We start from the raw sequence: 57,671 nt of genomic DNA, 5'->3' as shown, positions 1-57,671 counted from the left end.
TTTGTATTCAGTATTGCGAGAGACACGGAAACGAATCACTGGTTTCAAGCCTTGTGCTTCTTTTTCGGCTTGCTCTTCTGGTGTTAAGTTGGCACATTTCCCTGCATAATGGGGCATTTCGCCACGAGCTCTTTGGCCTTCACGTTCGGCTTCCAGTTCTTCTTCCGTACAATAACACTTATACGCACGATTGCTTGCAAGCAATTGATCGATCAGTGGTTGGTAGATATCGCCGCGTTCTGATTGACGATACGGACCGTATTCTCCTGGATTTTCAGGTGATTCGTCCCAATCCATTCCTAACCATTGCAAGTTTTCAAGCTGGCTTTTTTCACCATCTTCAATGTTTCTTTTTTGATCGGTGTCTTCGATTCGGATAATAAATTCACCGTCATTGTGACGAGCAAACAAATAATTGAATAAAGCCGTCCGAGCATTCCCGATGTGTAAATGTCCTGTTGGACTTGGCGCGTAACGTACACGTACTTTTGTCATTGTTTTCCTCTTCCTTCATCTGATTTCCAAGCCAGCCAAGCTGCTTGGGGCTTATTGTTCAGTTTAGTGGGAAAGACCCGCGTAAAAAACAGAACCCTCAAGTTGAATTGTACAATCAATAACCCAATTAGTAAAGGCAGCTGGCATATTTTACGCCAGCTGCCTAGGATTATTTCTCTGATTTCGATCCTTCTTTGTTGTCGATGCCGCGACCAGAATGGGCTGGTTTGGCAAAAATCATCCGCCCAGCTGCCGTTTGCAAGGCGCTGGTGACGATCACTTCGATGTGTTCATTCATGTAATGCTGGCCATCTTCCACCACGACCATCGTCCCGTCATCTAGATAAGCGACCCCTTGCTGGCGCTCCGTGCCAGCTTTCACCACTAAGACGTGCATGCTTTCTCCTGGAATCACCACTGGTTTGACCGCATTGGCCAACGCATTGATATTCAAGACAGGCACATTTTGAAATTCAGAAACTTTGTTTAAATTGTAATCATTGGTCACGACGACACCATCCAGCATCTTCGCTAACTTGATCAGCTTGCTATCGACTTCGGAGATGTCTTCAAAATCGCCTTCATACATCTCAACTGCGATGCCTTCTTCTTTTTGCAAAGCATTCAAAATATCCAAGCCGCGGCGACCCCGAACCCGTTTCAAACTATCGCCAGAATCTGCGATGTATTGCAATTCATACAAGACAAAATTCGGGATCAGCAAGACGCCTTCTAAAAAGCCCGTTTTAGCAATGTCATAGATCCGACCATCAATGATCACGCTGGTATCCAAAATTTTGTATTTGTGGAAATGGTCCGCGATTTTTCTTTCCAGCATCTGCTGTTCATCTTGCTCTTGGGGCTCTGCCTTTTTGTTTTTTGGGGCAAAGACTTTTTTCCATTCATCGATCCGTGTCGTCCCGATCTGAAAACCGAGATACCCTAACAGGACCATCACTAAGATTGGGGCGATCCCGTTGATAAAAGGAATATCCCAATTGTAAAAAGGAATCGACACGATCACACCGATCATCAGACCGATGATCGAACCAATTGCGCCAAACAAGAGATACGTTAAGCTCAATTCACTTAGTTTTTCTTCAATTTTGCGAATACCGGCTGCAATATATTTCGCTAATAGTAAAGATAATAAAAAGAAAATAAGGGCTCCAAGCAAACTATTAGTGATGTTATTATTCAGCCATTCATTTTGGGTTTGCCCAATGGCTTGCCATGCGATAGGCATCAGTGAGATCCCCAGACTTGCTCCGGCAAGTACCATTAGTGCGGTAATGACTCGTTTCTGCATACATGTTCCTCCATACTCCAGTAGGTTTCTTTTGTTCAAAAATCCGTGCTGCCAGACAGGCTCCTTCCGCCAGTCAGCGGCTGTCGGTCGGTTGGTTCAAACGAATGAATCAGCAGCGTCAGGGCAAGAGGAGAGGCGATTGCCCCTTGCTCTTGCATTGACTCCACTTTAACGGAAGACTTTCCGCAAGGTTTCGGCTAAGGTAGACACGCCTTCGACTTCGATGCCTTTGGGCGACTGCCAGCCAGTCAGATTATTTTTAGGCAAATAAACTTTCGTAAAACCTAGTTTTTGCACCTCTTTGACCCGTTGCTCGATCGCGTTGACTCGGCGAATCTCACCCGTCAAGCCAATTTCACCGATAAAACACTCCGTCGGGCTGGTGCCTTTTTCTTTGTAGCTAGACGCGATACTAACAGCGATCGCTAAATCGATCGCAGGTTCATTTAATTTGACCCCGCCGGCTGCTTTTAAGTAGGCATCTTGATTTTGCAGCAGCAAGCCTGCCCGTTTTTCTAAAACCGCCATGATCAGCGAGACGCGGTTGAAGTCTAGCCCCGTCGTCGTGCGTTTGGCATTGCCGAACATCGTTGGCGTGACCAGTGCTTGGATCTCCACCAAGATTGGCCGACTGCCTTCCATTGCTACTACGATCGCCGATCCAGTTGCGCCTTCTAAGCGTTCTTCCAAAAAGACTTGTGACGGATTGGCGACTTCTTTCAACCCGCCTTCTTCCATTTCAAAAATCCCGATCTCATTGGTGGACCCAAAGCGGTTTTTGACGGCCCGCAAAATTCGAAAACTGTGGTGCTTTTCGCCTTCGAAATACAAGACGGTATCCACCATATGCTCCAGCATCCGCGGTCCTGCGATCGAGCCTTCCTTCGTCACGTGGCCAACGATAAAGATGGCGATGCCATTGGTTTTGGCGATTTTCAGCAATTCTGCGGTCGTTTCTCGCACTTGGCTGACACTGCCTGCCACGCTGGTGATATCCGGTTGGGTCATGGTTTGGATCGAATCGATGATCACATAATCTGGGCGGATGTTTTCGATCGCTTTACTGATCTCTGACATGTCCGTTTCCCCATAGAGATAAAATTCTGTGTCGATGGCGCCTAAGCGCTGCGCCCGCATTTTGATCTGCTCGGCACTTTCTTCTCCTGACACATACAAGACCGTCCCGCCGATCGCTGCTAATTGCTGGGAAACTTGCAAGAGCAGCGTCGATTTTCCGATCCCTGGATCCCCACCGATCAAAATCAAGGAGCCTGGGACCACGCCGCCACCTAAGACGCGATTCAACTCAGCGAGTTTCGTTTGGACCCGCGGTTCTTTTTTCGGTACGACATCGGCGATTTTCGTCGGCTGCATCTTTTGCCCCGTCAATGTCGTACGTACTCGACGATCGGCGGTTTCTTGGATCACTTCTTCCACCATTGAATTCCAGCTGCCGCAATTGGGGCATTTCCCTAAATATTTAGGGGAACTATACCCGCAATTTTGACAGACAAATTGACTTTTTGCTTTTTTTGCCATTGATCTCCTCCACTACTTCTATCAAACAGACCCCCAGGCAGGATTTACTGATTCGAGGAGCCAAAGCCGCCGGTTCGGCTGGCAGTGGTTGTATCTTGATCAGCTTTTAAGAACGGCAAGAAAATTCCTTGGCCGATCCGTTCGCCTTTTTTAATGACGACATCTGTGGGGCCGAAATTGGTAAACTGAAACATGATATGCCCTTCATTATCTGGATTGTCATAGTAATCGCTGTCGATGACGCCGACACCATTCGTCAAGACTAAGAAACGTTTCAAAGGATTGCTGGAACGATTTGTCAGCTGCAAATACTCGTCTTCCCCCATATAGGCTTTGATCCCCGTGGGAATCAAGGTTGGCTTCAACTGTTTTGCGGTCTCTTTCGCAAAAAGCGCTTTGACCCCGTCGATCACGCCCGCTTTCCAAATGCTTGGCACCACGATTTCTTCCGCTGCTTCAAAGTCGTAACCAGCCGCATGATGGGTGGCACGTTGAGGCAAGGTGATGCTTTTTTCTTTATATGCTGTAATAATTTCAAATCCTCGTAATTTCATGGGTTCCTCCAATAATAAAACATATAGCTATTTTAGCATAGGAAGAACTATTTTCTTCATGGAAAACACAATTATCGAAAAGTCTTTACAATTTCTTCGTTTAAAAATAGACCAAAAAGAAAAAAGGACATGACGAAACGCCCGTTTGCGAGTACAATAGAAAAAATATCAAAAAATAGGCGGTGGCATATGCGCGCAGATCTTTCAAACAAAAACCGAATCGTTGTAAAAATCGGCACCAGCTCGTTGATTTATCCCAATGGTGCCATCAATCTAGCTGGCATCGATGAATTAGCCTTTGTCTTAGCAGCTTTGCAAAACCAAGGCAAAGAAATCATCTTAGTTTCTTCTGGTGCGATCGGTGTTGGCATGAACAAGTTGAATTTGAAAGAACGACCCGTGGAGATCCCGCAGCAGCAAGCCGTGGCAGCCGTTGGTCAATCGGAACTGATGACGATCTACAACCAGCGTTTTCAAAGCTATAGCCAGCAGACTGCACAGATCCTGCTGACCAGAGACATCATCGAATTTCCCCAAAGCCGTCAAAACGTTAGCAACACCTTGGAGCAATTACTTACGATGGGGATCATCCCGATCATTAATGAAAACGACACGGTAGCAGTGGATGAATTGGATCATCTCACCAAATTTGGCGACAATGACCAGCTGTCAGCGATCGTCGCTCAGTTGACGAAAGCCGAGCTTTTGATCATGCTTTCTGATATCGACGGCTTTTATTCCGCCAATCCGCTGAATGATCCTGAGGCCGTCTTGTATTCCGAGATCAATGAAATCACCCCAGAACTTTTAGAACAAGCTACGGGAAAAGGCAGTCCTTATGGAACCGGCGGTATGACCAGTAAACTAAAAGCCGCTCAACGTATCTTAGACTTGAACAGTCATATGCTGCTGGCTAACGGCAAGCAGCCGAAAATTATTTTTGACTTGCTCGCAGGGGAACCTGTCGGCACCCACTTTTATCAACGAACGGAGGATGAGCAATGAGCAACTTGCAAACGATCGGTCAACAAGCTCAAGCAAGCGCCCAGACATTAAGCTTACTGAGTGCCAGCGAAAAAAACCACCTACTGGCAGCGATGGCCGATGCTTTAGAAAAAGCTACCGAGACGATTTTAGCTGCTAATCAACAAGATCTAGCCGCCGCAAAAGCCAAAGGAACCAGCCAGACGATGCTGGATCGACTGTTGCTGACAGAACAACGGATCACCGAGATGGCTAACGGCATCCGAGAAGTCGCCCAATTGCCCGACCCAATCGGTGCCGTGGATAAAATGTGGCGCAATGCTGACGATCTTTTGATTGGTCAACAACGAGTGCCTTTAGGGGTCATCGGCATCATCTACGAAGCCCGCCCTAATGTCACCACTGACGCAGCTAGTCTGTGTTTCAAATCAGGAAATGCCGTGATTTTGCGTGGTGGAAAGGAAGCCTTCCACTCCAATCAAGTCCTCGTGACTATTTTACAAGAGGCATTAGCTGCCAATGGACACTCCCGCCATGCGATCCAGTTTATCGAAGACACGAGCCACGAAACAGCGGCTGAGCTGATGCGGCTGACAGATTACTTGGATGTTTTGATCCCTCGGGGAGGCGCCGGCTTGATTCGTCGTGTCAAAGAGACCGCCACGGTACCAGTGATCGAAACCGGCACCGGCAACAATCATATCTACATCGACCAAGCAGCCCAGCTGCCGATGGCACTGGCGATCGTCACGAATGCAAAGACTCAACGTCCTTCTGTCTGCAATGCCATCGAAACGATCCTCGTCCATGAAGCAGTGGCAGCGGAGTTTTTGCCTATGGTAGAAAAGCAGTTTGCCGAGCAAGTCGAATTGCGAGGGGATCAAAAAGCATTGGCGTTTTTGAACAATGCACAGCTTGCCACTGAAGAGGACTGGGCAACCGAGTTTTTAGACTATATCTTAGCGATCAAAGTGGTGGCTTCGCTAGAAGAAGCCATTGCTCACATCAATCGCTACAATACGAAGCACTCCGAAGCGATCATCACCGATGATTATTTCGCTTCCCAACGCTTCTTGAAAGAAGTTGATGCGGCGGCGGTTTACGTCAATGCCTCGACCCGTTTCACGGATGGCTTTATTTTTGGCTTTGGTGCCGAGATCGGCATCTCGACGCAAAAACTCCATGCCCGTGGGCCAATGGGGTTAGAAGCACTGACTTCTACCAAATACATTATTTATGGCGAAGGCCAGATCCGTAAGTAACGATACGAAAAAACAGCCACTTGCTGTCATGACTCCCAATAGTTAGACTAAAAGCTAACTTTAAAAGGTCGGTACATGCGCAAGCGGCTTTTTTTCGTCCTCTTATGCTTGTGCAGCCCGCAGAACGAAAGAAATCGGTTCGATGCCAAACAATTCTGTCAGCACTCGATTGGTTGTGGCAAAAACGTCAGCTTCGCAACTCTTTTTCGGACAAGAAATCGTCTGTCCTTTGCTGGAAAACGTATCCTGACGGCTGCCCTCTACGAAAATTACTTCTTGCGTTCCTTTTTGATAGATCAATCCTTCGTCTTCTTCTAATAATAAGCGCGTCTGCCACTGATTGATCTGGGCAATTGGCATCACCAATGCAGCAACATCCAAGTTTTCTAACGAAAAACTACGACCATCCGGCAGCTGCAGCGTGAAGGTATTGAGTTCATAAGGCAAGCAGGCATTGCACCCTCCTTCTGTGATGACTTGGCTCGTGAGAATTTCTGCATTCATTCTTTTTGACTCCTTTCATGATTCATTCATGTTTAGTTTATCACAAACCTATGGCGCACGGCGGAGCAATTATTCCGTCTTAAGTTGGATGTGTTTCTTTTTCTTTCTTGTTATGCTAGGGATAAGAAAAAAAGTCTAGGAGGAGTCACAATGAATACAGAAAGTTTATTAGGAAGAATCGTTACTGTCGTGGCAGTTTTAATCGCAGCATCCCTTGTTTTATCCGTTGTATTAGGCATTATTGGTGGGTTGATCGGATTGGTCTTCCGTTTCGGGATTCCTTTGCTGCTAGCCGTTTTGATCGTTCGCTGGTTAACATCGATTCGCCAAAAGCCAAGAAAATATTATCGTTAATTACAAGTAAATCAAAAACACCTGACGTTTGGAAAGTCAGGTGTTTTTTTATCGATCAGCCTAATGCTACATCTAAAACCATCATTAAGATAAAGCCTAGCATGACGCCAAAGACCGCAAAATGGCGACGACTCGTCAAGGTTTGCTGCGCTTCTGGAATCAATTCTTCCACCACTACATAGATCATAGCACCCGCTGCAAAAGCCAACGCATACGGCAAGACAGCGGACATACTCGTTACTAGCAAAGCTCCGATCACACCGGCGATCGGTTCTACGATCCCTGACGCTTGCCCGTACATAAAGGCTTTGGTTCGGCTTAACCCTTCTTGGCGCAAGGGGATCGAAACGGCTGCGCCTTCTGGAAAATTTTGGATCCCGATCCCGATCGCTACCGAAAGCGCCGCTAAGATCGCTGCTCGCGGATCATCGGCACTAGCCGCCGCCCCAAACGCTACCCCTACCGCCAAGCCTTCTGGGATATTATGCAGCGTGATGGAAAAGACCAGCAAGATCGTTCGCTTCAAATGACTGGGCAAACCTTCTGTTTCATGATTCGGACCAAAATGCATATGCGGGAGCGTCTTATCTGCTGCATATAGAAACAAACCACCCAAACCAAACCCGATGCTGACCACAAGCCACGGAATGTCGCCATTTTCTTCGGCTCGTGCGATCGCAGGATCTAATAACGACCAGAAACTAGCAGCGATCATCACGCCAGAGGCAAACCCCAGCATCGTATTCAGGACATTTTTATTGATTTCTTTGAAGAAAAAGACTAGCGCTGCCCCAAGCGCCGTCATACCATACGTAAAGATCGTCCCCGCCAACGCTTGCTGCCATGGCGACAATCCAACCAACCAATCCACCATTCGTCTGCTCCTTTGTCTAACTATTCTACCAATACTCTAGCATAGGAAGCCGTCAGGTTCTACTAGGAAGGCAGCAGCAGCCAAAATTTTTCTTTCACCAGCCCTAAGCCTTTCCTGATGAAATCCTCGGCTTTACTTGAAAGTTTCAACATTCATCGCTATAATGCTAGGAGACTCCATGTCAATTTATATAAAGTGAGGAAAAGAATTGATTACAGTAAGTGATGTAAGTTTGCATTTTTCAGACCGCAAACTGTTTGATGATGTTAATATTAAGTTTACGCCTGGTAATTGTTATGGTTTGATTGGTGCAAATGGTGCTGGTAAATCAACTTTTTTAAAAATTTTATCTGGTGAGATCCAACCTTCAACCGGGAATGTGTCTTTAGGTCCTGATGAACGGATGGCTGTCTTGAAGCAGAACCACTATGATTACGAAGAGTTTCCAGTGATCGAAACGGTCATCATGGGCCATAAACGTCTCTACGAAGTGATGAAAGAAAAAGACGCGATCTACATGAAGGAAGACTTTTCTGATGAAGATGGGATTCGTGCCGCCGAACTAGAAGGCGAATTTGCGGAACTTGATGGCTGGGAAGCAGAGCCCGAAGCAGCTGTTCTTTTGCAAGGCTTGAACATTCCCGATGAATTGCATCATGTCTTGATGAAAGATCTAACTGCTGGTCAACGGGTGAAAGTCTTACTGGCACAAGCCCTTTTCGGTAAGCCAGACGTCTTGCTCCTAGATGAGCCTACCAACGGATTGGATATCCAATCTATCAACTGGTTAGAAGAGTTTCTGATCAACTTTGACAACACCGTCATTGTTGTTTCCCATGACCGCCACTTCTTAAATAAAGTTTGTACCCATATGGCCGATCTAGACTTCGGCAAAATCAAATTGTTTGTCGGCAACTATGATTTCTGGTTGGAATCAAGCCAATTAGCTGCGAAATTACAATCCCAATCAAATGCCAAAAAAGAAGAGCAGATCAAAGAACTGCAAGACTTTATCGCACGCTTTAGTGCCAATGCATCAAAATCCAAACAAGCAACATCTCGGAAAAAAATGTTGGATAAAATCACCCTTGATGATATTCAACCTTCGTCTCGCCGCTACCCGTTTGTCGGTTTTAAACCAGAACGTGAAATCGGGAATGACTTGCTGCAAGTCGACAATGTCAGTGTGACGATCGACGGCAAAAAGATTTTAGACAATATCTCTTTCACCTTGAACAAAGACGATAAAGTCGCTTTTGTTGCCAATAGCGATATCACCACCACGACGCTATTCAAAGTCATCATGGGGGAAATCACTCCTGATACAGGTAGTGTTCGTTGGGGCGTGACCACGCAGCATGCCTACTTGCCAAAAGATACGACCAGCGAATTTGATACGGATACCCCGATCGTTGATTGGCTGCGCCAATACGCAAGCAAAGAAGAAGACGACAATACCTTCTTGCGCAGCTTCCTAGGTCGCATGTTGTTCTCTGGTGACGAAGTATTAAAACCCGTCAACGTTCTTTCCGGGGGCGAAAAAGTTCGCTGCATGTTGTCGAAAATGATGCTTTCAAAAGCCAACGTATTGGTATTGGATGATCCAACCAATCACTTGGACTTAGAATCGATCACCGCATTAAACGATGGCTTGATGGCCTTCACCGGCTCATTGTTGTTTGCTTCTCATGACCACCAATTTATTCAAACCCTTGCGAACCGTATCATTGCGGTCTCTAGCAAAGGCGTGGTGGATCGTGCCGAAACGACCTACGATGAATTCTTAGAAAACAAAGATGTGCAAAAACGCGTAGCAGAAATGAATCAATAAGCTGCTTTTGAAAAAAAGAACGCTCCAGTTGCCCGCCACCAAGGCTGCAACTGGAGCGTTTCTTTTATTTTGCCTAGGTGCTTCGGGCGCTTTTTGGCAGGTTACGCTTGTTCTAAACGGGCTTTGCCGAATGAAAACAGCGCCAAGCAGCCATAGCCGGTATGACTGGAGATCGTTGGACCTAATGGATAATGATGAATAATAATGTCAGGAACTTTTTCGGTCAAACGTTTGATGACTTTCTCCGCTGCTTCGGGATCGCCAGCATTGGCAAAATAAACCGTATTGGTTTTTGATTCGTGAAGATTGGCGATGGTTTGATCCACGATTTTTTGGATCGCTTTGTTGCGTCCCCGCACTCGATCAACGCTGCGTAATTTTCCCGCAGTATCGACGGTAATGATTGGTTTCACGTTCAGCAATCCGCCGATCGCTGCCGCCGTTTTTGAGATTCTGCCGCCGCGTTCCAATTGTTTTAAATCGTCGACGGTGACCCATGAATCTAAACGCAGTTTGTTTTCTTCTACCCATTGGCTGACTTCCAGCAACGAACGTCCTTGGGCTTTTTGTTGGGCTGCTTCAGCCACTAAGAAGCCTTCGCCTAAACTCGCAGAGCGCGTATCGATCAAGGTGATCGCAACTTCTTTGTATTCTTCTTTTAGTAAGGCTACGGCTTGGACGGCACTTTGGAATGAGCCGCTCATTCCTGAAGAAAAACCTAAATAAAGGATCGGTGTGCCCGCTTCGACATACGGCCGAAAATACTCCATATAACGTCCGACATTGATTTGAGAAGTTGTCGGCTGCGCATGTTCTTTTAGTTTTCCTAAAAACCATTCCGTATCAAATTCTTTGCCCATATCATCGATATATTCTTTGCCGTCTAATTCGATCAGCATCGGAATATACGCAACATCTAGCTCCGCTAACCTTGCTGCTGGTAAATCACAGCAGGAATCTGTCATGATTTGAAACATGGTTTCACCCCTCTCGTTACCCCCTATTATAGCAAAAAAAGAACAAGACAGAAGAAATTCTCATCAAAAGCAGCCAAACTTATCGTTGACTGCTTTTGACACAGGAGTTCTTCGTCTTGTTCTGAAGCTTTTGCGTCAGATTAGATTTGTGCCCAAACACTTTCTAAAATGTTGGTTTGGCTGCGGTCTGGTCCTACCGAGAAGGTCGAAATGCGGACACCGACTAATTCAGAGATGCGGTGAACGTAATTGCGTGCATTTTCTGGCAGATCTGCTAATGTTTTGCAGCCAGTAATGTCTTCAGACCAGCCAGGAAGTTCTTCGTAGACTGGTTTGCAGCGGTTCAACTCTTTCAAGCTTGCTGGGTAATGATAGATCAATTCGCCGTCTAGTTCATAAGCCGTACAGATCTTCACGGTTTCTAAGCCGCTCAAGACATCGATCGAGTTAAGGGATAGGTTCGTGATCCCTGAAACACGTTTTGAATGGCGCATCACGACGGTATCAAACCAGCCCACACGGCGAGGACGTCCTGTCGTTGTTCCGTATTCACGACCGATCTTACGAATTTGTTCACCTGTTTCATCAAACAGTTCCGTTGGGAAAGGACCATCTCCTACCCGAGAGGTGTAAGCTTTGCAGACACCAACGACTTTGTTGATTTTTGAAGGGCCCACACCACTACCGATGGTAACACCTCCAGCAACGGGGTTGGATGATGTCACGAAAGGATAGGTTCCTTGGTCGATATCCAGCATCACGCCTTGTGCTCCTTCAAATAAAACCCGTTTGCCTTCATCTAAGGCATCGTTAAGGATCACCGAAGTATCCGTCACATATTTTTTGATTTGTTGGCCATATTCGTAATACTCTTCAAAAATGTCTTCAAAAGCGATTGGCTCTGCGTCAAACATTTTCACGAATTGACGATTTTTTTCTTCTAAGTTGATACGCAGACGTTCTTCAAAAATTTCTTTGTCTAAAAGATCAGCGATCCGAATGCCGACTCTGGCAGCTTTATCCATATAGGCTGGTCCGATCCCTTTGATCGTCGTACCGATCTTGTTGTCACCTTTGGCATCTTCTTGCAGCTGATCCAAATGGATGTGGTAAGGTAAAATAACATGAGCACGATCAGAGATCTTTAAGTTTTCTGTTATTATATTGTTTTCTTTCAAGTATGCTAATTCTTTAACTAATGATTTCGGGTTCACAACGACCCCGTTTCCAATGACACTGATTTTATCTGCATAAAAGATCCCAGAAGGAATCAAATGCAGTTTATAGGTCACACCGTCAAATTTAATCGTATGGCCGGCATTGTCTCCACCTTGATAACGTGCAATGACTTCCGCGTTTTCACTCAAAAAGTCCGTAATCTTTCCTTTACCTTCATCGCCCCATTGTGTACCTACTACTACTACAGATGACATATAATGACCTCTTTCTTTAATTAGTGCATTCCTTAAGTATTGTAACAAGATTCGCAAGCTCTTTCAATCTAAAATCGAATAATCGTTTTAAATTCTCATTTTTCAGGGGTAAAAAACGAACTATTTTCTTCTCAATAATTATTTATACACGTAAAAACGAATAAAGTCGGCACATAAAAAAAGCCCTGCTGCCATCAGCGCAATGCAGACGGCAGCAGGAGCCTTAGTTTCTCACATCGTTGGTGTCTTACCCGAACTCTTCTCGCGGCGAGACCGAGGAGAACTTATTGTATTCTTTGATAAATAGAAGTTCGACGGTCCCTCGGGCACCACTCCGGTTTTTCTCGATAATGACTTCGATCACATTGTTGTTTTGTTGTTCTTCTGGTTCATCGTCATCGTCGCCTTCGCTGCGGTAGTAGTCATCTCGGTACAAGAAAGCAACGATATCGGCATCCTGCTCGATCGATCCTGATTCCCGAATATCACTTAAAACAGGACGCTTGTCTTGTCGTTGTTCCACACCCCGAGAAAGCTGAGACAGTGCGATCACTGGCACTTTTAATTCCTTCGCCAGTTTCTTTAATTGGCGAGAGATCTCAGAGACTTCTTGTTGGCGGTTTTCGCGACCCGTTCCTTCAATCAGCTGCAAGTAGTCGATCAAAATCAAGCCGAGATTGCCTTTTTCTTGCGCCAGTTTCCGACAACGTGCCCGAATCTCAGAGATCTTGATCCCAGGGGTATCATCGATATAGATATTGGCGTTAGAAAGACTGCCCATGGCAACGATCAAATTGCGCCACTCTTCTTCTGAGAGCTGCCCCGTCCGCAAGTGACTGGCCTCAATCGAGCCTTCCGCACAAAGCATCCGGTTGACCAATGATTCAGCCCCCATTTCCAGACTAAAGATCGCTACGGAACGATCGGTTTTCGTTCCGACATTTTGCGCTATATTCAAGGCAAACGCGGTTTTCCCTACCGCGGGGCGGGCAGCGAGAATAATCAACTCTTCTTTTTGCAGCCCCGCCGTCATTTTGTCTAAAGCCGCATAACCCGTAGGTAATCCGGTGATTTCTTCATTGTTTTGCGCCAGCTGATCGATCGTTTCGATCGTTCGATTCAAGACTTCCGCTATCGATTGGAAGCCATTGCTGTTGCGCTTTTCGGATACTTCTAAAATACTTTTTTCTGCTTGATCAATGATCGATTGCACATCTTCATCTTGTTCAAAGCCTTTGGTTACGATGCGGCTCGCTGTTTGGATCAGATTGCGTAACGTGGCTTTGTCGTCAACGATCTTCGCATAATAAGCAATACTTGCTGCTGATGGTGAAGCTTGACTCAATTCAGTCAGATACGTCAGGCCGCCAACATCTTCAAGACTGTTGCTTTTTTCAATTTCTGCTTTCAACGTAATCAAGTCGATCGATTCACTACGGTCGTTCAACTGGATCATTGCTTGAAAAATTATTTGATGGCTGCGGCGATAAAAATCTTCTGGGGCGATTACTTCCATTGCATCGATGATCGCATCGGCATCTAAAAAGACTGCCCCTAGGACCGCTTGTTCCGCTTCAATATCTTGTGGGGGAACTTGATTTTGCCAAACTTCATTCATGCCATTCGCTCCTTCGTCCATTCATTCTACAAGATTCCCATCCAAAGTACAAGATTGCTTGGACGTTTGCCGAAAAAAACCCCAACATGTGACTGTTGGGAGTAATGCTTATTCTTGGATGGTATGAACATTGATCGTTGCTGTTACTTGTGGGTGCAATTTTACAGGTACTTGCGTAAAGCCTAATGCACGGATCGGCTGATCCAATTCGATTTTGCGTTTGTCGATCTTGATTTTGTATTGCTTGTTCAAGGCATCTGCGATTTGTTTTGATGGGATCGAACCGAACAAGCGGCCATCTTCCCCTGCTTTGGCATTGATCTTCACAACGGTTTCTTCTTTTTCAAGAAGTGCTTTTAACTCTTTCGCTTCTGCTAAGACTTCTGCGTCTTGTTTTTCTTTGGCTTTTTGTTTGCCTTTTAATTCTGCCATGCTTTCATTGTTGGCAGGTTTGGCTAAGTTGTTTTTGATCAGAAAGTTTTGTGCGTAGCCATTAGGGACTTCCTTGATATCGCCTTTTTTACCTTTTCCTTTGACATCTTGTAAGAAAATAACTTTCATCTTGGTCACTCCTTGTTATTGTTCATTTTTCGTTAATTCCGCTCGCAGCTGGTTTTCTACATCACCAATGCTGCTGTTCTTTATTTGAGTGGCTGCGTTGGTAAAATGTCCGCCGCCGCCTAATGCCTCCATCAAGGTTTGTACATTGACTTTACCAGTGCTTCTAGCACTGATACCGATCAAATCTCCTGGTTGTTTCGTAATGACAAATGCGGCATGGATCCCATTGATCGATAGCAGAGTATCGGCCGCTTTCGCAACGGTGACACTATCGTACACCCGATCTTCATCCGCTGCAGCAATCACGATATCTTCTCGGAAATGCTGGCTGCGAGAAACCAGTTCACTGATCATCAAATAGGAATCGAGATCCGTACTCAACATGTATTGAACCAATGACGTATCTGCGCCTTGGTTTTTCAAATAACCCGCAATATCAAAGGTCCGACCAGTGGTTCGCACCGTGAAGTTCTTCGTATCCACGTAGATACCCGCTAATAAAGAAGTCGTAATAAATTTCGGGACTTGCGATCTGCGAGAAGCACGATACTGGATCAATTCTGCTACCAGTTCCGATGCCGAAGACGCGGAAGATTCAATATACGTCAATAGTGGCTTATCGGGAAACTCATCCCCGCGACGATGGTGATCGATCACTGCGATTTTGTCAAATTCATCATAGACCGCTTGCGAGATCGACATCGATGGCTTATGGTAATCTACCATCACTAGCACACTTTCTTCATTTGATAAATTAACTGCTTCTTCCCCAGTGATCACAAATCGTTCCAGCTCGGGGTATTTTTTCAATTCTTCCAATGCCCGCTGAATGTCTGCGGTGATCTCTTTTGGATTTAAAATGATGTAGCATTCTTTGTCGCTCATCATCGCCATGTATGCCACCCCAAAAGCCGAACCTAAGGCATCCATGTCTGGGTAACGATGACCCATGATAAAGATCCGCTGGTTTTCAGCAAAAATCTTTCTTAACGCCGTACTCATGGCACGAGAACGAACACGCGTTCTCTTAGGTGTGCCGTCTGTATTGCCACCAAAGAATTGCGGTTTCGCTTCTTCTTTGGCTTCTTTTAAAACGACTTGATCACCGCCGCGAACTAACGCAATGTCGAGATTGTTTTGTGCCACTTCCCCGATCTCTTCAAAAGACTCTTCCCCATAGGAGATCCCCATACTGATCGTTAATGGCAGATCATTTTTTTCCGCAACTTGCCGTACTCTAGTCAAAAATTGGAATTTTTCTTCCTTCATCCGCTCAATATCTGAATACTTCGCGACGAAAAGAAACCGCTCGGAATTGATTCGTTTGTAAAAAACATGATTCTCACTTGCCCAATCAGAAATCAATGTCGTGATCAGCGAGTTCAAATAAGAAACTTGTTTGTCGTCTTTTTTCTCAATCAAATCATCGTAATTATCAATTGAAATCAACCCAATTGCTGCCATCTTTTTTACCCCTCAATGTATCATCCCATTTTTTTGAAGCTTTGTTCCTTATTTTACCACAAAACAATCAAATAGGCGATTGATGCAAAAAAGTTCCACGTGAAACTTTTTTGGTGAACCAACCAGGAAAAAATTTCTATCATTCGTTATTCTATCTATATATAAAATAACAAGTTACTCTTCGATGGATAAAAAAATTGACAAGCTTCAAAAGAAACTTGTCAATAAAAATCATTCGATTTATTCTTCGCCTACGAATGGAAGTAATCCCATGATACGCGCACGTTTGATTGCAATGGTAAGTTTGCGTTGGTTTTTCGCACCAGTACCAGTTACACGACGTGGTAAGATTTTACCGCGTTCTGAAATGAAACGTTTTAGTAATTCAATATCTTTATAATCGATATGTTCAATATGGTTTGCAGCAATGTAGTCTACTTTACGACGTTTGCGTCCGCCTCTTCTTTGTTGTGCCATCCTATTTCCCTCCTATCAATTTCTTAGAATGGTAAATCATCGTCTGAAATGTCGATTGATGAGTTTCCGAATGGATCGGAGTTGTCTCGATCAAAATTAGGCATTCCTGATGGTTGAGAGGATTGAGTTTGATTTGAGTTATTGTTACCAAATCCAGAAGAACTGTTTGAGTTATACGTATTGTTACTGCCAGATCCGCTATCAGTTGTGCGTCTTTGCTCGGAAGCATTCCGCGACTCTAATAATTGGAAGTTGTCAGCAACGACTTCTGTTACATAAACACGTTGGCCTTGTTGGTTGTCGTATGAACGGGTTTGAATACGTCCAGTAACCCCTAATAAAGTTCCTTTGCGTGCATAGTTTGCTAATGTTTCCGCTGGTTTTCTCCAAATAACACAGTTGATGAAATCAGCTTCGCGCTCTCCACTTTGGTTGGTAAAATTGCGGTTTACCGCCAAGGTAAAGGTTGCGACACCAGTGCCATTAGAAGTGTAACGTAAATCAGGATCTTTGGTTAGTCTTCCTACTAGTACAACATTATTAATCAAAGTTCATCATCTCCTCATCGCTTTTGTTTCATGTGAAACAATATTATGCTTCTTCTTTGACAATCATGTGACGGATAATGTCATCATTGATTTTCGCAAGACGGTCAAACTCGTTGATTGCACTTGCAGTTGTTGAAGAAGAAACTTTAACGATGTGATAGATACCCTCACGGAATCCATCCATTTCATACGCTAGACGGCGTTTTTGCCAATCTTTTGATTCGATAACTTCAGCGCCGTTATCAGTTAAGATTGAGTCAAAACGAGCGATCAATGCGGCTTTTGCTTCTTCATCAATGTTTGGACGAATGATATATAAAATCTCATATTTCGTGTTTTCCATTGATTTTTCACCTCCCTGTGGACTTTGGCCCCTAGTTTTCTAGGAGCAGAGAGAGTGGTCTAATTAGACTACTCACAAATAATTATTATACACTTTTTTCGTCCTTACTGCAAGCTGTTTTTTTGCGTCCCTGCATCTACCCATCACCGCAAACAATCGCTTACACTGATAAATACGTCAGCTGCTGCCGATTTTTTGAAAAAAGAATAGAAGACAGCAAGCTGCAGGTTCGCAGGTTGCTGTCTTCCTAGAAAACGTATTGCTTATTCTTGTGTATCCGTGGTGTCTTCCGTTGTTTCTTCCACATCTGGTACGTCTTGTACCGCTGTTTCTTCAGCAGTCGCTAGTTCTTCTTCGACTTCTGGTTCAACCGTTGCCATCGTCACTACTTTGGCATTGTTTTCCATCTTCATCAAACGAACCCCTAAGGTTGCCCGACCAGTTTGGGAAACAGTCGCTACATTGAAACGAATCAAGACGCCTTTATCGGTGATCACCATGATGTCTTCCTCACCGCTGACCGTCGTCAAGCCGGCTAATGGACCGTTTTTCGCCGTAATGTTGGCTGTTTTGATCCCTTTTCCGCCACGACCTTTGATTGGGTATTCAGAGCCTTTGGTACGCTTGCCGTAGCCGTTCTCAGTGATGACCAAGACTTCACTGTCTTCTGTGATCACTGCAGCGCCTACCACGTAGTCTCCGTCTCTTAGACGAATGCCTCGCACACCAGCAGCTGTTCGGCCCATATCCCGAACAAGCGCTTCTTTGAAGGTCACAGAGTAGCCATCGTGGGTTCCGATGATCACGACATCTTCGCCGTGGGTTTCAATTACATTGACCAACTCATCATTTTCCCGAAGACCGATCGCAATCAGACCATTGGCACGGATATTTGAAAAGGCCGTCACTGAGGTCCGTTTGACCACACCTAGACGCGTCGTGAAGAACAAGTAGCGTCCTTCTTGAGGCCCACCAGAAGCCGAAATGATCGCTTCGATCCGTTCGCTAGAATCGATCCCTAGGAGATTGATCACAGGGATCCCTTTGGCTGCTCGACCATACTCAGGAATTTCATAGCCTTTGGCTTTGTAAACTTTCCCTTTATTGGTGAAGAACAGTAATGTGTCATGAGTCGAACAAGAAACCAACGTCTTCACGAAGTCTTCATCGTGGATCCCCATTCCTTGAACGCCACGTCCGCCGCGGCGTTGTGCACGGAATTCAGACTTAGCTACTCGTTTGATGTACCCATTGTTCGTCAAGGTAATGACGATTTCTTCTTCTTCGATCAAATCTTCATCTTCAAGACTTAAGACTTCCCCAACCAATAATTCAGTCCGGCGATCATCGCCAAAGCGTTGGCCTAATTCTTGCAACTCCGTTTGGATGATTTCTAGGACCCGTTGTGGATTTGCTAAAATGTCTGTCAAATCAGCGATAAATTCTAACAAGCCTTGGTACTCGTTTTCGATCTTGTCGCGTTCCAAACCAGTTAAGCGACGTAAACGCATATCTAAAATCGCTTGCGCTTGGCGATCGGACAATTTGAAGCGCTCCATCATGCTATTTTTTGCTTCATCATCAGAATTTGATGCCCGGATCAAAGCAATGATCTCATCGATATGATCCAATGCGATCCGTAATCCTTCCAAGATGTGGGCACGAGCTTCTGCTTTGTTTTTATCAAACTGTGTCCGACGAGTCACCACTTCTTGTTGGTGCTCGATGTAGTTTTCTAAAATTCGTTTCAAGCTCAAAATCTTCGGCACGCCTTTTTCAATGGCTAACATATTAAAGCCAAAAGAAGATTGCAGTGCTGTCATTTTGTAGAGATTATTTAAGATCACCGACGCACTGACGTCGCGACGAACGTCGATCACGATCCGCATGCCTTCACGAGACGATTCATCCCGCAGATCGGTGATTCCTTCGATCCGTTTGTCACGGTGCAGCTCAGAGATCCGTTCGATCAACTTCGCTTTATTGACCATATATGGCAATTCAGTCACTAAGATCCGTTCTTTGCCGTTGGGCATTTCAGTCACTTCGACTTTTCCGCGAACAGTGATCGACCCTTTCCCTGTTTCATAGGCACGGCGAATACCGGATTTTCCCATCACGATCCCGCCAGTTGGGAAGTCTGGTCCTGGTAGGACTTCCATCAATTCACTCGTTGTGACTTCTGGATTTTCCATCAATAGATCGATGGCTGCAATGACTTCATTCAAGTTATGAGGCGGGATATTGGTCGCCATCCCAACAGCGATCCCAGTCGTCCCGTTGACCAAAAGGTTCGGGAAGCGGGCAGGTAATACCGCTGGTTCTCGTTCTGTATCATCATAGTTGCTTTGGAAATCAACGGTATCTTTGTTGATGTCCCGCAGCATCTCCATCGCCAGTTTACTCATGCGGGCTTCGGTATACCGCATCGCAGCGGCACCGTCACCATCGACTGAACCAAAGTTTCCGTGGCCATCGACTAGCATGTAGCGATAGCTAAAGGGCTGTGCCATCCGCACCATTGATTCATAGATCGCACTGTCCCCATGGGGATGGTATTTCCCCATGACATCGCCGACGATCCGGGCTGATTTTTTATGGGGCTTGTCTGGTGTGACCCCTAATTCATTCATTCCATATAAAATTCGGCGGTGAACCGGCTTTAAGCCATCCCGCACATCTGGTAAAGCCCTAGCAACAATTACACTCATTGCATAATCGATAAAGGACTCGCGCATTTCACTGGTCAGATTGACGTCATGAATATTTTGTTTTGCTTCTTCACTCAAGCTGTTTCCTCCTCTACGATTGGCTAGATGTCAAGATTTTTCACGTAGTGCGCGTTTTCTTCGATAAAGGCCCGTCTTGGTTCGACGCGATCCCCCATCAGCATTTCAAAAATTTGATCGGCTTCTATGGCATCATCTACGCTGACCCGCAGCATCATCCGGTTTTCAGGGTCCATCGTGGTTTCCCATAACTGGTGGTCATCCATTTCCCCTAGACCTTTGTAGCGTTGAACAGATGGTTTTGGTGTCGCAGGCAGTGATTCAATCGTATTTTTCAAATCTTGTTCGGCATTCTTGCCGGGTTGGATATAGTGGATATTTTTCCCTTGTTTGACACCGTACAATGGCGGTTGTGCGATATAGACATAACCAGCTTCAACGATTGGACGCATATAACGATAGAACAGCGTCAAAAGCAGGGTCCGGATATGGGCACCATCGACATCGGCATCGGTCATGATAACTAGCTTGTGGTAACGGGCTTTTGCTACATCAAAATCAGCACCAAACCCAGTTCCCATTGCCGTAAACAATGAACGGATCTCTTCGTTTGCTAAGATTTTGTCCATGCTGGCTTTTTCGACATTCAAGATCTTCCCACGGATCGGTAAGATCGCTTGGAATTCGCGACTGCGGCCTTGTTTTGCTGAACCGCCGGCAGAATCTCCTTCGACGATAAACAATTCGCATTTTTCTGGATCATTACTGGAACAGTCGGCTAATTTCCCAGGTAAGTTACTGATTTCTAACGCACCTTTTCGGCGAGTCATTTCCCGCGCACGTTTGGCTGCTTGACGGGCTTTTGATGCCAAAAGTCCTTTTTCCACGACTTGACGACCCACATTCGGGTTTTCCATCAAGAATTTCGTGAAATGTTCGGAAAAAAGACGATCAGTGACTGTCCGCACTTCGGAATTTCCTAATTTGGTTTTCGTTTGTCCCTCAAACTGAGGATCTGGATGCTTGATAGAGATAACTGCCGTCAATCCTTCCCGAACATCTTCTCCGGTCAGGTTTTCGTCGTTTTCTTTCATCAATTTTGACTTGCGGGCGTAATCGTTGATCACCCGTGTCAAGGCAGTCTTAAACCCGAATTCATGGGTTCCGCCTTCATAGGTATGGATATTGTTGGCAAAACTCAACAGATTGCTGTGGTAGCTATCGGTATATTGCATGGAAACTTCAACCGTGATTCCTTGTTGTTCTCCTTCTAAGTAGATCGGATCTGGGAAAATCACTGTCTTACTTGCATTCAAATGCTCCACATAGCTCTTGATCCCGCCGTCGTAATGATATTCTTTCAAGACGGGTTTTTCTTCCCGTTTGTCTTCGATCGAGATTTTTAAGCCACGGTTCAAGAAGGCTAATTCCCGAACCCGTGTCGCTAATTTATCAAAATTGAATACGGTTGTTTCCGTAAAGATCTCTGGATCTGGAACAAAGTGGACGGTCGTTCCGTGGCGGTCGGTTTCATCGATCACTTTCAAATCATCAACGACTGCCCCACGATGGTATTCTTGATAATACACTTTGCCTTCTTTATAGACTTTTACGTCTAAAGTCGTGGATAACGCATTAACGACGGAGGACCCTACCCCGTGCAGTCCACCAGATACTTTGTAGCCGCCACCGCCGAATTTCCCGCCGGCATGCAGGATCGTAAAGACGGTTTCTACCGCTGGACGGCCTGTTTTGGCTTGGATATCAACGGGGATCCCCCGACCGTCATCGACGACCGTAATACTATTATCTGGTTCAATGATCACTTGAATACTTGAGGCAAAGCCTGCTAGTGCTTCATCGATCGAGTTATCGACGATTTCCCATACTAAGTGGTGCAAACCTTCTGAACTGGTAGAACCAATGTACATCCCAGGTCGTTTGCGGACGGCTTCTAGTCCTTCCAACACTTGGATCTGACTGGCATCATAGGCTTTTGCACGTTCAACTAAGCTTTTTTCTTCTTCTGTCATTCAGTCTATTCTCCTTTAATATGTCCTTGCTCTACATAAAAAATCTCTGCTTCCACAGACATTTTGTCTTTCACATGTTCTAATGTCGTCGTTGTCAGAAAGGTCTGAACTTTTCCTTCAATGGTCTCCAATAAATGCAGTTGTCGGGAATCATCCAGCTCACTCATGACGTCATCTAATAAAAGGACGGGATATTCCCCCGTTTCTTCTTTCATCAAATCGATTTCTGCCAATTTAACACTTAAGGCTGTCGTTCGCTGCTGTCCTTGCGAACCAAAGGTCTGAACATTTTTCTCATTGATCAAAAAATCCAGATCGTCTCGATGGGGACCTGCCAACGTGACTTGCCGAAATCGTTCACGGTCTTTGACTAGTGCCAAGGCTTTGACAAATTGCTGTTGGATCTCTTCCAGCGTACTCGCCTCACCAGGCACATTCGATAAGTAGTCGATCTGCAAGGTTTCTTTTCCTTGGCTGATCTTTTGGTGCAGCTGATTTGCCCAATACGCCAAGCGCTGAACAAATCGTTGTCTGGCTAAAATGATTTTACTGCCGAAAGCCACCAGCTGTTCCGTCAAAACATCTAAATAGATCTCATCGGTCTGTTTTTTTTCATTCAGCTGTTTTAAGTATTGATTGCGCTGTTTCAAAACGGATTGGTATTGAACGAGATCATAAAGATAGATTGGATCGATCTGCCCTATTTCCATATCGAGAAATTTGCGGCGGACTTGGGGACTTCCTTTTACAAGGGAGAGGTCTTCTGGAGCAAATAAAATGACATTCAACTGCCCTATGTAACTACTGAGCTTTTTTTGCTCAATGTGGTTTACTTTCGTTTTTCGTCCTTTTTTTGACAAAAACAGTTCTAACGGGATCGTTGAGCGTCCCCGACTGACACTGCCAGAGATCCGCGCCCCTTCTGTGTCCCAGCGGATAAGCTCTTGCTCGCTGGAGGTGCGGTGGCTTTTGGTCATCGCCAATACATAGATGCTTTCTAAAATATTGGTTTTTCCTTGCGCGTTTTCGCCTAAAAAAATGACCAGACCTTTCTCAAAAGTCAGTGTCAGCGAATCATAGTTCCGATAATTGCTTAAATGCAACTCATTCAGGCGCATCGGCGTCTTCCTTCTTCACCATAAAAAAAGTACCTTCATCAGGTAGCTCAACACGCATTCCCGCATACAATTTGCGCCCTCGTCGATTTTCTGGCTCGCCGTCGACAAAAACGTTGTGCTCTGCAAGGTACCATTTCGCTTGGCCGCCGCTGCTGATCACACTGACTTCTTTGAGCATTTGTCCAAGTGTCATGTATTCCGTTTCTAACGGTATTTGCATTTTCATAATTCCCCTCAATTCTATCAAAGAGCGTTTAGCTCTATTATACTCTTTTTTTGCCAAGAAAACAAATTCATCGGCATATTTTTCATTCTCAGAAGACTTACTGCTTTTAGACAAAAAAGAAGCCAAAATAGAAAAAAGGGCTTAAAAACGATTTTAAGCCCTTTTAACTCATTTATTCATTTTCAGATGGTTGTTTCAACTTTTTTCAAAAGACATGAAAAACTAGTTGGTTCGCACCGGTGTGATCAGCTGGATAAAGCTGCCTTTGCTCTCTGTCGGTTCCAATGTAAAGGGACGGATCGCTGAGATAAAGCGGATCACGATGCTGGTGTCACCAAAGGCTCGGAGTGCTGCTTTCATATAGTCAGGGTTGAAAGAGATCTCTAATGGGTCGCCGGTCACTTTTTCAAAAGAAAGATCTTCTTCGACTTTCCCGATTTCTGGTGAGTTTCCATATAAGACAACGGCTTCTTCGGAGATCGCCAAACGAACGATGTTGTTACGGCCTTCATGAGAAAGCAATGACGCCCGTTCGATGGCTTGTAACAATTCTGGGACAGAAAATTCAATCTCAGTATTGAAGCTTGAAGGAATCAGACGGTTGGTATCTGGGTAAGTTCCTTCCAATAAACGAGAATAGAATTTCATGGTTTTCGTTTGGAACAACACTTGGTTATCCATAATGCTGATTTGGATCGCTTCTTCTTCATCTGTTAAGGAACGAGAAAGTTCCGTTAAGCTTTTGCCAGGAATTACGATGTTGAAGGCTGTTTCTCCGCTTTCCAATGGAATCACCCGTTGGCTCAAACGGTGTGAGTCCGTCGCAACAGCTAATAATTTTTGATTTTCTAAGACAAAGTGTACCCCAGTCAAGATCGGACGGCTTTCGTGTTGCGAAACCGCAAAGACTGTTTCACCAACGACCTTGTTCAATACGTGCGCTGGAATTTCGATCGAATCTTGACTTTCGACAACTGGTAAATGTGGATAACTATCGGCATCCAAGCCGTTGACGGTAAAGTTGGCTTTTCCAGAAGTGATCGCTACTTGATTATTGTCTAAAACTTCTAACGTTAAGGTACTTTCAGGCAAACGACGAACAATTTCGCTGAAGAAACGTGCTTGTAAAACGATCGCTCCTGTTTTTTCGATTTGCATTTGCGCTTTTTCGTTTTCCACACTTAAAAAAGTTTCAATGGAAATATCGGCGTTGCTCCCAGTCATGGTCAATCCTTTTTCGGAAAGAGATAATTTTACTCCAGTTAAGATCGGGATGGTGGTTTTGGTTGAAATCGCCCGTTGGACAGTTTGTAATTCTTGCATGAACTCTGTTCGGTTTAAAGTTAGCTTCATAGCGATACTCCTTTAATTTATAGTTATTAAATAAAAGTAATAGTAGTAATAGGCTTGTTAGTAATGTGGATAACTCGAGAAAAGAGTGATTAGACTAACGAAAATGCCTGTGAATAACTTGTGGACAACTTTTTTGGTTCTTCTTTTCTTATCCACAGATCAGCTGAAGAGGATTTGTTTGATTTCAGCGATCTCATTTTTGATCGTGGGATCTGTTTCGACTAAATGCTGAATTTTTTCATGGGCATGAATGACCGTTGTATGGTCTTTGCCGCCAAATTCGCCGCCGATTTTTGGTAAAGAACTATCGGTCAGTTCTCGAGAGAGATACATCGCGATCTGCCGTGGGACCACGATGCCTTTGACCCGTTTTTTCCCTTTTAGATCATTGACATGAATGTGATAGTATTTTGCGACTTCTTCTTGGATTTGCAAAATCGAAACTTGGGTCGAGCCATGGCTTGATTTTAAGGCTTTGATGGCTTCAGCTGCCAAGCTCGTTGTAATGTCTGAGTTTTGCATCGTAGCAAAAGCTTGCACCCGCACGAGTGCTCCTTCAAGTTCTCGGATATTCGAATCGATCTGCCCAGCGATATAACTTAAGGTATCGTCGGGGATCTCCAAGCGTTCGGCTTCGGCTTTTTTCCGCAAAATCGCAGTCCGCGTCTCTAGATCCGGCGGGGTGATATCAACGGATAAGCCCCAAGCAAAACGGGAAACTAAACGTTCCGGCAAAGTCGGGATCTCATTTGGCAAACGATCACTTGTCAGGACGATCTGTTTATTATTGCGATACAGTTCTTCGAAGGTATTAAAGAATTCTTCTTGGGTTCCTTCTTTATTGACTAAGAATTGAATATCATCCACCAGCAAAAGATCAACATTGCGGTATTCGTTTCGAAAATCTTCCATTTTGTTCTTTTGAATAGAAGTAATGAAATCATTGGTGAAATTTTCACTACTAACATACTTGATTTTGGCATTGGGACGTTTCAGCAACATTTGATGACCGATCGCGTGCATCAAGTGGGTTTTCCCTAAACCAACGCCACCATAGAAGAACAGCGGATTATAAATAGACCCAGGATCTTCTGCAACAACTAAAGCAGCAGCGTGGGCCATCTGATTGCCTTTCCCGATGACAAAGGTATCAAATGTGTATTTTTCATTTAAGATCGATTTTGGCGGCCGCTCGTTTTCTTCTGCAGCTGTTTGAATAGTAGAAGGGGCTGTTTTTAAAGCTTCTGCTTCTTCGACAGTCACAAAACTAGGAATCAATTCTTCACCAGTTTTCATAAATCCCATTTCAACAATTTTGGCAGCTAGATTTTTTTCCCAATAAGATTTATGAAGATCGCTGGGTACTTCGATCAGCAGCTGATTTTTTTCAAACGACAAGACATTGGCAGTCTCGATCCAAGCACTATAACTGGCCGGATTCAGCTCTTCTTTAAAGGAACGTTGAAGATCTTGCCAAATAGAATCAGCAGATGGCATAAATTGTCCTCCTATAACTAAGAATAGATATAACTAAAATAGCACGGATTGAAAAAGTTTTCCACAGATTACGATAAAAAAGGTTAGAAAAAAATACTTTTCCACAAAACGGGATAAAAGAAAAATGGAAATGCACATGTTCGAAATCCGACTATCCACAGGTAGAAAAAGAATGTGCATAACTGTAAAACAATCTCCTTTATCCACAGATCGATGTGAAGATCACACCTTGGTAACACTAGGTTTCGGGGTAGTTATCAACAGCTAAAAAAGTGATTGTGGAAAACTTTTCTACAGGCTGTTTGTTTGTGGAAAAAGCCAAAATAACTCTGGGGAAAAAGTTATCCACAAAAATTGGCTATAAACAGCAAACCCACACAAATCAAAGGGATTGTGGATAAAGAATGCCTGATTTTGAGCAAACTTCTTATTGACAAACTAGTACTTGACTCGTTATACTATCAAAGTATGTCTGTGCGCATAAGCATTATCCTGATGGAGGTGGAAATAAATGAAAAGAACGTATCAACCAAATAAACGTAAACGTCAAAAAGTTCACGGATTCCGTAAACGTATGAGTACAAAAAATGGACGTCGTGTTTTAGCTAGCCGTCGTCGTAAAGGCAGAAAGGTTATTTCTGCGTAAGCCACTGAATGCCAGTGGTTTTTTTTTATGCCATTTTTGCGGAATATAGTGTCTGACTTTTGGCAAATATGGTATTATTGACAGGTGAGTGGTTACGGATTCAATCCGTTTCGCGAAGCTTAATTGAAAGAAGTGAAGGAACCGAAGATGAGAAAATCCTATCGAGTAAAAACAGAGCAAGATTTTCAAAAAGTTTTTCAGGCAGGAAATTCTTTTGCAAATCGGAAGTTCGTGGTGTATGTCTTACCTAAAGAGCAATCACATTTTCGAGTTGGTTTATCTGTAGGGAAAAAAGTCGGTAATGCAGTGAAGCGAAATGAGATCAAGCGCAAGATCCGTGCAAGTTTAACGGAAATGAAGCCGCGAATCGAACCAGCGGTCGATTTCATCGTGATCGCCCGTCCAAGTATCGCCACTTGTTCCTCAAAGGAAATCTACTCGAATTTAGAGCATGTCTTAAAACTTGCCAAAATTATTCATTAATGGAAAGGAATTAGTTACGTGAAAAAAGGGAAACGCGTCTTACTATTTTTGGGAGTTCTCTCATTAGTAGTTGTCTTATCTGCCTGCGGTGCAACAGGTGAAGTAAATGCACAAAGTACTGGTCTATGGGACCGTTACATCGTTTATTATTTTGCAGAGGCGATCAAAGCCCTCTCCTTCGGCAATGCCGGGATCGGGATCATCCTCTTTACATTGATCATTCGGGTCATTTTGATGCCGTTGATGCACTTCCAAACCAAAAGCATGCGCAAAACGCAAGAATTACAACCGAAGTTAAAAGCGCTGCAACAGCAATATGCGTCAAAAGATACAGAAACACAAAGCAAGTTAAAAGAAGAAACACAACGTTTGTATGCGGAAAACAATGTCAATCCTTATGCCGGCTGTCTGCCATTATTGGTACAAATGCCGATTTTGATGGCCTTGTGGCAATCGATCTCACGGGTTCCTGCTCTGCAAGAAGGAAAATTCTTATGGCTGCAGCTGGGTGATCGTGACCCATACTTCATCTTGCCGATTTTAGCGGCGCTCTTTACTTTTGCAAGTACCTACTTATCAAGTATGAGCCAAGTGGAATCAAATGCGAGTCTGAAAATCATGAATTTCGCTATGCCGATGATGATCTTACTGATGGGGATCAACATTGCCAGCGGTCTTTCCTTGTACTGGGTCGTTTCCAATGCATTCCAAGTTGTGCAAACAATGATCTTAAATAACCCATTCAAGATTCGCCAAGAAAGAGAAGAAGCTGCCCGCAAAGAACGCGAGCGTGAACGTGCGCTGAAAAAAGCAATGAGTCCTAAAAAGAAACGGAAAAAATAAGAGGAGGTTGCACTGCAATGCCGATTTATGAAAATCTGACAGTAGATGAAGCAATTCAAGAGGGATTGCAAGTCCTTGGTATCACCAAAGATCAAGCAGTAATCGAAGTCCTGGATGAAGGAAAAAAAGGCTTCTTGGGTCTAGGAAAAAAACAAGCACGGGTCTCCATTGAAAAACGAATCGTTGAAGAACCGGCACCCGTTGAAGAAGTACCAGCAAAACCGCTGGTAGAACCAGATCCTGTGACGACAGAGGATGCAAGCAGTGTGATGGAAGCAGCAGCGAGCGAACCTGTTTTGCTGACGGATCTTTCAGATGAGGAAGCGCTGGCTCAGCTGGGACTCTATCTGACAAATATTTCAAAAGCATTGAATGCACCCGCCTTAGTAAAAACCGCTCGTCAAGACGGCGTGATCGTCTTTCATTTAGAAACGCAAAAACAAGGCATTTTGATTGGGAAGCACGGCAAAACCTTGAATGCACTGCAATATTTGGCGCAAGTGTATATTCACCGCATCGCGAAAAACAAATTGTCGATTGTAGTGAATGTCGGAGATTACCGTGAAAAACGTCAAGCGATCTTAGAACGTTTGGCTAGCCGTACTGCTGAAAAAGTCAAACGAACAGGCCGCCCAGTCTTTTTAGAACCGATGCCGGCGTTTGAAAGAAAGCAGATCCATTCAGTTTTGAGTAAAGATGCGTATGTTCAAACTCATTCTGAAGGGGATGAACCGTATCGCTACTTAGTAGTGGAACCTGCGGACAAACGAATTTAATGAAAAAGGGAAAGGCGGTCTGACAAGCCTTTCCCTTTTTTGATGGGAAAAAGCGATTGACAACAAATTTAAAACCAAGTATCCTTGACTAGAAATCATTCTTATCAAAGTCAACATACGTTACGTAGGTCAGCCTTTGGTATCAAAAAAGAGTCCGTATGCCGCGGACTCTTTTTTGTATTTTTCTTTGATGATAGAGGCAATTAGCCGCCGATGGTTGATTGAGTAAATTGAACCACTGTACCATAGGCAAAGATCTCAAGGAAGGTTTTGTCGCCTTCGACGATGCGGTCATGTTCGAAATGACAGTTGATCACTGCATTCGCTCCGTAGCTGTGGGCGGTTTCTTTTAAGCGATAGGTCACATCTGCCAACAGGTCGTTCAAATTCACAGATGTATCAAATAGATCTACTTCGATTTTGTCTGCCGCAAAGACGATATCCCGCACGACGTAAGGCCGATTCACGTTTCCTGTCGATAAAATGATTTCTTTAATGCGAGCAGCGCTGTTTGATGATTTGATGGTTTCCATAATAGATCCCTCTTTTCTTATTCTTTGCTTTTATTTTAAAGGTTTTTGCGGACAGATGCAAAATTTAAAAGTTTTTGAAGGAAGCTTGCGACTCACGCAAAAATGTGCTAATCTATTTCCAGAATTTAATTGACAAGCAGTCAAAGTGCTAAGTCTACTCGTTTTTATTGATTTTCGATCAATTTGACGGGTGGAGTGGGCACTTTTTTTATGTGAAAAAATAGGAGGAGCAAGCAACATGGCGAATATAACGCAAGAATTTGATACGATTGCCGCGATTTCCACCCCGCCAGGCGAAGGGGCCATCAGTATTGTGCGATTAAGCGGGGAAGAAGCGATCGTAATTGCGGATCGGATTTTTCAAGCAGGCACTAAAACCCTCGCCCAAGTCCCTAGTCATACGATCCATTATGGTCATATCGTGGACCCAGAAGAAAACCGTTTGATGGATGAAGTGATGCTATCAGTGATGAAAAAGCCGCGGACCTTTACCCGAGAAGATGTCGTCGAGATCAACTGCCACGGCGGGATTGTTGTCGTCAATCAACTCTTGCAGCTGGTTTTACGACAAGGCGCACGGTTGGCTGAGCCGGGAGAATTCACGAAGCGGGCCTTTTTAAACGGACGGGTTGACCTTTCTCAAGCCGAGGCGGTGATGGACCTGATTCGTGCCAAGACCGATAAGGCGATGAATCTCGCAGTCAATCAGCTGGATGGCAATCTTTCCCACTTGATTCGGATCTTACGCCAAGAGATCTTAGAGACGCTGGCGCAAGTTGAAGTGAATATCGATTACCCTGAATACGATGATGTGGAAGAATTGACGACCCGCTTATTGCTAGAAAAAGCCACGATGGTCAAAGGGCAGATCCAAGCCTTATTAGCGACTGCCCAACAAGGAAAAATTTTGCGAGAAGGTTTGAGTACCGCGATCATCGGTCGGCCGAATGTCGGTAAATCCAGCTTATTGAACCATTTATTAAGGGAAGAAAAAGCCATCGTGACAGACATTGCTGGTACGACTCGAGATGTCATTGAAGAGTATGTCAATGTTCGCGGGGTACCGTTGAAACTGATCGATACGGCTGGTATCCGCGAAACAGAAGATGTCGTTGAGAAAATCGGGGTCGAACGCAGCCGCAAAGCATTGGCAGAAGCGGAGTTGATTTTGCTGGTTCTCAACCAAAGCGAAGGATTGACCCAGGAAGACAAACAATTGCTGGAGCTGACTGCTGGCAGCCGTCGGATCATCTTATTGAATAAGACCGACCTTGAGCCAAAATTAGCACCCGCTGAGCTAGCGCAGTACGCAGCAGATGAACCGATTTTTTCTGTCTCTGTGTTGACCAACGAAGGCTTAGACCAACTGGAACAAGCCATTGCCGATCTATTCTTTGGGGGCAAGACCACCGATAAGGATGCTTCCTATCTTTCTAATACTCGCCACATTGCCTTATTAGAAAATGCCGTTCAGTCGTTGTCTGAGGTCATCCAAGGGATCGAAGCAGGAATGCCTGTCGACTTGGTTCAAATCGATATGACACGCTGCTGGGACTATCTAGGAGAAGTTGTCGGCGACAGTGTCCAAGATGAGTTGATCACCCAATTGTTCAGTCAGTTTTGTTTAGGAAAATAAAGAATGCGCCACTGGCGCAAAAAGGAGAACACCATGCAAGAATATCAAGCAGAAAGTTATGACGTGATCGTTGTTGGTGCCGGCCATGCCGGATCAGAAGCTGCCTTGGCAGCCAGCCGAATGGGAGCAAAAACCCTCTTGCTGACCATCAACTTAGACATGGTCGCATTCATGCCTTGTAATCCCTCCGTCGGCGGACCAGCAAAAGGCGTCGTGGTGCGCGAAATCGATGCTTTAGGCGGAGAAATGGGCAAAAATATCGACAAAACCTACATCCAAATGCGGATGCTCAATACAGGAAAAGGTCCCGCTGTGCGGGCCTTGCGGGCGCAAGCCGATAAACATGCTTATGCGGCTGAAATGAAACGAACGATCGAAAAAGAAGCCAATCTGACACTGCGCCAAGGAATCGTTGAAAAGCTGATCGTTGAAGAAGGCGAATGCCGTGGCGTCGTGACCTCTACAGGCGCTCGTTACCAAGCCCAAGCTGTAGTGATCACTGCGGGAACAGCGTTGCGAGGAGAGATCATCATTGGAGAGTTGAAGTATTCTTCTGGACCAAACAACTCCCAGCCATCGATTGGACTAGCCGATCATTTGAAAGAGCTTGGCCTAGAGATCGCTCGTTTTAAAACCGGTACACCACCGCGGGTGAAATCCAGCACCATCAACTATGAGGTAACGGAGATCCAGCCTGGCGATGAACAACCGAATCACTTTAGTTACAGCACACCCGATGAAGCCTACAATCAAAACCAAGAACCTTGCTGGTTGACCTATACGAACGAAGGGACGCACCAAATCATCAACCAGAATTTACACCGGGCGCCGATGTTTACAGGGATCGTCGAAGGAGTAGGTGCTCGTTATTGCCCATCTATCGAAGACAAAATCGTGCGTTTTGCAGACAAATCTCGTCACCAATTGTTCTTGGAACCAGAAGGGTTGAACACCGAAGAAGTGTATGTTCAAGGGCTTTCTACTTCTATGCCAGAAGATGTCCAAGTCCAAATGCTGCATTCCATCGCAGGTTTAGAAAAAGCGGAAATGATGCGGACGGGCTACGCCATTGAATATGATGTCGTGGTGCCTCATCAATTGCGTCCAACATTAGAAACCAAAGTCATCGAAAACCTCTTTACGGCAGGACAAACCAACGGAACCAGTGGCTATGAAGAAGCGGCCGGTCAAGGCTTGATCGCAGGCATCAATGCCGCTTTGAAAATTCAAAGCAAAGAGCCCTTCATTATGAAACGCAGCGACGGTTATATCGGTGTGATGATCGATGATTTGGTGACCAAAGGAACCAATGAACCTTACCGCTTATTGACCTCTCGTGCCGAATACCGCTTATTGCTGCGTCATGATAATGCGGATCTGCGTTTGACCGAAGTGGGACATCAAATCGGGCTCGTCCCAGAAGCACAATACGAAGCGTATGTAGCGAAAAAAGAAGCTGTTGAAGCAGAAATTAAACGTTTATCTAAGATCCGCATCAAACCAACGCCAGAAGTACAAGCGTATTTGACTGCTAAAGGGACGGCTACCTTGAAAGATGGCGTTTTAGCAAATGAATTCTTGCGTCGGCCTGAAGTGACGTATGCCGAAATGCTACAATTTATCGAAGCCAATGAAGCATTGAAGCCAAAAGAGATCGAACAAGTCGAGATCCAAATCAAATACGAAGGCTATATCAAAAAAGCTCTCGAAAAAGTGGAGAAACTCAAACGGATGGAAGCCAAACGCATTCCTGAAAACATCGACTATGCCGCTATCAATGGCTTGGCAACAGAAGCCAAACAAAAACTGCAAAAAATCCAACCCGAAACCATCGCCCAAGCGAGCCGTATCAGCGGAGTAAACCCAGCTGATATCAGTATTTTGATGGTGTATATCGAGCAAGGGAAGATTGCCAAGGTTAACTAATAAAAGCCAGGATTATAGCCTTTTGGTGTTTAACACCAAAAGGCTATAATTTGTTAAATGCTTATTCGTTAGAAAATTTTAAAATACTTCTAGAACATCGACAATCTAATTTGGACAAAAATAAAGAAGCTCTTTTCTAAAACGTAAATCATGAAAGTTACGGTCTAAGAAAAAGGGCTTCTTTATTTTCGAAAATGTTATTTGTTTAAGAAGGTATCACAACGGCTGGGACACAAATCAACTAAAATTTTTATCGATATATTATGGTTAGCGACACCCAAAAGATAAAACAGGAAAAAGTTTTCTAGCTACATGACTTCTAAACCATAGCATTCAAGGATAACCAAAAAAGCTATATATCGAGTAAAGGTGCTTAGTGTACCTATCAGCCATTTTTGATAAAGTCTTTGAGAAAATGAAAAATCATATAAAAGGCGTATAAAACAAGAGGTATCACAACGACAATTATTAATAATCTAGTGTTAAGTTTCATTTTAATAAAAATAAAAAAGAAAATCTGAAGGGCTCCCACAATAAATGCAATATTCGATGCACCTTTTGCAGCATTTTTCTGAATTTTTATAGGTTTGTCGTTAAAAGTATTTCCAGCAATTAAACGGTACCATTTTCCCCGTCTAAATTGGATGCCTACGCTTATAAGTAGTATCCCTATAAGTAACATAAAAAGCATGTTATCACCTCTACTGAATTTATAATTGGATCACCTTATTTGCTAAATGATCAAAATTATACTCATGTGTAATTAAAAAGTGTATTTTGTCATGTTTAGTTTCGGAAAGGTATTCTAATAATTTTTTGATAGCTTTCTGATCCAAACCAGATGTAGGCTCATCTAAAATAATTACTTTCCTATCCCTTACAAAAGCTCTCAATAGATCAATTTTTTGTTTTTCCCCACCAGGTATACCTGGATATTTTTCTTGGTCAATTCTTCATCAACATTAAAAACGCTATGGGTTCAATATTGCGAATTTTTAAATCCTCTGTATAGATTTGCCAGTCTTTGTTAAAATTTTGAACCTATTTATACTTACTGAGCAATCTTGATACTCTCCCACCAGATTAATCAATGTGCCAACTGATGATCTTCCACTATTCAATAGTACCATCGAGCAAGGGAAAATTGCAAAAGCTTCAGAAAGGCTTGATATCAAGGTTTTTTTCTTTTTTATTAAGAAGATAAAAAATTTCTTGGTTTTCAGTTGAACCATAAAAACATTCATTCGATTGCTTGAATTCTGTATTGAATTTGACAGAAAACTATATAATAAACCATCCCTATGAGACGAATCACATAGGGATGGTTTTGTTCAGAGTTTAAAGTTATTCCACTTTTTCAATCGTAGTGGTTCCCCAATTCATGATGTTGCTGAGATGGACATAGCCATCGTACAAATTCAAGAAAATCGAGAAGGCACAGACGATATAGATCAATACATAAAAATTATTGGCTTTTTTGTTACGCCATAAAACAAAGCCATCTAAGATCAGTCCTAAAGGAAAAAGAAAGGAGCCGATTCCAGCTAACAGTAGCAAGAGCAGACTTTCATCTTTATCTGCTGCCATCGTTCTTTGGAGTAACGACAATTTTTCTTTCTTGTCGTTGATTTCTTGATTGTTGGTTTCGATCCGCTCTTTTAAGGCTTCGTTCTCACGTAAAAGCTCATCGATCGAGACTTGGTAGAGATCGCTCAACAAAATCAAATTCTCAATATCTGGATAGCCGCGCCCATTTTCCCATTTTGAAATCGACTGGCGTGAAATCTGTAATTTTTCTGCGACTGCTGTTTGCGACAATCCTGAAGACTCGCGACAGCTTTTTAATTGTTCTGCTAAAGCCAATGTATGCTCCTATCTGCTATTTAACAACTAGCTTCCCATTTGAGATCGTGGTTACGACACTCCCATTGGTAGTGATTATACCTGCTTTTTGCTTAAACGTACAGGTGGCTTTGGTGGACGTGTGAGTTAATGAACTAGAAGTGATACTTCCTCTGTGAGCAACTAAACTTAAATTCGAAGTGCCTGTAAATTGATTGCGGCTATTGACCGTTACATTATAACTAGCGGTCCAATTACCTGCGGATGTTTTTGACACACGATACGTTCCCGCTGCCAGATTTGCTCGGAATGACGGCAATTTTTCAATGGTCAAAATCACCTCGTTGCCTTCTTCATCTACCGTGATCAGCTGCTCATAGGGACTATCTGATGCTAAGTCATAAACGAGTTCAGGTTCTTCCACTGTCTGGGCGGCAGCTGGGAGAGCAAAGAGGAAACAAAGAAAAATAAACGGCACAAAAAATAATTTTTTCACAAACACCACTCCTTGTACTTTTAATAATTCAAGTATACAAGGTTTATTTAGTTAAAGAAAGCACAAGCTAGTTTACAGAGGTAACGGATGGTTCACAACTGTTGCTAGATCAGCATTTCACAGGCTTATTTTTTAGGATGTCGAGAAATTTTAAAAGTGATGGTTCATTCAAAAGGTCTTCGTTTTTTAGGTTTCTGACAACGAACCGCTGCTTTTTAAAAGAAACGTCAAAGAAACGGTTGCTTTAGTTTTAATCAAACCTAGCTGTGAAAGGAAACAAAAAAGCGAAAGAGTAGGCAACGTTTCGCGCAGCTCAAACGACAAAGGTAAGACCTCCTTCCGCTTTTTTGCAGCCAATTTTATTCTCTCAAATCAATATCCTTTTGATGGTCGCCGTCTTTCTTATAAACGTTCACCACGGATTCTTTGTTTTCGGCGATTTCTTTGGCACGGGCGATGGCATCTGCTTTCTTGTCGAAATGGTCACTGGCACGTTTCGCTCCTTTGGAACGGACTTGCCATTGGTCGTCTTCATACACAACTTCTACATCCGCATCCATTAATTTTTCCGCATTCTTATTGGTTTGATGGGCATCGTCTTTTTGCGGATTTTTCTCTTTCTGAAAAGCTTTCTTCTCCTCTTCATCTGCATTGTCATACCATTTTTCTGCTTGACTCGTGGCGATCGGGATTGCCCGATCATCCGAATAGCCATCGGCTAGCAGGGCATTGGCGATATCGATCGCTTTTTTACGAACTAAGGGGTCTAGATTCTTCATTGACGCAGGATAATCACGGACATTCCAAGGCATTCTTTGTTTCCTCCTTTTTCTTGATCCAAGGTCATTTTCTTAGGGGTTCCCTTTTACAGGTACTACCAGTTACTACTTATTAGTTTACCCCCTTCTATAAAAAAGGGAAATTATTTGATTTCTGGTCAAAAATGAGGGCACTTTCTTTTTTCATTTTCTAATAAACGTAGATTTATTTTTGTTAACAAAGCGTTATATTTCCCAAAAAAAAATGAATGGTTTAGAATTTTATTATAGAGAAAAGGAGGACGTAAGAATGAGTGAACCTATTTTGACTGATCCACGGGAACTTTATCACACGGGTAAATACAGCAAACAGGAACAAGATACGCCTGCTTTACAAGAAGAAATGCGACCAAAACCTGATTGTGGTGAAGAATCTTATGAGGGAAGTCAGCAGTTAGAAAACCGGCGAGTACTGATCACCGGTGGGGATTCTGGGATCGGACGAGCAGCAGCGATTGCCTTCGCCCGTGAAGGAGCAGACATTGCCCTACACTTTTTCCCAGGAGAAGAAGAAGATGCCGAAGAAGTTGCAGGGTACATCAAAGAAGCTGGGCGCAAAGTGATCTTGCTCCCCTATGACCTGCGAGACGAAGCGGCACCACAAGAGATCGTTGACAAAGCGGTGGCAGCATTAGGTGGGTTAGATACATTAGTATTGAACGCAGCACAGCAAATCACGCGGCCATCGATTGCAGAATTACCGATTGAACAAGTGAAAGATACCTTTATGGTAAACATTATCTCCATGTTTGCATTAGTCAAAGCTGCTGAGCCGCACTTACCGGCTGGAGGAGCGATCGTGACAACGACTTCTGTCCAAGCCTTTAGTCCAAGTGCCCATTTAATGGATTATGCGGCAACCAAATCGGCGATCGCCAGTTTTACAGTCAGCTTGGCGAAACAATTTGCTGAAAAAGGAATTCGCGTCAATGGGGTAGCCCCAGGACCGATCTGGACACCATTACAGTTAGATCATGGCCAACCGCAAGACCAGCTGCCTGAATTTGGTCAGCAAGCGTTACTTGAGCGGGCAGGACAACCAGCTGAGCTGGCACCTGTCTATGTCTTTTTAGCTTCGAATAAAGCTAGCTATGTGACAGCACAGATTTATGGTGTTACCGGCGGAGAAGCCATCAACTTGTAAGCTTATCGAAAATTGGAGAAAAAGGAGGAGGTGTCCTATGAGTAAAGGGTGGAAAATCGTATCAATCATCGTTTCGTTGATCTTTATCACTGTCTTATTACCAATCGTATTAATGAGTAATCCTTATATGCAGCTGCCATTTGGTTTGGACAGCAGAGGCAATGTCGTCACGTATTTCTTTGACAACTTGTTTATGCGTCAATATATGTTTTGGGTAGCTGTTGTCTTGATCGCCTTATTCTTGATTGTGATCTTAGTCGTGCTTTTTTATCCAAAAACCAAAACGACCTTTGTTTTGAAAGAGGATAAGGGCGCATTGACGATCGATAAGAAAGCAATCGAAGGACTTGTACGTACGAAAGTAAATGAAAAAGAATTTGTTGAAGGACCAAAAGTTCATGTCAAGGCGACCAAAAATCGAATTTTGATTAAAATCAAAGGACGCTTGAAACGGACGTCTGCCTTAGTCGGCAAAACCGAAAACTTAATGGCGGAAATCCAACAAGATGTCCAACGAGTGCTTGGTTCAAGTGAGAAAGTCAAAGTCGAAGTCAACTACGCGAATTTTGAACAAAATGAGACTCCGGAAAACCCGCGAGTAGAATAGGAGGGCTATGATGAACGAACTACAACAATACAAAATCCCATTGATTTTTGGAGCAATCGGCCTTGTTCTGGCTGTGTTGTTTGTAACGATCGGTTTTTTCAAAACATTGCTGATTCTACTCCTAACAGGTTTGGGTTTTGCGTTAGGATTGTATCTCCAACGTACCGGTATCATCGACGAATTTTTTAACCAACAATAACGCATTTTAATAGGAGGAATTTTTAATGAATAACGATAAAAACGAATTAAACAATGATAAAAAAGTCAGCGCACATCCAGATCCAGTGGTTCCTAACACCAATCATCAAGCAAATGAAAATGCGATTCCAATGACTGAAGCACCAGATCCAGTGGTACCAAATGCTGAAAAAGCAGTAGCAGGACAACAAAACGGACCAAAACCAGGGGATCATCCAGCACCAGGAAATCCAAATCCAGCAGGACATCATCCAGCACCGCCAAAACCTGGTCACAACGATTTTGAAGGACCAACTGGCGACGCACCTGTTCATGGTTCATTGACCTATGATGACAAAGTGATCCAAAAAATCATCGGGATCGCATTAGAACACGTGGATGGTCTGTTGACGGTCGATGGTGGTTTCTTCTCTAACATTGCGGAAAAATTAGTCAATACAGACAATGTGACTGCGGGTATCAATACCGAAGTAGGGAAAAAACAAGTAGCCGTTGATTTAGATATCGTGGTTGAATACGACCGCAACATCCCAGAAATCGCTGACCAAGTCAAAGAAGTCATCCAAAAAGAAGTAACGACAATGACCCAATTAGAAGTTATCGAAGTCAACATCAATGTTGTAGATGTAAAAACGATCGCTGAATACGAAGAGGAACAAGAAACGGTTCAAGACAAAGTATCGTCAGCTGCATCTAAAACCGGCGACTTTGCTTCACGTCAAACCAACAAAGCCAAACATGCGGCTTCCCGCGCGTCTGATCGTATCGAAGAATACAACGAGCCCCGGGTGAAATAAAAAAGTTTCATATGAAACAAAAACAAGCATTGATCCTGTGATCAATGCTTGTTTCTTTGAGAAAAAAGCTGACCAGGAGGGTTGGCAGCCTCGCTGGTCAAGGAAAAATGAAAAAAGTTTTTTGGATTGAAATGAGTATAATTCCTCTGCCTTAAACCAACCTTAAAGCCCCAGTTAAAAAATGGTAAATTCTCCTAGAAAGCAATGTCTGGCTATTGCATCACATTGCTTTTTGCGTTAAAGTAGGAACTAGTCTGTGAAACATTTTTCTGTTTCACAAAATAGAAAGGATTCGTTATGCTACCTGAAGAATTTCATGAAGAATTACGCAAAAACGGGATCGTTTTAACCGAAGAACAAATGGAAAAATTCGCTGTCTATTTCGAGCGTTTAGTCGAATGGAATCAGAAGATGAATCTAACCGCAATCACGGAAAAATCAGAAGTGTATTTGAAGCATTTCTACGATTCTGTTTCCTTAGCTTTTGAAACCGCCTTTGACCCGCAAAGTCATTTGTGTGATGTCGGTTCAGGTGCTGGCTTTCCAAGTATTCCACTAAAAATCGTGTTTCCTGAATTAGAAGTGACGATCGTCGACTCTTTAAATAAGCGCATCACCTTTTTACAAACCCTTGTGACGGATCTACAATTGGAAAATGTCCACTTGTACCATGACCGTGCAGAAACATTTGGTCAAAACCCGCAATTTCGTGGGCAATTCGATTATGTGACTGCTCGTGCGGTTGCCCGTTTGAATGTGTTAACGGAACTCTGTGTGCCATTGGTGAAAAAAGCAGGCTATTTTTATGCGCTCAAAGCTGCCAAAAGCGAGGAAGAACTGGTTGAAGCCAAACCAGCCATCTCACTCTTAGGCGGCAAATTTATTGAAGAAAAAAGCTTTACCTTACCGGTCAGCGGCGATGAACGCCATCTTTTGATCATTCAAAAGAAAAAAGAAACGCCAAAGAAATACCCCCGCAAACCGGGAATGCCAGCGAAACAACCAATCAAATAGGAGGAAAATCAATGGCCCGTATTATTTCTGTTGCAAACCAAAAAGGCGGCGTAGGCAAAACCACCACAACGGTGAACCTAGGTGCGTCCTTAGCATTTGTCGGCAAAAAAGTGTTACTCGTAGATATTGATGCCCAAGGCAACGCCACAAGCGGTGTCGGCATTCGCAAACCAGATGTGGAACAAGACATCTATGATGTATTAGTCAATGAAACACCGATCGTTGAAGCGATTTTACCTAGCAGTCGGGAAAACTTGGATATCGTTCCAGCGACGATCCAATTAGCTGGTGCGGAAATTGAATTGACCTCCATGATGGCACGGGAATCTCGATTGAAATCGGCTTTGAATGAGATCAAAGAACAATACGATTATATCTTTATCGATTGCCCGCCATCTTTAGGTCATTTGACGATCAATGCCTTTACCGCCAGTGATTCGATTTTGATCCCAGTCCAATGTGAGTACTATGCATTAGAAGGGCTGAGCCAACTATTGAATACCGTGCGTTTAGTACAAAAACATTTTAACCCTGAGTTAGAGATCGAAGGGGTCTTACTGACGATGTATGATGCCCGTACGAACTTAGGCGCGGAAGTCGTGGAAGAAGTCCGCCGCTATTTCCAAGAAAAAGTATATGAAACCATTATTCCGCGGAATATCCGGTTGTCTGAAGCACCTAGTCATGGATTGTCGATCATTGATTATGATCCACGCTCAAAAGGAGCCGAAGTCTATCAGACGTTAGCAAAGGAAGTGTTAGCCCGTGAAGAATAAAGGGAAAGGATTAGGGCGTGGGATCGATGCGTTGTTTCAAGACCTGCAAGGGTTAGAAGAAGTCGATATCAAGACAGAAAAAGTCGTTGAACTGCCTTTAAACGAATTAAGACCCAACCCTTATCAACCGCGAAAAACCTTTGATGAGCTTTCATTACAAGAACTGGCCAATTCGATCCAGCATTCAGGGGTCTTTCAACCGATCATCGTGCGGCAATCATCCGTCAAAGGCTATGAGATCATTGCGGGTGAACGCCGGTTTCGAGCATCCAAACTAGCTGGCAAGGAAACGATCCCAGCCATCATCCGCAATTTTGATGAAGAAGCGATGATGCAAGTCGCCGTTTTAGAAAACTTGCAGCGGGAAGATTTGAATCCTTTAGAAGAAGCAGAAGCTTATGACATGCTGATGAAAAACTTGAAATTGACCCAAGCACAAGTCGCTGAACGCTTAGGGAAAAGCCGCCCGTATATCGCCAATTATTTGCGGTTGCTGTCCTTGCCGAAACTCGTCAAAGAAATGGTTCAAGATGATCGTTTGTCTATGGGACAAGCCCGGACATTATTAGGGTTGAAAAATAAAGAACAGATCTTAAAATTAGCCAATCGTTGTGTCAAAGAAAATCTGACAGTCCGCCAATTAGAACAAATGGTCGCTGAGATGAACGACACGAAAAACGAAAAGAAAAAAGTTCCGCGTCTGATTCGGGAAAAACCGTACTATTTACGAGAAAGCGAAGAACGGTTGATGGATAAATTCGGCACGAATGTCGAGATCCGCGAAAAAGAAGGCAAAGGCAAAATCGAGATCGAATACCTGTCACAAAAAGATTTAACCCGTATTTTAGATTTATTGAACATTCAATTTGATGAAGCTTGAGGTGATAAAGATGTATGATCTTGGGGATATTGTCGAAATGAAAAAACCGCATGCCTGCAAAGCCAATCGTTGGGAAATCATCCGCATGGGGGCAGACATCAAAATAAAGTGTACGAATTGCGGCCACATCGTCATGATGACACGCCGAGAATTTGATAAAAAGATGAAGAAAATCCTAGAAAAAAAAGAGAAAGAGTGAAGTGAAGCATGGCGTTAACTGCCGGAATCGTTGGATTGCCAAATGTGGGCAAATCTACTTTATTTAATGCAATAACCAAAGCAGGAGCAGAAGCCGCAAACTATCCGTTTGCGACGATCGATCCGAATGTAGGAATGGTGGAAGTGCCAGATTGGCGCTTACAGCGTTTAACAGAATTAGTCCGTCCGAAAAAGACGGTCCCAACCACCTTTGAATTTACGGATATTGCTGGAATCGTCCGCGGTGCTAGCAAAGGGGAAGGATTAGGTAACCAATTTTTGAGCCATATCCGCCAAGTGGATGCGATCTGTCATGTCGTTCGTTGTTTCGACGACGACAACATCACCCACGTGGAAGGCCGCGTGGACCCATTAGCTGATATCGACACCATCAACTTGGAGTTGGTTTTAGCAGATTTAGAATCCGTCAACAAGCGCTATACTCGGGTCGCAAAAATTGCCAAAACCAAAGACAAAGATGCGGTTGCGGAATTGGCCGTTCTTGATAAAATCAAACCGGTCCTAGAAGAAGGGATCTCTGCTCGTTCGATCGAATTTACAGATGAAGAACAGCGCATCGTCAAAAGTTTGTTTTTACTAACGACCAAACCAGTCTTATACGTTGCCAACGTAGCAGAAGAAGACGTGGCAGACTATGAAACCAATGACTATGTCAACAAAGTGAAGGAATTTGCAGCGAGCGAAAATGCGGAAGTGATCGTCATCAGTGCTCGTGCCGAAGAAGAGATCGCTGAGCTGGAAGAAGAAGACAAAGCAGAGTTTTTAGAAGCATTAGGAATTGAAGAATCAGGGTTGGATCAATTGATTCGTGCCGCCTATGATTTATTGGGTCTAGCAACGTACTTTACCGCTGGTGAACAAGAAGTGCGTGCGTGGACGTTCCGCAAAGGCATCAAAGCACCGCAAGCAGCGGGGATCATCCATACGGACTTTGAGCGCGGCTTTATTCGTGCGGAAACTGTTTCCTTTGAAGATCTGAACCAATACGGCACGATGCAAGCGGCCAAAGAAGCCGGTCGGGTACGTTTGGAAGGAAAAGATTATGTCGTGCAAGATGGCGACGTGATGTTGTTCCGTTTTAACGTATAAAGGGCTTTCTTCCCAGTGAATTTGTGGTAAAATGTCCATTGTGAAGAAAACGCAGAAGGGAGAATCAATTCATGGAACCAGAAACTCTGCGAAATTATGTTTCCGAAAATCGTGAATTAGAACAACAATTAACAAAACGAAACCAACAATATATATTTGATTTAAAAAAATCGCTAGAGGCAGCCAATCTTTCTGAAGAAGAAAAAACGATTGCCTTGCATGAGATGCTGCCGGTCTTAGTCAAAGAACAAAAAGGCGGCAAAACAGCCCGCCAATTATTTGGTACAGTGTCTGAACGCACCGAAGCCATCATCAACAAACCCGTTGAGCAAAAAGAATCCGGCCCTTTCTTGATGTGGTTGGATAGCACCTTGCTGATTTTAGGGATTTTTGGCTTGATGTTAGGGGTTATGGGGATCTTTACTAGAGGACAAGCACAACCTTATGGCTTATTGACCCTCTTCTTGATGGCGATGCTTGCTGGTTGGGTCTTCTACTTGATGTACAAATACATGTATCAATATGAACGCCCAGGTGCCGATAAGAGCAAACGGCCGAAGATGTGGAAGATCATTTTGATTTTAGTCGCAGCCTTCATGCTATGGATCGTTGTGATTTCGCTTTCTGCGATGATCCAACCACCATTGAATCCACAAGTGGATCCTGTGATCGAAGCCTTGATCGGGGCAGTGGCATTAGCAGCGAAGTACTACTTGAAACGCAAATACAATATCATCAGCAGTATGTCTGTTCCTAGAGGCTGATGACTACACGTTGATCGTGCGCCTTCTTTTGTTAAAAAAGACCGCACGATCAGCGTGTTTTTTTAGAAAAAATGGCGAATTATGAGATTTGACCAAAGGTTTGAAGAGGATTATTAAGAAAGCTTTCCGAATGGTTGACTTATGAAAAAATCTTTGCTATTTTTTTTAAAATACCTAAAAACTTTAAGGAGTGGTTACAAAAATGTCCAACTGGGAAACCAAATTTGTAAAAAAAGGGTTAACGTTTGATGATGTCTTATTGATTCCGGCAGAAAGTCACGTCTTGCCAAATGACGTGGATATGAAAGTGCAGCTTGCCCCGAATATTACACTAAATATTCCAATCATAAGTGCCAGTATGGATACCGTAACTGATAGTAAAATGGCGATCTCAATGGCGCGTCAAGGCGGACTTGGCGTGATTCACAAAAACATGAGTATCGCAGCGCAAGCAGATGAAGTGCGCAAAGTAAAACGTTCTGAAAGCGGCGTGATCATCGATCCGTTTTTCTTAACACCAAGCCACTTAGTTGCTGATGCAGAACATTTGATGAGCAAGTACCGCATCAGCGGGGTACCGATCGTAGAAACGATGGAAAACCGCAAATTAGTCGGTATCATCACGAACCGCGACATGCGTTTTGTCACGGATTATACGATGCCGATCAATGATGTGATGACCAAAGACCAATTGATCACAGCACCTGTCGGTACGTCGTTGAAAGACGCTGAAAAAATCTTACAACAACACAAGATCGAAAAATTACCGATCGTTGATGAAGCAGGGATCTTAAGCGGTTTGATCACTATCAAAGATATTGAAAAAGTGATCGAATTCCCGAATGCAGCCAAAGACACGCATGGACGCCTATTAGTGGCAGCGGCAGTCGGCGTTACCAGCGATACCTTTGAGCGCGCACAAGCATTATTGGATGCAGGCGTGGACGCGATTGTTATTGATACTGCCCACGGACACAGTGCGGGTGTTTTACGCAAAATCTCTGAAATTCGTGCGCATTTCCCAGAAGCGACATTGATTGCTGGAAATGTTGCCACTGCAGAAGGCACGAAAGCATTGTATGATGCTGGTGTCGATGTCGTAAAAGTCGGGATCGGTCCAGGCTCGATCTGTACCACTCGGGTGGTAGCCGGTGTCGGAGTTCCTCAATTGACCGCGATCTATGATGCAGCCTCTGTGGCACGTCAATACGGAAAAGCAATCATTGCTGATGGTGGGATCAAATACTCTGGGGATATCGTCAAAGCTTTAGCAGCTGGCGGACATGCTGTAATGCTAGGTAGCATGTTGGCAGGAACCGATGAATCACCAGGTGAATTTGAAATCTACCAAGGCCGTCGCTTCAAAACGTACCGCGGAATGGGTTCACTGGGGGCAATGGAAAAAGGCTCCAGCGACCGTTACTTCCAAGGTGGCGTAAACGAAGCCAACAAATTGGTTCCAGAAGGCATTGAAGGGCGTGTCGCTTATAAAGGCAGCGTTTCTGATATCATCTTCCAAATGATCGGCGGGTTGAAATCAGGGATGGGTTATGTCGGTGCTGGCAATCTACAGCAATTACGTGATGAAGCACAATTCATCCAAATGAGCGGCAACGGACTAAAAGAATCACATCCCCACGATGTTCAAATCACGAAAGAAGCACCAAACTACTCTGTAAAATCATAAAATGTTTCACGTGAAAACCAACGCCCCCTCTGTTCAAAAGCGGACAGAGGGGATTATTTGTTCAAAAAAGGACGTCACTCTCAGCTATCTAGGCAAGAGTGGCGTCCTTTTCTTTAAAATCGCTGCTGGATGATCAGCAAATCGCTTTAGCAGCAGCTTATTCGTTTGATTTCAACGCATCGATCATGTTGACATGAGTCAGTTTTACATGGGTGACGTACATCACGATGATCGTAAAGAGAATCGTCATGCCGCCGGCTAAAGCATAAGCCGGCCAATTGATCACTAATGGAAAGACCATGTTTTCCATCGAAGCTTGGATCAAAATAAAGTCAGTCAAGAAGTAACCTACCACGTAGCCAGCGAGAATCCCAAATAACGTAAAGACGATATTTTCCCGTACGATGTACATGGTGACTTCTTTATTGTAAAACCCTAATACTTTAATAGTAGAAAGCTCGCGAATCCGCTCGGAAACATTGATGTTGGTCAAGTTATACAAGACGACAAAGGCTAATGCCCCTGATAGTACAACTAAGATCAAGACAATGGAGTTCAAGTTGCCCATCGAATCATCCTGCATTTTGATCTGAGTGGAAAGGAACGTCGTGTTTTTGACTTTGTCGGTATCTAACAAGGCTGTTGATAAAGCTTCCTCTTGTTTTTTCGTCATCGTCTTGCTTTTGACTAAGAACGCATTCGGTTCAAAGGCACTGTCGGTGATTTCTTCGTAAAGAGTCGGTGACAGATACAGAGAATTGCCTAAATAGTTTTCTGCGATGCCGCTGATAGGTACTTCAAAAGCTTCTTGATCGCTAGTATAGAAGGTCAATGTATCCCCAACCTGCAGATCATACAATTCTGCGTATTTCATAGTCAGTACGGCGCCTTCTGTTAATGGCAGCTTCTGCCCTTCCGTCGTTTTCAAATGGACATAGTCGGTAAAAGCTTCTTGATCTGCCGGAACCATCAAGGTCAAACTTTGTTTTCCTTGGTTAGCTGGTCGAATCTCGATCGTTTCATTGTAGACTAGCATCGAATGGGTCACAAGAGGATCGTCTGTTAAAACCGTTTCAGCGGCAGCAACGGTTTCTTCCTTCGCATCATTTAAGGTCACGACGGCTTGATAATCCGTAATGGGCCCAAATTGTTTCGCAGTCACAGCACTTAAGGAATCTTTCAACCCAACGCCTGCCACCATCAGTCCCGTACAGCCGGCGATGCCAATGATTGCCATGATCATTCGCGATTTGTAGCGGAAGATGTTACGGAAGCTGACTTTTTGATTGAAGCTTAAACGTGACCATAAGGGTGTAATGGCCTCTAATAAAATCCGTTTCCCAGGTTTTGGCGCCCGAACTTGCAGTAGCTGGGCAGGTTTTTCCCGCAATTCTTTGATCAAAACAAAGAGGCAAGCACCGAGCGTCGCCAGTAAAAAGGCGATCGCGGCCAAAATAATTGGCGACCAGACATAATAGACGCGAATCCCGTCTAAAAGATACCGTTCGCTGGATAGAAAATAAATCAAACGCGGCAACAGTTCCGTCCCTAATACGGCACCACTGATAATGCCAATGGCCGAAGACAGGAGGGCATAAATCAAATATTTAAGGGAGATCTCGACTTTGCCATAGCCCATCGCTTTTAAGGTACCGATCTCTTTGCGGTTTTCTTCTACCATCCGCGTCAGTGTCGTAAAGGTGATCAACGCAGCGATAAAGAAAAAGAAGACAGGGAACACATTGGCGATCGCTGCGATACGATCAGACAGCCCACCATACTCTTGGAAACCGGGGTTGTCTTTGCGTTGGTTGTAAAGATACGTAGGTTCTGCCAAGTCTTCGATCTCTGTACGTTTTTCTGCCAGTGTTTGTTGGGCATCGGTTAGTTCTTGTTGCTGTTCCTCTAATTGGGTTTGCTGCTGTGTCAACTCTTCTTCCCCAGCGGTCAATTGGCCTTCGAGGGCTGCTTGTTGTACGGGCGGCAGCTGTGCCAAGGCGGCTTGCTGTTGTTCTAGTTCCGCTTTGGCCTGATCCAGTTGGGCTTGTCCATCAGCTAACTGTTTTTGTCCATCACGGACTTCTTTTTCTGCAGGCGCTAATTCATCAAAAGCATCTTGCTGAATTTCTGCTAAGCGTTCTTTAGGGCGATCCGCAAACAGTTCCTCAATCGTTTCTTGATGGGCTGCCATCTTGTCGGTATACGCATCGGAGTATGTTTCAAGGCCTGCGACATCATCAAAGGCGAGATAAAGGATCGATTTGACCTCCATCTTGAACTGTTCTTCCGGTACATAAGCAAAATACGTCACGACACCGCTGCCGACATTCGCATAGCCACGTTCGGCAGCACTGATATAAATGGGAGAGGTGGCGAACCCAACGATCGTATAGTCTTTGTCCGACAGATTATCGGCATCATCGATCGTAAAAGTATCCCCTATTTGCCAGCCATAATTTTTTGCTTCGGTGTCCAGCACGATTTCATCGGCTTTTTCTGGCAATCGGCCGTCCTTCACCAGTAGCTGGTTGAGTTCCTGCGAGGGATCATAAGAGGTTACTTGCACGACTTCATCTGAATTGGCAGCGTAATAAAATTGATAGGCGGCTTCTGTGTGCGCACCGCTTTTTTCCGCCGCATCAATGTCGTCCTCCGTCAATCCCAGCGTGGAAGTGACTTGCAGATCTGCTAAATGCTGACCGTTGACATATTCACTCGCGGAATGGTTCAGGATCGGTCCCGTCGCTTTGACACCGACAAAGAGAAACGTTCCTAAAAAAATGATCAAGGTGATTGCGATAAAGCGGCCTTTTGATTGGCGAATCTCCCGCAAACTTGCTTTAAGATAGGTTTTATTTTTCATCAGATCCTCCTACCAAACGATTTCATCGATCGAGATTGGATGAGGATTCTCTTCAATGGAACGGACAGTGGCATCGTTGATATGGATCACCCGATCGGCGATCGGGGCAATGGCGCTGTTATGGGTAATGATCAACACCGTATTGCCGTTTTTCCGACTGGCGTTTTGCAAAAGCTTCAACACTTGTTTGCCTGTTTCAAAATCCAGCGCACCGGTTGGTTCATCGCATAATAGCAATTTCGGGTTTTTGGCTAACGCCCGAGCGATCGATACCCGCTGCTGTTCCCCACCAGAGAGCTGCGAAGGAAAGTTGTTTTTACGGTTTTCTAACCCGACTTGTGCTAAGACTTCATCAGGATCGAGTGCATTCGGTGAGACTTCTGTTGCCAATTCAATGTTTTCTTTCGCTGTCAGGTTCGGCACCAAATTATAAAACTGGAAGACGAACCCGACGTCTTTGCGGCGGTATTCCGTCAGCTGTTTGTCGTTAAACTTCGCGATATCGACATTGTCGATAATGATTTGTCCTTCATCTGGCGAATCCATCCCACCTAATATATTCAAAACGGTCGATTTTCCTGCACCACTGGGGCCAAGGATCACCACTAATTCGCTTTCTTCAATGGCAAAGGAAAGATCGTTGTTGGCAGTGATGGTGGTTTCGCCCATCTGATAGCGTTTATATTCATTCTTTACTTCAACATAACTCATTAATAAAGCCTCCATTTTTTAAACACGTGTTGATTTAATCACATGGTGTTAGTATACTAAGAAAGAAAAGTAAGAGCAATCCTCAATGCTTACGTATTTGTCATTAAATAGACAAATATTGATCAAATGTACAGAGAAAAGGGGAAACGATATGGTGGGGACTGTGGGGAATCGTCGAACGATCTACTCGAAAAAAGTGATCCGACGCGCCTTTCAGGAGTTATTGTTGGAAAAAGAGTACCGCAAAATCACGATCAAAGAGATTGCGGAACGAGCCGATATCAACCGAGGAACATTTTATAAATATTATAAGGATACGGCCGCTTTGTTGGAGGAGATCGAAGGAGAGCTTGTTGAGCAGATCGCATCGAACTTGCAGCAGGAAAATTTGTCATTGGATCTTTGGTTGGAAAAGCTGTTGACGATTTTGTATGAGAATCCTAGTACCACCCATTTGATTTTGTTGAACAACAGCCATTTGCTGAATCTTTTATTGTCAGAGATCAAACCGGAGACCTTGAAACGGTTTGCCCAATACTTTCAAGATGCTTCCGAGGAAGAATTGGAACTGTGTCTTAGCTTTTTTGTCTGCGGGTCTATCGGGTTGATCGAACGCTGGCTCAAAGATTTCTCAATGATGCCGCCAAAAGCTGTCGCTGAACTGTTGATCCAAATTTTTGTGACCAATGTATATGAGGATAAGAAGGGCTAAAAAAAGAGGGAACGATCCAATAACCAAAAAGGAACGCAGCAAGAGACAATTTGCTGCGTTCCTTTTTTTATTTAGTCAACGAGGCGCTCGTCGTTCATCCCAAAGTATTGATGCAATGGTTTTTGCCGTGCTTCTAATAATTGATCGACAGTCACGAATTCGTAGCCTTCGTTTTTGAGCATTTTAATGACTCCCGGTACGGCTTTCACAGATTTCGGGTGAATATCATGGATCAAGATCATGGCACCATTAAAGACATTTTGTTGCACCAAGGCATTGATCTTCTTCGGATCCTTCAATTTCCAGTCTTGAGAATCGATGTCCCATTGAATGATCGGCATGCCAATGGTTTCTGCGCTTTGTTTGTCGATAGCGCCATAAGGGGGCCGTAAATTTCTAGGTAGTAAACCCGTCGCATTATAAATGGCTTTGTTGGTTTTTGTGACTTCTGCCTGCAAATCTTCCGCTGAAAGAGTATTCAGCTGCGGATGAGAGTAAGAATGACTGGCGATCTCGTGTCCAGCTTCTTGGACTTTTTTAGCAGCTTGCGGATATTGCTCTACCATTTGTCCCAGCATAAAGAAGGTCGCTTTAACGTCATTTTCTTGTAAGATGTTCAACAGATCCATGGTGGAGGTACTGTTAGGTCCATCATCAAAGGTCAATGCCACGTATTTTTTATTGGGGTCTAAACTTGGCAAGGCATTGTTGAGTTGGTCAGCAGCCACGAGATCAGGATCAATGAATGGGGCGATCTCGCTGTAAGGCAGGGTGATTTCCGTCGCTCCCGTCTGATTTTTTGGCAATTCGATGGTCAGCTTCTCTGGATCGTAAGTAAATTTCGAATCGAAGGTGATCCGCTCCATGGCCAAGACGGCGTCGATGATTTTGGCGGGTTCTTTGGCTTGATCCAGCAGTTTCTGCTGAATGACTTGTTGAATACCTAATAAGCTGCCTTCATCAGGAACCAGTTCTTTCAAAGACAATTCGGTTTGCGTCTTCTCTGATACGAAGATCGGTGCATCCGTTAGGCTGTCCGCATCTTCAAAACGTCCGGTTTCTCGATTCCACACATAGCTGTCGGCTTTCAATGAATAAGTAGACACCTTTGAAGCCGCTGCTTGTGCTTGGATGCGGGCAACGGTGACGACTTCTTTATTCGTTTGTTTTTTACGCAAGTGATCAGCGGCTTGTGTCAACCGTTCTTTGATATCTTTGATGGGAAACGTATCAAGGTCTTGCGGGCGGTAGATCAATTCTTTGGTTGCGCCTTTGGAGAGCACTTCAGGCGTTGTTTTTAACCCATTTTGACTTTGTTCTGCTTGGATTGATGCCAGTAATTTCTCCGCAGCCGCCTCATATTTTTCTTGGGCTGCGACTTCTTGCTGGTGTAAAGTGTAAAGGACTGAGCCAGCCGTCGCGATCAAAACGATCAATAATAAGGTGAATAAGGAAAAAATTGCTTTTCGATACGGCTTCTTTCTCGAGGGTGGTCCTTTCGGTCTTTCTTCAGCTGACGCTGTTCGTTTTTGATTATTGTTTGGTTTCTTGTGCAAGTCACTCCGACGGGCATAGGTCTTTCGTTCGGGCATTGGTGAAGCTCCCTTCATTCCATCCTAAATTATGCCCACGTTACCATAAGTCACAGGTACTTTCAACGATCATGCCCGGTTTCTGATAGAGACTTAAAAAGATGAAGGGATTTTTCTAATTATTCATTCAAAAATTACAGCCTCGTTGCGTTGTTTCTCTTGCAAGAAATGATCAAGGGCGTTAGGGGATCTTTTGCAACCACTATCTATTAGGTGAACTAGAAAACCCCTTCGTAACAGCTCACGTGGTGTGACTGTTACGAAGGGGGTGCAATTAAGGGTGCTAAGGCTTAGGCTTTTTCGATTTTTGTCAGTCCGCCCATGTAAGGAACCAAAACTTCTGGTACCGTTACACTGCCGTCTTCGTTTTGATAATTTTCTAGCACTGCGGCTACCGTCCGACCGACAGCCAGACCAGAGCCATTTAGTGTATGCATGTAGTGAATCTTGCCCTCTTGATCGCGGTAACGGATCATGGCACGGCGTGCTTGGAAATCTTCACAGTTTGAGCAAGAGCTGATCTCACGGTACATTTCCTGAGCAGGGATCCATACCTCTAAATCATAGGTCTTCGCCGCAGAAAAGCCCATATCTCCTGTACACAAGCTAAGCACTCGGTAAGGCAAGTTGAGTTTTTGCAAAATATCTTCGGCATTAGCCGTCATCTTTTCCAATTCTTCATAAGAATGGTCAGCATCACTGAATTTCACCATTTCGACTTTATTGAACTGGTGCAGGCGAATCAAGCCGCGAGTATCACGACCAGCGCTGCCAGCTTCTGAACGAAATGATGGGCTCAAGGCAGTGAAGTAGGCAGGGAGCTGTTCTTGTTCTAAGATCTCCCCTTGATAGTAATTGGTCAAAGGTACTTCAGCAGTTGGAATCAAAGTCAAATCCGTATCTGCCAATTGGAAAACATCTTCTTTGAACTTTGGAAATTGCCCCGTGCCAAACATTGCTTGGCTATTGACGATATAAGGGGTGATCATCTCGGTATAGCCATGCTCATAGACATGCTGATCCAGCATGAAGTTGTATAAGGCACGTTCCAAACGAGCACCTAAGCCTTTGTAGTAAACAAAGCGGCTGCCAGAAACTTTGGCACCCCGCTCAAAGTCGAGGATGCCCAAGTCTTCTGCGATCTCCCAATGGGGTTTTGGTTCAAAGTCAAAGGTTTTTGGTTCTGCCCAGCGGCGGATTTCTACATTGTCGTCTTCATCCTTGCCCACTGGAACAGAATCATTTGGCAAATTCGGCAATGTCGTGGCGATCTCTTTGATGTCTTCATCAATTTGAGCGATCTCTTCATCCAATTGCTTGATTTGGCTGCCGACTTCTTTCATTTGGGCAATTTTATCAGCCGCGTCTTCTTTCGCCCGTTTCAAGGCAGCGATCTCACTAGAAACATCGTTGCGCAATTTCTTGCGTTCTTCCGTTTGGACTAAGAGTTCTCTGCGACGTTCGTCAAGCGTTAAAAAGCGGTCCAATACTTCTTTTTGCACGCCTCGTGTTGCGAGTTTGCTTTGTACTTCAGCAAAATTTTGGCGAATCATTTTTACATCTAACATAGTGATACATCCTCCTTTGATTTTTCCATAGAAAAAAGGCCATTCCGATCCCGTGTTGCTTGGGACGAAATGACCATTCGCGGTGCCACCCAAGTTCAGCTTGCGCTGCCCTTGCTGCTCGTATCGTGAGCCAACGATTTTTCTTTCGAAAAATACACGTTAAAGAACTGGATTCTATTTTTTCCAACACTGATTTTCACCAACCATCAGCTCTCTTTACTAGATGAAAAAAATATACTAGGTTCTGTGCCTTGATTATTTTCTTTAGCATACCCAAAAAATGTTGGGGCGTCAACCATAGGTTTGTGTGTTGGACAAATTGTTGCGCTTCAACGGGAGATGAATAATAAAGGACGTCCATTCTGGCGTTGATTTGGCATAGATATAGCCGCCATGTAAGGCGACGATGCTTTGAGCGATCGCTAGACCTAAGCCAGTTCCTCCTGTTTCTTGAGAGCGGGATTCTTCCACTCGGTAGAAACGGTCGAATAGAGAATCAAGGGCTTGCTTAGGGATCATCTGCCCATTGTTTTTGACGGTTAAGATCGCTTCGGTTCCGACTTTCTCGACCTCCATGCGGATCTTATCGGCGCCTTTGCCGTATTTCAAGGCATTTGACAGCAGGTTGTTGAAAACTCGCACCAGTTTTTCGGTATCACCATCCATTTCGATATGCTCTGGACGGGTGTAGGTCTCGATCTTGATGCCTTTTCGGCTAGCTTCTAATTCAAAGTCCGCCGCCAATTGTTCAACCAGCTGGGCCATATCGAATTCCATCACATTAATGGGCACGCTAGGCTGACGCACTTTCGTGTATTCAAACAAATCATCGACGAGGGATTTCATTTGTTTGGCTTTGACATACGCCGTATGAGTATATTTCAGCAATTCTTCTTCCGAATGGTATTGTCGATCTTCGATTAGACCTAAGTAGCCGATGATCGAAGTCAATGGTGTCCGAATGTCATGACTGACATTGGTGATCAGCTCATCTTTGGATTGCTCGATCCGCCGTTCATCTTCGATCGCCGCCACCGTACTGTCGACTAAGCCATTGATATTAGAAACGATCCGACTTAAATCGCCCCGTAACTCGAAGGGGATGCGATGATCGTAGTTGCCTTCTGCGATAAAGTGCAGCTCGCTGATAATGTGACGTAGCTGCATTTGATGGTAACGACGAATCAAACGCCAATATAAGACGATCACATCTAATAGGAAGAACATCGGTAGAATGAAGTTACGACCACTGCGGAAGATATCTGTGTTGAAGGCAGCCGTGAACGCATTCTTTGATTCATAGATCGCTTCGACTAAAACCGGTGAGTTTTCTCGTATTGAGGTCAAGATGACTAAAATAGCGACATTTAATAGAAGTAAAAGAACAATCGTTACAATTCCTTCAGCAAATAACTCACTGATTTCCTTTGAGGTCAACGTGATCCGTTTCTTTTTTTCGATTGGTGTGTTGCGCTTTTTTTCAGTTGGTTTACTTCGCATCTATTTTGTAGCCGACCCCCCATACTGTTTGGATGACTTTTTCACCATCCGTGGCTTCTTCGATCTTATCTCGCAAGTGACTGACATGGACCATCACTGTTTTGGCAGAAACGACACTTTCTTGTTTCCAAACTCGTTCAAAAATCTCATCGGCGCTAAAGACACGGTTGGGATGCGATGCCAATAAGTAGAGGATGCCAAATTCTAATGCGGTCAATTGGATCTCATTGCCATCCACCGTTTTTACTTCATGGGAATCGCGGTTGATGATAAGGGAGCTTACTTCCAGAATCTCTGGTTGATTTGAAGCAGCCTGCATCTTGGTTCTTCTCAATAACGATTTTACCCGTGCCATGACTTCTAATGGATTGAAAGGTTTGGTGACATAATCATCAGCACCGGCGACCAATCCACGAATCTTATCCATATCGGTTGTTTTAGCGGTCAACATAATAATGGGGATTTGGGATTCTTTTCTCAATTCTTTGACGACTTGCATGCCGTCCATTTCAGGCATCATGATATCTAAGATCAATAGCTCGATATCAGAAGTGGTGCGAATCTTGGTCAGTGCTTCTTTTCCATCGTATGCTTTGACCGATTCATAGCCTTCATTGTGTAAGTAAATGCTTAATAGTTCTACGATCTCTTTGTCATCATCTGCTACAAGTATTTTCATACTGGGTCCTCCTAGGAACAATATTCTTTTCTCCATTTTAGCAAATATTCCACAAAATAGATAAAATCATACTTAAATTTATAAGAATGATAGGAATTAAGAAAACACAAAAAGGAAAAAGACGAACGATAGGCTAATAATAACGGAAAAAGTCCTTAAAAAAGGCGGAAATCACGGACTAAAAATCACGAATCATCTTTGGAAACGGAGTAACTAGAAACGTTGGTCTATCAATCATTTTATGGTTGACGAATAGCACAAGTCTTGGTATATTATTACATGTGCCAAATGACTAAATGAATTCCTAAAAAGAATTGAAAAAAGTAGTTGACGCACAGCTCGACAGATGATATTATAACGAAGTCGCAATTTTAAAACAGTTAATTGATGTTGATACATCAACAAAATTAATTAAAAAAAGTTGTTGACAAATAACATATCATTTGTTATTCTAATTAAGTCGCTGAGACAGCCGCTACGAAGTTGAAAAACAACGAGCGAAAAAAACTTTTTAAAAAAGAGTTGACAATTAAATGTCACTCTGATATGATATAAAAGTTGCTAACACAGCACGGTAGACCTTTGAAAACTGAACAAAGCAAGCAAACGAACCAATGTGTAGGACGTTTCAATTTATTGAAACAAATACATGCAAGCAATAGCTAGCAAAGTTAATTTTTATGAGCTTAATGACCGTATGGTCATTCAAACAAATCATTATGAGAGTTTGATCCTGGCTCAGGACGAACGCTGGCGGCGTGCCTAATACATGCAAGTCGAACGCTTTTTCTTTCACCGGAGCTTGCTCCACCGAAAGAAAAAGAGTGGCGAACGGGTGAGTAACACGTGGGTAACCTGCCCATCAGAAGGGGATAACACTTGGAAACAGGTGCTAATACCGTATAACACTATTTTCCGCATGGAAGAAAGTTGAAAGGCGCTTTTGCGTCACTGATGGATGGACCCGCGGTGCATTAGCTAGTTGGTGAGGTAACGGCTCACCAAGGCAACGATGCATAGCCGACCTGAGAGGGTGATCGGCCACACTGGGACTGAGACACGGCCCAGACTCCTACGGGAGGCAGCAGTAGGGAATCTTCGGCAATGGACGAAAGTCTGACCGAGCAACGCCGCGTGAGTGAAGAAGGTTTTCGGATCGTAAAACTCTGTTGTTAGAGAAGAACAAGGATGAGAGTAAAATGTTCATCCCTTGACGGTATCTAACCAGAAAGCCACGGCTAACTACGTGCCAGCAGCCGCGGTAATACGTAGGTGGCAAGCGTTGTCCGGATTTATTGGGCGTAAAGCGAGCGCAGGCGGTTTCTTAAGTCTGATGTGAAAGCCCCCGGCTCAACCGGGGAGGGTCATTGGAAACTGGGAGACTTGAGTGCAGAAGAGGAGAGTGGAATTCCATGTGTAGCGGTGAAATGCGTAGATATATGGAGGAACACCAGTGGCGAAGGCGGCTCTCTGGTCTGTAACTGACGCTGAGGCTCGAAAGCGTGGGGAGCGAACAGGATTAGATACCCTGGTAGTCCACGCCGTAAACGATGAGTGCTAAGTGTTGGAGGGTTTCCGCCCTTCAGTGCTGCAGCAAACGCATTAAGCACTCCGCCTGGGGAGTACGACCGCAAGGTTGAAACTCAAAGGAATTGACGGGGGCCCGCACAAGCGGTGGAGCATGTGGTTTAATTCGAAGCAACGCGAAGAACCTTACCAGGTCTTGACATCCTTTGACCACTCTAGAGATAGAGCTTCCCCTTCGGGGGCAAAGTGACAGGTGGTGCATGGTTGTCGTCAGCTCGTGTCGTGAGATGTTGGGTTAAGTCCCGCAACGAGCGCAACCCTTATTGTTAGTTGCCATCATTTAGTTGGGCACTCTAGCGAGACTGCCGGTGACAAACCGGAGGAAGGTGGGGATGACGTCAAATCATCATGCCCCTTATGACCTGGGCTACACACGTGCTACAATGGGAAGTACAACGAGTTGCGAAGTCGCGAGGCTAAGCTAATCTCTTAAAGCTTCTCTCAGTTCGGATTGTAGGCTGCAACTCGCCTACATGAAGCCGGAATCGCTAGTAATCGCGGATCAGCACGCCGCGGTGAATACGTTCCCGGGCCTTGTACACACCGCCCGTCACACCACGAGAGTTTGTAACACCCGAAGTCGGTGAGGTAACCTTTTGGAGCCAGCCGCCTAAGGTGGGATAGATGATTGGGGTGAAGTCGTAACAAGGTAGCCGTATCGGAAGGTGCGGCTGGATCACCTCCTTTCTAAGGAATATTTCGGAAGACTACACATCGTTTGCCTTTGTTCAGTTTTGAGAGGTTTACTCTCAAACAAAATTTGTTCATTGAAAACTGGATATCGAAGAAATAATCAAAACAAGTAACACACACCGAGTTGAAATGTTAAAAGAGTTTTTTAATAAGTTCAACGCTTATTTTCTTGAGCAACCTTCTATCGCTAGAAGAAGTACTCAAAACCGACCGTAAGGTCAAAGGTTAAGTGAATAAGGGCGCACGGTGGATGCCTTGGCACTAGGAGCCGATGAAGGACGGGACTAACACCGATATGCTTTGGGGAGCTGTAAGTAAGCTATGATCCAGAGATTTCCGAATGGGGGAACCCAGCATCTTTTATAGGATGTTACGTCTGCGTGAATACATAGCGCAGTCGAGGTAGACGCAGAGAACTGAAACATCTAAGTACCTGCAGGAAGAGAAAGAAAATTCGATTCCCTGAGTAGCGGCGAGCGAAACGGGAAAAGCCCAAACCAACAAGCTTG

The 57,671-nt window shown here is 44.2% G+C and carries 54 protein-coding genes, 2 rRNA genes and 1 other annotated feature (2 of these 57 running past the window's edge); of the genes, 24 read left to right on the top strand and 32 right to left on the bottom strand.

The annotated features are described in order from the left end of the window. The 4 genes from gltX to IGJ25_RS01370 form a co-directional block, all read right to left on the bottom strand. A protein-coding gene (gltX, locus tag IGJ25_RS01385) for a glutamate--tRNA ligase (RefSeq protein WP_016608945.1) crosses the window boundary here: on the bottom strand, positions 1-495 show its start. The gene continues 963 nt to the left of window position 1, outside the view; 495 of the gene's 1,458 nt are visible here — the first part of the coding sequence; the start codon lies at positions 493-495; the stop codon falls past the left edge of the window. Between the two features lie 169 nt (positions 496-664). After that, positions 665-1,804 carry a PIN/TRAM domain-containing protein gene (locus IGJ25_RS01380; RefSeq protein WP_005226396.1) on the bottom strand — a complete coding sequence of 380 codons (1,140 nt, stop codon included), beginning with the start codon at positions 1,802-1,804 and terminating at the stop codon, positions 665-667. Positions 1,805-1,972: 168 nt separating this feature from the next. Next, positions 1,973-3,343 carry a DNA repair protein RadA gene (gene radA, locus IGJ25_RS01375; RefSeq protein WP_081116707.1) on the bottom strand — a complete coding sequence of 457 codons (1,371 nt, stop codon included), beginning with the start codon at positions 3,341-3,343 and terminating at the stop codon, positions 1,973-1,975. A gap of 44 nt (positions 3,344-3,387) precedes the next feature. Further along, a complete protein-coding gene (locus IGJ25_RS01370; protein ID WP_010748479.1) occupies positions 3,388-3,897 on the bottom strand; it encodes a hypothetical protein in 510 nt (169 codons plus the stop codon). Between the two features lie 189 nt (positions 3,898-4,086). Here IGJ25_RS01370 and proB point away from each other — a divergent pair, with 189 nt between their 5' ends. Together proB and IGJ25_RS01360 are read left to right on the top strand one after the other, a co-directional pair. Continuing rightward, a complete protein-coding gene (proB, locus tag IGJ25_RS01365; protein WP_005226390.1) occupies positions 4,087-4,902 on the top strand; it encodes a glutamate 5-kinase in 816 nt (271 codons plus the stop codon). Next, entirely contained in the window at positions 4,899-6,143 is a 1,245-nt protein-coding gene (locus IGJ25_RS01360) for a glutamate-5-semialdehyde dehydrogenase (RefSeq protein WP_225000677.1), read from the top strand. Before proB ends, IGJ25_RS01360 begins: the two co-directional genes overlap by 4 nt. Positions 6,144-6,245: 102 nt before the next feature. Here IGJ25_RS01360 and IGJ25_RS01355 read toward each other — a convergent pair whose 3' ends face one another. After that, positions 6,246-6,647 (bottom strand): DUF4809 family protein, encoded by a 402-nt coding sequence (locus IGJ25_RS01355; protein WP_015508682.1) that lies wholly within the window; start codon positions 6,645-6,647, stop codon positions 6,246-6,248. A gap of 150 nt (positions 6,648-6,797) precedes the next feature. Between IGJ25_RS01355 and IGJ25_RS01350 the strand changes: the two genes are divergently transcribed. Continuing rightward, the gene (locus IGJ25_RS01350) at positions 6,798-7,001 is read left to right on the top strand and encodes a hypothetical protein (protein WP_010748476.1); all 204 of its coding nucleotides are present in this window, start codon (positions 6,798-6,800) and stop codon (positions 6,999-7,001) included. Between the two features lie 55 nt (positions 7,002-7,056). Here IGJ25_RS01350 and IGJ25_RS01345 read toward each other — a convergent pair whose 3' ends face one another. After that, a complete protein-coding gene (locus IGJ25_RS01345; protein WP_005232914.1) occupies positions 7,057-7,875 on the bottom strand; it encodes a ZIP family metal transporter in 819 nt (272 codons plus the stop codon). Between the two features lie 208 nt (positions 7,876-8,083). On the opposite strand from IGJ25_RS01345, the gene IGJ25_RS01340 reads away from it, so the two are divergent. Next, entirely contained in the window at positions 8,084-9,706 is a 1,623-nt protein-coding gene (locus tag IGJ25_RS01340) for an ABC-F family ATP-binding cassette domain-containing protein (protein ID WP_005226380.1), read from the top strand. A 101-nt stretch (positions 9,707-9,807) separates the two neighbouring features. Here the strand turns inward: IGJ25_RS01340 and IGJ25_RS01335 are convergent, their stop codons facing one another. The 14 genes from IGJ25_RS01335 to dnaA all read right to left on the bottom strand — a co-directional run bounded on the left by IGJ25_RS01335 (position 9,808) and on the right by dnaA (position 26,083). After that, positions 9,808-10,683 carry a DegV family protein gene (locus IGJ25_RS01335; RefSeq protein WP_081116709.1) on the bottom strand — a complete coding sequence of 292 codons (876 nt, stop codon included), beginning with the start codon at positions 10,681-10,683 and terminating at the stop codon, positions 9,808-9,810. 140 nt (positions 10,684-10,823) lie between these two features. Further along, the gene (locus IGJ25_RS01330) at positions 10,824-12,116 is read right to left on the bottom strand and encodes an adenylosuccinate synthase (RefSeq protein ID WP_005232916.1); all 1,293 of its coding nucleotides are present in this window, start codon (positions 12,114-12,116) and stop codon (positions 10,824-10,826) included. Positions 12,117-12,363: 247 nt separating this feature from the next. Further along, positions 12,364-13,734, bottom strand: coding sequence for a replicative DNA helicase (dnaB, locus tag IGJ25_RS01325; RefSeq protein WP_005226374.1), 1,371 nt, complete (start codon positions 13,732-13,734; stop codon positions 12,364-12,366). Between the two features lie 108 nt (positions 13,735-13,842). Continuing rightward, positions 13,843-14,295 (bottom strand): 50S ribosomal protein L9, encoded by a 453-nt coding sequence (rplI, locus tag IGJ25_RS01320; protein ID WP_005226371.1) that lies wholly within the window; start codon positions 14,293-14,295, stop codon positions 13,843-13,845. Between the two features lie 15 nt (positions 14,296-14,310). After that, the gene (locus tag IGJ25_RS01315) at positions 14,311-15,759 is read right to left on the bottom strand and encodes a DHH family phosphoesterase (RefSeq protein ID WP_015508681.1); all 1,449 of its coding nucleotides are present in this window, start codon (positions 15,757-15,759) and stop codon (positions 14,311-14,313) included. A 240-nt stretch (positions 15,760-15,999) separates the two neighbouring features. Beyond that, a complete protein-coding gene (rpsR, locus tag IGJ25_RS01310) occupies positions 16,000-16,236 on the bottom strand; it encodes a 30S ribosomal protein S18 (RefSeq protein ID WP_005226367.1) in 237 nt (78 codons plus the stop codon). Positions 16,237-16,259: 23 nt separating this feature from the next. Next, positions 16,260-16,784 (bottom strand): single-stranded DNA-binding protein, encoded by a 525-nt coding sequence (gene ssb / locus IGJ25_RS01305; protein WP_005226365.1) that lies wholly within the window; start codon positions 16,782-16,784, stop codon positions 16,260-16,262. 43 nt (positions 16,785-16,827) lie between these two features. Continuing rightward, positions 16,828-17,127 (bottom strand): 30S ribosomal protein S6, encoded by a 300-nt coding sequence (rpsF, locus tag IGJ25_RS01300; RefSeq protein WP_005226363.1) that lies wholly within the window; start codon positions 17,125-17,127, stop codon positions 16,828-16,830. Between the two features lie 263 nt (positions 17,128-17,390). Beyond that, a complete protein-coding gene (gene gyrA, locus IGJ25_RS01295; protein ID WP_016608933.1) occupies positions 17,391-19,916 on the bottom strand; it encodes a DNA gyrase subunit A in 2,526 nt (841 codons plus the stop codon). Positions 19,917-19,939: 23 nt separating this feature from the next. Continuing rightward, the gene (gene gyrB / locus IGJ25_RS01290) at positions 19,940-21,889 is read right to left on the bottom strand and encodes a DNA topoisomerase (ATP-hydrolyzing) subunit B (protein WP_015508678.1); all 1,950 of its coding nucleotides are present in this window, start codon (positions 21,887-21,889) and stop codon (positions 19,940-19,942) included. Positions 21,890-21,894: 5 nt separating this feature from the next. After that, complete coding sequence (recF, locus tag IGJ25_RS01285) at positions 21,895-23,007, bottom strand: DNA replication/repair protein RecF (RefSeq protein ID WP_010748471.1); 1,113 nt, start codon at positions 23,005-23,007, stop codon at positions 21,895-21,897. Then, on the bottom strand, positions 22,994-23,233 hold the full coding sequence (gene yaaA / locus IGJ25_RS01280; protein WP_438779074.1) for a S4 domain-containing protein YaaA: 240 nt from the start codon (positions 23,231-23,233) through the stop codon (positions 22,994-22,996). The genes recF and yaaA overlap by 14 nt, the downstream gene beginning before the upstream one ends. Positions 23,234-23,455: 222 nt before the next feature. Next, a complete protein-coding gene (gene dnaN / locus IGJ25_RS01275) occupies positions 23,456-24,586 on the bottom strand; it encodes a DNA polymerase III subunit beta (RefSeq protein ID WP_081116710.1) in 1,131 nt (376 codons plus the stop codon). A 159-nt stretch (positions 24,587-24,745) separates the two neighbouring features. Continuing rightward, positions 24,746-26,083 (bottom strand): chromosomal replication initiator protein DnaA, encoded by a 1,338-nt coding sequence (gene dnaA, locus IGJ25_RS01270; RefSeq protein WP_015508676.1) that lies wholly within the window; start codon positions 26,081-26,083, stop codon positions 24,746-24,748. 511 nt (positions 26,084-26,594) lie between these two features. Between dnaA and rpmH the strand changes: the two genes are divergently transcribed. The 4 genes from rpmH (at position 26,595) to jag (ending at position 28,831) form a co-directional block, all read left to right on the top strand. Beyond that, positions 26,595-26,729 carry a 50S ribosomal protein L34 gene (gene rpmH, locus IGJ25_RS01265; RefSeq protein WP_002356012.1) on the top strand — a complete coding sequence of 45 codons (135 nt, stop codon included), beginning with the start codon at positions 26,595-26,597 and terminating at the stop codon, positions 26,727-26,729. A gap of 147 nt (positions 26,730-26,876) precedes the next feature. After that, positions 26,877-27,212, top strand: coding sequence for a ribonuclease P protein component (rnpA, locus tag IGJ25_RS01260; RefSeq protein ID WP_015510644.1), 336 nt, complete (start codon positions 26,877-26,879; stop codon positions 27,210-27,212). A gap of 18 nt (positions 27,213-27,230) precedes the next feature. Next, positions 27,231-28,055: a YidC/Oxa1 family membrane protein insertase gene (locus IGJ25_RS01255; RefSeq protein ID WP_010748469.1), complete on the top strand. Its 825-nt coding sequence runs from the start codon at positions 27,231-27,233 to the stop codon at positions 28,053-28,055. 17 nt (positions 28,056-28,072) lie between these two features. Next, positions 28,073-28,831: an RNA-binding cell elongation regulator Jag/EloR gene (jag, locus tag IGJ25_RS01250; protein ID WP_081116711.1), complete on the top strand. Its 759-nt coding sequence runs from the start codon at positions 28,073-28,075 to the stop codon at positions 28,829-28,831. A gap of 203 nt (positions 28,832-29,034) precedes the next feature. Here the strand turns inward: jag and IGJ25_RS01245 are convergent, their stop codons facing one another. Next, positions 29,035-29,364, bottom strand: a complete 330-nt coding sequence (locus IGJ25_RS01245; RefSeq protein WP_016608917.1) for a heavy metal-binding domain-containing protein — start codon at positions 29,362-29,364, stop codon at positions 29,035-29,037. A gap of 238 nt (positions 29,365-29,602) precedes the next feature. Between IGJ25_RS01245 and mnmE the strand changes: the two genes are divergently transcribed. Both mnmE and mnmG read left to right on the top strand, forming a co-directional pair. After that, complete coding sequence (mnmE, locus tag IGJ25_RS01240; protein ID WP_438779072.1) at positions 29,603-31,000, top strand: tRNA uridine-5-carboxymethylaminomethyl(34) synthesis GTPase MnmE; 1,398 nt, start codon at positions 29,603-29,605, stop codon at positions 30,998-31,000. Between the two features lie 33 nt (positions 31,001-31,033). Beyond that, positions 31,034-32,926 (top strand): tRNA uridine-5-carboxymethylaminomethyl(34) synthesis enzyme MnmG, encoded by a 1,893-nt coding sequence (gene mnmG / locus IGJ25_RS01235; RefSeq protein WP_081116713.1) that lies wholly within the window; start codon positions 31,034-31,036, stop codon positions 32,924-32,926. A 385-nt stretch (positions 32,927-33,311) separates the two neighbouring features. Here the strand turns inward: mnmG and IGJ25_RS01230 are convergent, their stop codons facing one another. The 5 genes from IGJ25_RS01230 to IGJ25_RS01210 form a co-directional block, all read right to left on the bottom strand. Further along, positions 33,312-33,617, bottom strand: a complete 306-nt coding sequence (locus IGJ25_RS01230) for a hypothetical protein (RefSeq protein WP_081116714.1) — start codon at positions 33,615-33,617, stop codon at positions 33,312-33,314. A 19-nt stretch (positions 33,618-33,636) separates the two neighbouring features. After that, a complete protein-coding gene (locus IGJ25_RS01225; RefSeq protein WP_225000687.1) occupies positions 33,637-33,852 on the bottom strand; it encodes an ATP-binding cassette domain-containing protein in 216 nt (71 codons plus the stop codon). A gap of 418 nt (positions 33,853-34,270) precedes the next feature. After that, positions 34,271-34,789 (bottom strand): helix-turn-helix domain-containing protein, encoded by a 519-nt coding sequence (locus IGJ25_RS01220; protein ID WP_005226263.1) that lies wholly within the window; start codon positions 34,787-34,789, stop codon positions 34,271-34,273. 16 nt (positions 34,790-34,805) lie between these two features. After that, the gene (locus tag IGJ25_RS01215; protein ID WP_005226262.1) at positions 34,806-35,273 is read right to left on the bottom strand and encodes a DUF5626 family protein; all 468 of its coding nucleotides are present in this window, start codon (positions 35,271-35,273) and stop codon (positions 34,806-34,808) included. A 350-nt stretch (positions 35,274-35,623) separates the two neighbouring features. After that, positions 35,624-36,076: a DUF2188 domain-containing protein gene (locus IGJ25_RS01210; protein WP_151196092.1), complete on the bottom strand. Its 453-nt coding sequence runs from the start codon at positions 36,074-36,076 to the stop codon at positions 35,624-35,626. A gap of 256 nt (positions 36,077-36,332) precedes the next feature. On the opposite strand from IGJ25_RS01210, the gene IGJ25_RS01205 reads away from it, so the two are divergent. The 11 genes from IGJ25_RS01205 (at position 36,333) to guaB (ending at position 45,257) form a co-directional block, all read left to right on the top strand. After that, positions 36,333-37,226, top strand: a complete 894-nt coding sequence (locus tag IGJ25_RS01205) for an SDR family oxidoreductase (RefSeq protein WP_005226260.1) — start codon at positions 36,333-36,335, stop codon at positions 37,224-37,226. Positions 37,227-37,263: 37 nt separating this feature from the next. Continuing rightward, complete coding sequence (gene amaP / locus IGJ25_RS01200) at positions 37,264-37,833, top strand: alkaline shock response membrane anchor protein AmaP (RefSeq protein ID WP_005226259.1); 570 nt, start codon at positions 37,264-37,266, stop codon at positions 37,831-37,833. A gap of 7 nt (positions 37,834-37,840) precedes the next feature. Continuing rightward, the gene (locus IGJ25_RS01195) at positions 37,841-38,032 is read left to right on the top strand and encodes a DUF2273 domain-containing protein (protein ID WP_005226258.1); all 192 of its coding nucleotides are present in this window, start codon (positions 37,841-37,843) and stop codon (positions 38,030-38,032) included. Between the two features lie 25 nt (positions 38,033-38,057). Continuing rightward, positions 38,058-38,828 carry an Asp23/Gls24 family envelope stress response protein gene (locus IGJ25_RS01190; RefSeq protein WP_010748461.1) on the top strand — a complete coding sequence of 257 codons (771 nt, stop codon included), beginning with the start codon at positions 38,058-38,060 and terminating at the stop codon, positions 38,826-38,828. A gap of 297 nt (positions 38,829-39,125) precedes the next feature. Further along, positions 39,126-39,842 carry a 16S rRNA (guanine(527)-N(7))-methyltransferase RsmG gene (gene rsmG, locus IGJ25_RS01185; RefSeq protein ID WP_005226256.1) on the top strand — a complete coding sequence of 239 codons (717 nt, stop codon included), beginning with the start codon at positions 39,126-39,128 and terminating at the stop codon, positions 39,840-39,842. 11 nt (positions 39,843-39,853) lie between these two features. Then, the gene (locus IGJ25_RS01180) at positions 39,854-40,618 is read left to right on the top strand and encodes a ParA family protein (protein WP_005226255.1); all 765 of its coding nucleotides are present in this window, start codon (positions 39,854-39,856) and stop codon (positions 40,616-40,618) included. Further along, the gene (locus IGJ25_RS01175) at positions 40,608-41,498 is read left to right on the top strand and encodes a ParB/RepB/Spo0J family partition protein (RefSeq protein ID WP_005226254.1); all 891 of its coding nucleotides are present in this window, start codon (positions 40,608-40,610) and stop codon (positions 41,496-41,498) included. Before IGJ25_RS01180 ends, IGJ25_RS01175 begins: the two co-directional genes overlap by 11 nt. A 10-nt stretch (positions 41,499-41,508) precedes the next feature. Beyond that, entirely contained in the window at positions 41,509-41,697 is a 189-nt protein-coding gene (locus tag IGJ25_RS01170; RefSeq protein ID WP_005226253.1) for a DUF951 domain-containing protein, read from the top strand. A gap of 8 nt (positions 41,698-41,705) precedes the next feature. Beyond that, positions 41,706-42,806, top strand: a complete 1,101-nt coding sequence (gene ychF, locus IGJ25_RS01165) for a redox-regulated ATPase YchF (protein WP_005226252.1) — start codon at positions 41,706-41,708, stop codon at positions 42,804-42,806. A 71-nt stretch (positions 42,807-42,877) separates the two neighbouring features. Beyond that, on the top strand, positions 42,878-43,570 hold the full coding sequence (locus IGJ25_RS01160; RefSeq protein WP_010748460.1) for a DUF1129 domain-containing protein: 693 nt from the start codon (positions 42,878-42,880) through the stop codon (positions 43,568-43,570). A 202-nt stretch (positions 43,571-43,772) separates the two neighbouring features. Continuing rightward, on the top strand, positions 43,773-45,257 hold the full coding sequence (gene guaB / locus IGJ25_RS01155; protein WP_005226250.1) for an IMP dehydrogenase: 1,485 nt from the start codon (positions 43,773-43,775) through the stop codon (positions 45,255-45,257). A 157-nt stretch (positions 45,258-45,414) separates the two neighbouring features. On the opposite strand, the gene IGJ25_RS01150 is transcribed toward guaB, so the two are convergent. Both IGJ25_RS01150 and IGJ25_RS01145 read right to left on the bottom strand, forming a co-directional pair. Then, positions 45,415-48,120, bottom strand: a complete 2,706-nt coding sequence (locus IGJ25_RS01150) for an ABC transporter permease (RefSeq protein ID WP_060791710.1) — start codon at positions 48,118-48,120, stop codon at positions 45,415-45,417. Positions 48,121-48,129: 9 nt separating this feature from the next. Further along, positions 48,130-48,831: an ABC transporter ATP-binding protein gene (locus IGJ25_RS01145; RefSeq protein WP_081116717.1), complete on the bottom strand. Its 702-nt coding sequence runs from the start codon at positions 48,829-48,831 to the stop codon at positions 48,130-48,132. A gap of 85 nt (positions 48,832-48,916) precedes the next feature. Here IGJ25_RS01145 and IGJ25_RS01140 point away from each other — a divergent pair, with 85 nt between their 5' ends. Continuing rightward, positions 48,917-49,543 carry a TetR/AcrR family transcriptional regulator gene (locus IGJ25_RS01140; RefSeq protein WP_081116718.1) on the top strand — a complete coding sequence of 209 codons (627 nt, stop codon included), beginning with the start codon at positions 48,917-48,919 and terminating at the stop codon, positions 49,541-49,543. Positions 49,544-49,614: 71 nt separating this feature from the next. Here IGJ25_RS01140 and IGJ25_RS01135 read toward each other — a convergent pair whose 3' ends face one another. The 4 genes from IGJ25_RS01135 to IGJ25_RS01120 all read right to left on the bottom strand — a co-directional run bounded on the left by IGJ25_RS01135 (position 49,615) and on the right by IGJ25_RS01120 (position 54,882). Further along, on the bottom strand, positions 49,615-51,135 hold the full coding sequence (locus IGJ25_RS01135) for a polysaccharide deacetylase family protein (RefSeq protein ID WP_081116719.1): 1,521 nt from the start codon (positions 51,133-51,135) through the stop codon (positions 49,615-49,617). A gap of 290 nt (positions 51,136-51,425) precedes the next feature. Beyond that, positions 51,426-52,703 (bottom strand): serine--tRNA ligase, encoded by a 1,278-nt coding sequence (gene serS / locus IGJ25_RS01130; protein ID WP_015510637.1) that lies wholly within the window; start codon positions 52,701-52,703, stop codon positions 51,426-51,428. Between the two features lie 57 nt (positions 52,704-52,760). Continuing rightward, positions 52,761-52,959, bottom strand: a binding site (T-box leader). A gap of 35 nt (positions 52,960-52,994) precedes the next feature. After that, a complete protein-coding gene (locus IGJ25_RS01125; RefSeq protein ID WP_005226244.1) occupies positions 52,995-54,203 on the bottom strand; it encodes a sensor histidine kinase in 1,209 nt (402 codons plus the stop codon). Beyond that, positions 54,193-54,882, bottom strand: coding sequence for a response regulator transcription factor (locus tag IGJ25_RS01120; RefSeq protein WP_008376963.1), 690 nt, complete (start codon positions 54,880-54,882; stop codon positions 54,193-54,195). Before IGJ25_RS01120 ends, IGJ25_RS01125 begins: the two co-directional genes overlap by 11 nt. A 715-nt stretch (positions 54,883-55,597) precedes the next feature. On the opposite strand from IGJ25_RS01120, the gene IGJ25_RS01115 reads away from it, so the two are divergent. Together IGJ25_RS01115 and IGJ25_RS01110 are read left to right on the top strand one after the other, a co-directional pair. Further along, positions 55,598-57,156 (top strand): 16S ribosomal RNA (locus tag IGJ25_RS01115). A gap of 229 nt (positions 57,157-57,385) precedes the next feature. Beyond that, positions 57,386-57,671: ribosomal RNA gene (locus IGJ25_RS01110) — 23S ribosomal RNA — on the top strand; it runs 2,629 nt beyond the window's last position. The 16S and 23S rRNA genes sit together here, the layout of an rRNA operon.

The sequence above is a fragment of the Enterococcus sp. DIV0240d genome, from assembly GCF_051711245.1.
Taxonomy (GTDB): domain Bacteria; phylum Bacillota; class Bacilli; order Lactobacillales; family Enterococcaceae; genus Enterococcus_D; species Enterococcus_D casseliflavus.
This window is presented reverse-complemented; position numbering and strand designations above follow the sequence as displayed.

Bases quoted from the DNA above. Each gene is read 5' to 3' on its own strand.
- IGJ25_RS01380 (WP_005226396.1), bottom strand. From the start codon at position 1,804: ATGCAGAAACGAGTCATTACCGCACTAATGGTACTTGCCGGAGCAAGT.
- radA (WP_081116707.1), bottom strand. From the start codon at position 3,343: ATGGCAAAAAAAGCAAAAAGTCAATTTGTCTGTCAAAATTGCGGGTAT.
- IGJ25_RS01370 (WP_010748479.1), bottom strand. From the start codon at position 3,897: ATGAAATTACGAGGATTTGAAATTATTACAGCATATAAAGAAAAAAGC.
- proB (WP_005226390.1), top strand. From the start codon at position 4,087: ATGCGCGCAGATCTTTCAAACAAAAACCGAATCGTTGTAAAAATCGGC.
- IGJ25_RS01360 (WP_225000677.1), top strand. From the start codon at position 4,899: ATGAGCAACTTGCAAACGATCGGTCAACAAGCTCAAGCAAGCGCCCAG.
- IGJ25_RS01355 (WP_015508682.1), bottom strand. From the start codon at position 6,647: ATGAATGCAGAAATTCTCACGAGCCAAGTCATCACAGAAGGAGGGTGC.
- IGJ25_RS01350 (WP_010748476.1), top strand. From the start codon at position 6,798: ATGAATACAGAAAGTTTATTAGGAAGAATCGTTACTGTCGTGGCAGTT.
- IGJ25_RS01345 (WP_005232914.1), bottom strand. From the start codon at position 7,875: ATGGTGGATTGGTTGGTTGGATTGTCGCCATGGCAGCAAGCGTTGGCG.
- IGJ25_RS01335 (WP_081116709.1), bottom strand. From the start codon at position 10,683: ATGTTTCAAATCATGACAGATTCCTGCTGTGATTTACCAGCAGCAAGG.
- IGJ25_RS01330 (WP_005232916.1), bottom strand. From the start codon at position 12,116: ATGTCATCTGTAGTAGTAGTAGGTACACAATGGGGCGATGAAGGTAAA.
- dnaB (WP_005226374.1), bottom strand. From the start codon at position 13,734: ATGAATGAAGTTTGGCAAAATCAAGTTCCCCCACAAGATATTGAAGCG.
- rplI (WP_005226371.1), bottom strand. From the start codon at position 14,295: ATGAAAGTTATTTTCTTACAAGATGTCAAAGGAAAAGGTAAAAAAGGC.
- IGJ25_RS01315 (WP_015508681.1), bottom strand. From the start codon at position 15,759: ATGGCAGCAATTGGGTTGATTTCAATTGATAATTACGATGATTTGATT.
- rpsR (WP_005226367.1), bottom strand. From the start codon at position 16,236: ATGGCACAACAAAGAAGAGGCGGACGCAAACGTCGTAAAGTAGACTAC.
- rpsF (WP_005226363.1), bottom strand. From the start codon at position 17,127: ATGGAAAACACGAAATATGAGATTTTATATATCATTCGTCCAAACATT.
- gyrB (WP_015508678.1), bottom strand. From the start codon at position 21,889: ATGACAGAAGAAGAAAAAAGCTTAGTTGAACGTGCAAAAGCCTATGAT.
- recF (WP_010748471.1), bottom strand. From the start codon at position 23,007: ATGCGCCTGAATGAGTTGCATTTAAGCAATTATCGGAACTATGATTCG.
- yaaA (WP_438779074.1), bottom strand. From the start codon at position 23,233: ATGAAAATGCAAATACCGTTAGAAACGGAATACATGACACTTGGACAA.
- dnaN (WP_081116710.1), bottom strand. From the start codon at position 24,586: ATGAAGCTAACTTTAAACCGAACAGAGTTCATGCAAGAATTACAAACT.
- dnaA (WP_015508676.1), bottom strand. From the start codon at position 26,083: ATGCCATCTGCTGATTCTATTTGGCAAGATCTTCAACGTTCCTTTAAA.
- rpmH (WP_002356012.1), top strand. From the start codon at position 26,595: ATGAAAAGAACGTATCAACCAAATAAACGTAAACGTCAAAAAGTTCAC.
- rnpA (WP_015510644.1), top strand. From the start codon at position 26,877: ATGAGAAAATCCTATCGAGTAAAAACAGAGCAAGATTTTCAAAAAGTT.
- jag (WP_081116711.1), top strand. From the start codon at position 28,073: ATGCCGATTTATGAAAATCTGACAGTAGATGAAGCAATTCAAGAGGGA.
- IGJ25_RS01245 (WP_016608917.1), bottom strand. From the start codon at position 29,364: ATGGAAACCATCAAATCATCAAACAGCGCTGCTCGCATTAAAGAAATC.
- mnmE (WP_438779072.1), top strand. From the start codon at position 29,603: ATGGCGAATATAACGCAAGAATTTGATACGATTGCCGCGATTTCCACC.
- mnmG (WP_081116713.1), top strand. From the start codon at position 31,034: ATGCAAGAATATCAAGCAGAAAGTTATGACGTGATCGTTGTTGGTGCC.
- IGJ25_RS01230 (WP_081116714.1), bottom strand. From the start codon at position 33,617: ATGCTTTTTATGTTACTTATAGGGATACTACTTATAAGCGTAGGCATC.
- IGJ25_RS01210 (WP_151196092.1), bottom strand. From the start codon at position 36,076: ATGCCTTGGAATGTCCGTGATTATCCTGCGTCAATGAAGAATCTAGAC.
- IGJ25_RS01205 (WP_005226260.1), top strand. From the start codon at position 36,333: ATGAGTGAACCTATTTTGACTGATCCACGGGAACTTTATCACACGGGT.
- amaP (WP_005226259.1), top strand. From the start codon at position 37,264: ATGAGTAAAGGGTGGAAAATCGTATCAATCATCGTTTCGTTGATCTTT.
- IGJ25_RS01195 (WP_005226258.1), top strand. From the start codon at position 37,841: ATGATGAACGAACTACAACAATACAAAATCCCATTGATTTTTGGAGCA.
- IGJ25_RS01190 (WP_010748461.1), top strand. From the start codon at position 38,058: ATGAATAACGATAAAAACGAATTAAACAATGATAAAAAAGTCAGCGCA.
- rsmG (WP_005226256.1), top strand. From the start codon at position 39,126: ATGCTACCTGAAGAATTTCATGAAGAATTACGCAAAAACGGGATCGTT.
- IGJ25_RS01180 (WP_005226255.1), top strand. From the start codon at position 39,854: ATGGCCCGTATTATTTCTGTTGCAAACCAAAAAGGCGGCGTAGGCAAA.
- IGJ25_RS01170 (WP_005226253.1), top strand. From the start codon at position 41,509: ATGTATGATCTTGGGGATATTGTCGAAATGAAAAAACCGCATGCCTGC.
- ychF (WP_005226252.1), top strand. From the start codon at position 41,706: ATGGCGTTAACTGCCGGAATCGTTGGATTGCCAAATGTGGGCAAATCT.
- IGJ25_RS01160 (WP_010748460.1), top strand. From the start codon at position 42,878: ATGGAACCAGAAACTCTGCGAAATTATGTTTCCGAAAATCGTGAATTA.
- guaB (WP_005226250.1), top strand. From the start codon at position 43,773: ATGTCCAACTGGGAAACCAAATTTGTAAAAAAAGGGTTAACGTTTGAT.
- IGJ25_RS01150 (WP_060791710.1), bottom strand. From the start codon at position 48,120: ATGAAAAATAAAACCTATCTTAAAGCAAGTTTGCGGGAGATTCGCCAA.
- IGJ25_RS01145 (WP_081116717.1), bottom strand. From the start codon at position 48,831: ATGAGTTATGTTGAAGTAAAGAATGAATATAAACGCTATCAGATGGGC.
- IGJ25_RS01140 (WP_081116718.1), top strand. From the start codon at position 48,917: ATGCTTACGTATTTGTCATTAAATAGACAAATATTGATCAAATGTACA.
- IGJ25_RS01135 (WP_081116719.1), bottom strand. From the start codon at position 51,135: ATGCCCGAACGAAAGACCTATGCCCGTCGGAGTGACTTGCACAAGAAA.
- serS (WP_015510637.1), bottom strand. From the start codon at position 52,703: ATGTTAGATGTAAAAATGATTCGCCAAAATTTTGCTGAAGTACAAAGC.
- IGJ25_RS01125 (WP_005226244.1), bottom strand. From the start codon at position 54,203: ATGCGAAGTAAACCAACTGAAAAAAAGCGCAACACACCAATCGAAAAA.
- IGJ25_RS01120 (WP_008376963.1), bottom strand. From the start codon at position 54,882: ATGAAAATACTTGTAGCAGATGATGACAAAGAGATCGTAGAACTATTA.